This is a genomic window from Cysteiniphilum halobium, assembly GCF_003574425.1.
GTDB lineage: Bacteria > Pseudomonadota > Gammaproteobacteria > Francisellales > Francisellaceae > Caedibacter > Caedibacter halobius.
Map to the genome: position 1 here is coordinate 57,672 of NZ_QLIU01000015.1, position 57,671 is coordinate 115,342.

At 37.8% G+C, this 57,671-nt stretch carries 66 protein-coding genes and 2 tRNA genes (2 of these 68 cut by a window edge); 23 read left to right on the top strand and 45 right to left on the bottom strand.

Annotated elements, in window-relative coordinates; genetic code table 11:
* From DNK85_RS03700 to glsA, 7 genes are all read right to left on the bottom strand, one after another.
* Positions 1-231: the start of a S49 family peptidase gene (locus DNK85_RS03700; RefSeq protein WP_119328232.1), read on the bottom strand. The gene continues 687 nt to the left of window position 1, outside the view; only the first 231 of its 918 coding nucleotides appear in the window; its start codon is at positions 229-231; the stop codon falls past the left edge of the window.
* 79 nt (positions 232-310) lie between these two features.
* The gene (aspS, locus tag DNK85_RS03705) at positions 311-2,089 is read right to left on the bottom strand and encodes an aspartate--tRNA ligase (RefSeq protein ID WP_119328233.1); all 1,779 of its coding nucleotides are present in this window, start codon (positions 2,087-2,089) and stop codon (positions 311-313) included.
* Between the two features lie 127 nt (positions 2,090-2,216).
* Positions 2,217-2,753 carry a DUF924 family protein gene (locus DNK85_RS03710; protein WP_119328234.1) on the bottom strand — a complete coding sequence of 179 codons (537 nt, stop codon included), beginning with the start codon at positions 2,751-2,753 and terminating at the stop codon, positions 2,217-2,219.
* A gap of 212 nt (positions 2,754-2,965) precedes the next feature.
* The gene (rimI, locus tag DNK85_RS03715; protein WP_119328235.1) at positions 2,966-3,442 is read right to left on the bottom strand and encodes a ribosomal protein S18-alanine N-acetyltransferase; all 477 of its coding nucleotides are present in this window, start codon (positions 3,440-3,442) and stop codon (positions 2,966-2,968) included.
* Positions 3,414-3,827, bottom strand: coding sequence for a hypothetical protein (locus DNK85_RS03720; protein WP_162896509.1), 414 nt, complete (start codon positions 3,825-3,827; stop codon positions 3,414-3,416). Before DNK85_RS03720 ends, rimI begins: the two co-directional genes overlap by 29 nt.
* A 5-nt stretch (positions 3,828-3,832) precedes the next feature.
* On the bottom strand, positions 3,833-4,153 hold the full coding sequence (locus DNK85_RS03725; protein WP_119328237.1) for a DUF4404 family protein: 321 nt from the start codon (positions 4,151-4,153) through the stop codon (positions 3,833-3,835).
* Positions 4,154-4,263: 110 nt separating this feature from the next.
* Positions 4,264-5,253: a glutaminase A gene (gene glsA, locus DNK85_RS03730; protein ID WP_119328238.1), complete on the bottom strand. Its 990-nt coding sequence runs from the start codon at positions 5,251-5,253 to the stop codon at positions 4,264-4,266.
* Positions 5,254-5,435: 182 nt separating this feature from the next.
* Here glsA and DNK85_RS03735 point away from each other — a divergent pair, with 182 nt between their 5' ends.
* From DNK85_RS03735 to DNK85_RS03750, 4 genes are all read left to right on the top strand, one after another.
* Positions 5,436-7,259: an ABC transporter ATP-binding protein gene (locus DNK85_RS03735; RefSeq protein ID WP_119328239.1), complete on the top strand. Its 1,824-nt coding sequence runs from the start codon at positions 5,436-5,438 to the stop codon at positions 7,257-7,259.
* Between the two features lie 214 nt (positions 7,260-7,473).
* A complete protein-coding gene (locus DNK85_RS03740; RefSeq protein ID WP_162896510.1) occupies positions 7,474-7,629 on the top strand; it encodes a hypothetical protein in 156 nt (51 codons plus the stop codon).
* Positions 7,613-7,840, top strand: coding sequence for a type II toxin-antitoxin system RelE/ParE family toxin (locus DNK85_RS12390; protein WP_119328241.1), 228 nt, complete (start codon positions 7,613-7,615; stop codon positions 7,838-7,840). The genes DNK85_RS03740 and DNK85_RS12390 overlap by 17 nt, the downstream gene beginning before the upstream one ends.
* Positions 7,830-8,129, top strand: a complete 300-nt coding sequence (locus DNK85_RS03750; RefSeq protein ID WP_208123126.1) for a helix-turn-helix domain-containing protein — start codon at positions 7,830-7,832, stop codon at positions 8,127-8,129. The genes DNK85_RS12390 and DNK85_RS03750 overlap by 11 nt, the downstream gene beginning before the upstream one ends.
* Here the strand turns inward: DNK85_RS03750 and rlmKL are convergent.
* From rlmKL to DNK85_RS03765, 3 genes are all read right to left on the bottom strand, one after another.
* Positions 8,109-10,343, bottom strand: coding sequence for a bifunctional 23S rRNA (guanine(2069)-N(7))-methyltransferase RlmK/23S rRNA (guanine(2445)-N(2))-methyltransferase RlmL (rlmKL, locus tag DNK85_RS03755; protein WP_119328242.1), 2,235 nt, complete (start codon positions 10,341-10,343; stop codon positions 8,109-8,111). The two genes, DNK85_RS03750 and rlmKL, sit on opposite strands and share 21 nt — an antisense overlap.
* Positions 10,344-10,420: 77 nt before the next feature.
* A complete protein-coding gene (locus DNK85_RS03760; RefSeq protein ID WP_119328243.1) occupies positions 10,421-11,368 on the bottom strand; it encodes a hypothetical protein in 948 nt (315 codons plus the stop codon).
* Positions 11,369-11,378: 10 nt separating this feature from the next.
* Positions 11,379-11,822, bottom strand: coding sequence for a nuclear transport factor 2 family protein (locus DNK85_RS03765; RefSeq protein WP_119328244.1), 444 nt, complete (start codon positions 11,820-11,822; stop codon positions 11,379-11,381).
* A 193-nt stretch (positions 11,823-12,015) separates the two neighbouring features.
* Here DNK85_RS03765 and DNK85_RS03770 point away from each other — a divergent pair, with 193 nt between their 5' ends.
* The 3 genes from DNK85_RS03770 to DNK85_RS03780 all read left to right on the top strand — a co-directional run bounded on the left by DNK85_RS03770 (position 12,016) and on the right by DNK85_RS03780 (position 16,263).
* A complete protein-coding gene (locus DNK85_RS03770) occupies positions 12,016-13,542 on the top strand; it encodes an APC family permease (protein ID WP_119328245.1) in 1,527 nt (508 codons plus the stop codon).
* Positions 13,543-13,727: 185 nt separating this feature from the next.
* Entirely contained in the window at positions 13,728-15,275 is a 1,548-nt protein-coding gene (locus DNK85_RS03775) for an APC family permease (RefSeq protein ID WP_119328246.1), read from the top strand.
* Positions 15,276-15,537: 262 nt separating this feature from the next.
* A complete protein-coding gene (locus DNK85_RS03780) occupies positions 15,538-16,263 on the top strand; it encodes an outer membrane protein (protein WP_119328247.1) in 726 nt (241 codons plus the stop codon).
* Between the two features lie 36 nt (positions 16,264-16,299).
* Here the strand turns inward: DNK85_RS03780 and alr are convergent, their stop codons facing one another.
* Together alr and DNK85_RS03790 are read right to left on the bottom strand one after the other, a co-directional pair.
* Entirely contained in the window at positions 16,300-17,490 is a 1,191-nt protein-coding gene (alr, locus tag DNK85_RS03785; RefSeq protein WP_162896511.1) for an alanine racemase, read from the bottom strand.
* 18 nt (positions 17,491-17,508) lie between these two features.
* Entirely contained in the window at positions 17,509-19,101 is a 1,593-nt protein-coding gene (locus DNK85_RS03790; protein WP_119328249.1) for an APC family permease, read from the bottom strand.
* A 325-nt stretch (positions 19,102-19,426) separates the two neighbouring features.
* Between DNK85_RS03790 and DNK85_RS03795 the strand changes: the two genes are divergently transcribed.
* Positions 19,427-20,605: an MFS transporter gene (locus DNK85_RS03795; protein ID WP_119328250.1), complete on the top strand. Its 1,179-nt coding sequence runs from the start codon at positions 19,427-19,429 to the stop codon at positions 20,603-20,605.
* On the opposite strand, the gene DNK85_RS03800 is transcribed toward DNK85_RS03795, so the two are convergent.
* The 30 genes from DNK85_RS03800 to DNK85_RS03945 all read right to left on the bottom strand — a co-directional run bounded on the left by DNK85_RS03800 (position 20,606) and on the right by DNK85_RS03945 (position 37,530).
* Positions 20,606-20,681: transfer RNA gene (locus DNK85_RS03800), tRNA-Lys, on the bottom strand.
* A gap of 371 nt (positions 20,682-21,052) precedes the next feature.
* Positions 21,053-21,493 (bottom strand): 50S ribosomal protein L17, encoded by a 441-nt coding sequence (gene rplQ / locus DNK85_RS03805; RefSeq protein WP_119328251.1) that lies wholly within the window; start codon positions 21,491-21,493, stop codon positions 21,053-21,055.
* 29 nt (positions 21,494-21,522) lie between these two features.
* Positions 21,523-22,497 (bottom strand): DNA-directed RNA polymerase subunit alpha, encoded by a 975-nt coding sequence (locus DNK85_RS03810; protein WP_119328252.1) that lies wholly within the window; start codon positions 22,495-22,497, stop codon positions 21,523-21,525.
* Positions 22,498-22,518: 21 nt separating this feature from the next.
* Positions 22,519-23,139, bottom strand: a complete 621-nt coding sequence (gene rpsD, locus DNK85_RS03815; RefSeq protein WP_119328253.1) for a 30S ribosomal protein S4 — start codon at positions 23,137-23,139, stop codon at positions 22,519-22,521.
* An 18-nt stretch (positions 23,140-23,157) separates the two neighbouring features.
* The gene (rpsK, locus tag DNK85_RS03820; protein ID WP_117001392.1) at positions 23,158-23,544 is read right to left on the bottom strand and encodes a 30S ribosomal protein S11; all 387 of its coding nucleotides are present in this window, start codon (positions 23,542-23,544) and stop codon (positions 23,158-23,160) included.
* 30 nt (positions 23,545-23,574) lie between these two features.
* Positions 23,575-23,931, bottom strand: coding sequence for a 30S ribosomal protein S13 (gene rpsM, locus DNK85_RS03825; RefSeq protein ID WP_117001393.1), 357 nt, complete (start codon positions 23,929-23,931; stop codon positions 23,575-23,577).
* A gap of 109 nt (positions 23,932-24,040) precedes the next feature.
* Complete coding sequence (gene rpmJ / locus DNK85_RS03830; RefSeq protein ID WP_003017816.1) at positions 24,041-24,154, bottom strand: 50S ribosomal protein L36; 114 nt, start codon at positions 24,152-24,154, stop codon at positions 24,041-24,043.
* A gap of 24 nt (positions 24,155-24,178) precedes the next feature.
* Positions 24,179-25,510, bottom strand: coding sequence for a preprotein translocase subunit SecY (gene secY / locus DNK85_RS03835; protein ID WP_119328254.1), 1,332 nt, complete (start codon positions 25,508-25,510; stop codon positions 24,179-24,181).
* 7 nt (positions 25,511-25,517) lie between these two features.
* Entirely contained in the window at positions 25,518-25,949 is a 432-nt protein-coding gene (gene rplO / locus DNK85_RS03840; RefSeq protein WP_119328255.1) for a 50S ribosomal protein L15, read from the bottom strand.
* A gap of 5 nt (positions 25,950-25,954) precedes the next feature.
* Entirely contained in the window at positions 25,955-26,140 is a 186-nt protein-coding gene (gene rpmD, locus DNK85_RS03845; protein ID WP_119328256.1) for a 50S ribosomal protein L30, read from the bottom strand.
* A gap of 5 nt (positions 26,141-26,145) precedes the next feature.
* Complete coding sequence (gene rpsE, locus DNK85_RS03850; RefSeq protein ID WP_117001397.1) at positions 26,146-26,646, bottom strand: 30S ribosomal protein S5; 501 nt, start codon at positions 26,644-26,646, stop codon at positions 26,146-26,148.
* Between the two features lie 16 nt (positions 26,647-26,662).
* Positions 26,663-27,016: a 50S ribosomal protein L18 gene (gene rplR / locus DNK85_RS03855; protein WP_119328257.1), complete on the bottom strand. Its 354-nt coding sequence runs from the start codon at positions 27,014-27,016 to the stop codon at positions 26,663-26,665.
* A gap of 13 nt (positions 27,017-27,029) precedes the next feature.
* Entirely contained in the window at positions 27,030-27,566 is a 537-nt protein-coding gene (rplF, locus tag DNK85_RS03860) for a 50S ribosomal protein L6 (RefSeq protein ID WP_119328258.1), read from the bottom strand.
* Positions 27,567-27,582: 16 nt separating this feature from the next.
* Positions 27,583-27,975: a 30S ribosomal protein S8 gene (gene rpsH, locus DNK85_RS03865; protein WP_119328259.1), complete on the bottom strand. Its 393-nt coding sequence runs from the start codon at positions 27,973-27,975 to the stop codon at positions 27,583-27,585.
* Positions 27,976-27,992: 17 nt separating this feature from the next.
* A complete protein-coding gene (gene rpsN, locus DNK85_RS03870) occupies positions 27,993-28,298 on the bottom strand; it encodes a 30S ribosomal protein S14 (RefSeq protein ID WP_119328260.1) in 306 nt (101 codons plus the stop codon).
* Positions 28,299-28,312: 14 nt separating this feature from the next.
* The gene (gene rplE, locus DNK85_RS03875) at positions 28,313-28,852 is read right to left on the bottom strand and encodes a 50S ribosomal protein L5 (protein WP_119328261.1); all 540 of its coding nucleotides are present in this window, start codon (positions 28,850-28,852) and stop codon (positions 28,313-28,315) included.
* Positions 28,853-28,862: 10 nt separating this feature from the next.
* A complete protein-coding gene (rplX, locus tag DNK85_RS03880) occupies positions 28,863-29,186 on the bottom strand; it encodes a 50S ribosomal protein L24 (protein ID WP_119328262.1) in 324 nt (107 codons plus the stop codon).
* An 18-nt stretch (positions 29,187-29,204) separates the two neighbouring features.
* Positions 29,205-29,573, bottom strand: coding sequence for a 50S ribosomal protein L14 (gene rplN / locus DNK85_RS03885; RefSeq protein WP_117001404.1), 369 nt, complete (start codon positions 29,571-29,573; stop codon positions 29,205-29,207).
* A 142-nt stretch (positions 29,574-29,715) separates the two neighbouring features.
* Positions 29,716-29,967: a 30S ribosomal protein S17 gene (gene rpsQ / locus DNK85_RS03890; protein ID WP_117001405.1), complete on the bottom strand. Its 252-nt coding sequence runs from the start codon at positions 29,965-29,967 to the stop codon at positions 29,716-29,718.
* Positions 29,968-29,969: 2 nt separating this feature from the next.
* Positions 29,970-30,179 carry a 50S ribosomal protein L29 gene (rpmC, locus tag DNK85_RS03895; protein WP_119328263.1) on the bottom strand — a complete coding sequence of 70 codons (210 nt, stop codon included), beginning with the start codon at positions 30,177-30,179 and terminating at the stop codon, positions 29,970-29,972.
* Entirely contained in the window at positions 30,179-30,592 is a 414-nt protein-coding gene (gene rplP / locus DNK85_RS03900; RefSeq protein WP_119328264.1) for a 50S ribosomal protein L16, read from the bottom strand. The genes rpmC and rplP overlap by 1 nt, the downstream gene beginning before the upstream one ends.
* Entirely contained in the window at positions 30,592-31,293 is a 702-nt protein-coding gene (gene rpsC, locus DNK85_RS03905) for a 30S ribosomal protein S3 (RefSeq protein WP_119328265.1), read from the bottom strand. Before rpsC ends, rplP begins: the two co-directional genes overlap by 1 nt.
* Positions 31,294-31,303: 10 nt before the next feature.
* Positions 31,304-31,639, bottom strand: a complete 336-nt coding sequence (rplV, locus tag DNK85_RS03910; RefSeq protein ID WP_119328266.1) for a 50S ribosomal protein L22 — start codon at positions 31,637-31,639, stop codon at positions 31,304-31,306.
* A gap of 12 nt (positions 31,640-31,651) precedes the next feature.
* Complete coding sequence (rpsS, locus tag DNK85_RS03915; RefSeq protein WP_117001410.1) at positions 31,652-31,930, bottom strand: 30S ribosomal protein S19; 279 nt, start codon at positions 31,928-31,930, stop codon at positions 31,652-31,654.
* A gap of 16 nt (positions 31,931-31,946) precedes the next feature.
* The gene (gene rplB, locus DNK85_RS03920) at positions 31,947-32,771 is read right to left on the bottom strand and encodes a 50S ribosomal protein L2 (RefSeq protein ID WP_119328267.1); all 825 of its coding nucleotides are present in this window, start codon (positions 32,769-32,771) and stop codon (positions 31,947-31,949) included.
* Between the two features lie 17 nt (positions 32,772-32,788).
* Entirely contained in the window at positions 32,789-33,085 is a 297-nt protein-coding gene (gene rplW / locus DNK85_RS03925) for a 50S ribosomal protein L23 (protein ID WP_119328268.1), read from the bottom strand.
* Positions 33,082-33,705 (bottom strand): 50S ribosomal protein L4, encoded by a 624-nt coding sequence (gene rplD, locus DNK85_RS03930; RefSeq protein ID WP_119328269.1) that lies wholly within the window; start codon positions 33,703-33,705, stop codon positions 33,082-33,084. The genes rplW and rplD overlap by 4 nt, the downstream gene beginning before the upstream one ends.
* Positions 33,706-33,719: 14 nt before the next feature.
* Positions 33,720-34,364 (bottom strand): 50S ribosomal protein L3, encoded by a 645-nt coding sequence (gene rplC, locus DNK85_RS03935; protein WP_119328270.1) that lies wholly within the window; start codon positions 34,362-34,364, stop codon positions 33,720-33,722.
* A 704-nt stretch (positions 34,365-35,068) separates the two neighbouring features.
* The gene (locus DNK85_RS03940; RefSeq protein WP_162896513.1) at positions 35,069-36,595 is read right to left on the bottom strand and encodes an NAD(P)H-hydrate dehydratase; all 1,527 of its coding nucleotides are present in this window, start codon (positions 36,593-36,595) and stop codon (positions 35,069-35,071) included.
* Positions 36,596-36,606: 11 nt separating this feature from the next.
* A complete protein-coding gene (locus DNK85_RS03945) occupies positions 36,607-37,530 on the bottom strand; it encodes a hypothetical protein (RefSeq protein WP_119328272.1) in 924 nt (307 codons plus the stop codon).
* A gap of 295 nt (positions 37,531-37,825) precedes the next feature.
* Here DNK85_RS03945 and DNK85_RS03950 point away from each other — a divergent pair, with 295 nt between their 5' ends.
* From DNK85_RS03950 to DNK85_RS03965, 4 genes are all read left to right on the top strand, one after another.
* Positions 37,826-39,142 (top strand): MFS transporter, encoded by a 1,317-nt coding sequence (locus DNK85_RS03950; RefSeq protein ID WP_119328273.1) that lies wholly within the window; start codon positions 37,826-37,828, stop codon positions 39,140-39,142.
* 75 nt (positions 39,143-39,217) lie between these two features.
* A complete protein-coding gene (locus DNK85_RS03955; protein WP_119328274.1) occupies positions 39,218-40,711 on the top strand; it encodes a glycosyltransferase family 39 protein in 1,494 nt (497 codons plus the stop codon).
* A 9-nt stretch (positions 40,712-40,720) separates the two neighbouring features.
* Positions 40,721-41,776, top strand: a complete 1,056-nt coding sequence (gene zapE, locus DNK85_RS03960) for a cell division protein ZapE (RefSeq protein ID WP_119328275.1) — start codon at positions 40,721-40,723, stop codon at positions 41,774-41,776.
* Between the two features lie 150 nt (positions 41,777-41,926).
* Positions 41,927-43,390: a hypothetical protein gene (locus DNK85_RS03965; protein ID WP_119328276.1), complete on the top strand. Its 1,464-nt coding sequence runs from the start codon at positions 41,927-41,929 to the stop codon at positions 43,388-43,390.
* 42 nt (positions 43,391-43,432) lie between these two features.
* On the opposite strand, the gene DNK85_RS03970 is transcribed toward DNK85_RS03965, so the two are convergent.
* Genes DNK85_RS03970 through DNK85_RS03980 form a run of 3 tightly spaced genes read right to left on the bottom strand, consistent with a single transcriptional unit; the run spans position 43,433 to position 45,294 of the window.
* Positions 43,433-44,467 (bottom strand): FAD-dependent monooxygenase, encoded by a 1,035-nt coding sequence (locus tag DNK85_RS03970; protein ID WP_119328277.1) that lies wholly within the window; start codon positions 44,465-44,467, stop codon positions 43,433-43,435.
* Between the two features lie 36 nt (positions 44,468-44,503).
* A complete protein-coding gene (locus tag DNK85_RS03975) occupies positions 44,504-45,004 on the bottom strand; it encodes a GNAT family N-acetyltransferase (RefSeq protein WP_119328278.1) in 501 nt (166 codons plus the stop codon).
* Positions 45,004-45,294 (bottom strand): type II toxin-antitoxin system TacA family antitoxin, encoded by a 291-nt coding sequence (locus tag DNK85_RS03980; protein WP_208123127.1) that lies wholly within the window; start codon positions 45,292-45,294, stop codon positions 45,004-45,006. The genes DNK85_RS03975 and DNK85_RS03980 overlap by 1 nt, the downstream gene beginning before the upstream one ends.
* 367 nt (positions 45,295-45,661) lie before the next feature.
* On the opposite strand from DNK85_RS03980, the gene DNK85_RS03985 reads away from it, so the two are divergent.
* The 11 genes from DNK85_RS03985 to DNK85_RS04035 all read left to right on the top strand — a co-directional run.
* The gene (locus DNK85_RS03985) at positions 45,662-46,873 is read left to right on the top strand and encodes a trans-sulfuration enzyme family protein (protein WP_119328280.1); all 1,212 of its coding nucleotides are present in this window, start codon (positions 45,662-45,664) and stop codon (positions 46,871-46,873) included.
* A gap of 2 nt (positions 46,874-46,875) precedes the next feature.
* Positions 46,876-47,679 (top strand): amino acid kinase family protein, encoded by an 804-nt coding sequence (locus tag DNK85_RS03990; protein WP_119328281.1) that lies wholly within the window; start codon positions 46,876-46,878, stop codon positions 47,677-47,679.
* Between the two features lies 1 nt (position 47,680).
* The gene (locus tag DNK85_RS03995) at positions 47,681-48,817 is read left to right on the top strand and encodes a trans-sulfuration enzyme family protein (RefSeq protein ID WP_119328282.1); all 1,137 of its coding nucleotides are present in this window, start codon (positions 47,681-47,683) and stop codon (positions 48,815-48,817) included.
* Positions 48,818-48,824: 7 nt separating this feature from the next.
* Complete coding sequence (gene metE / locus DNK85_RS04000; RefSeq protein WP_119328283.1) at positions 48,825-51,155, top strand: 5-methyltetrahydropteroyltriglutamate--homocysteine S-methyltransferase; 2,331 nt, start codon at positions 48,825-48,827, stop codon at positions 51,153-51,155.
* Positions 51,156-51,173: 18 nt separating this feature from the next.
* Positions 51,174-52,094, top strand: a complete 921-nt coding sequence (locus DNK85_RS04005; RefSeq protein ID WP_119328284.1) for a methylenetetrahydrofolate reductase — start codon at positions 51,174-51,176, stop codon at positions 52,092-52,094.
* Between the two features lie 79 nt (positions 52,095-52,173).
* The gene (locus DNK85_RS04010; protein ID WP_162896514.1) at positions 52,174-53,037 is read left to right on the top strand and encodes a LysR family transcriptional regulator; all 864 of its coding nucleotides are present in this window, start codon (positions 52,174-52,176) and stop codon (positions 53,035-53,037) included.
* A gap of 12 nt (positions 53,038-53,049) precedes the next feature.
* Positions 53,050-53,718: a glutaredoxin 2 gene (gene grxB, locus DNK85_RS04015; protein ID WP_119328286.1), complete on the top strand. Its 669-nt coding sequence runs from the start codon at positions 53,050-53,052 to the stop codon at positions 53,716-53,718.
* Positions 53,719-53,724: 6 nt separating this feature from the next.
* Positions 53,725-54,903 carry a mandelate racemase/muconate lactonizing enzyme family protein gene (locus DNK85_RS04020; protein WP_119328287.1) on the top strand — a complete coding sequence of 393 codons (1,179 nt, stop codon included), beginning with the start codon at positions 53,725-53,727 and terminating at the stop codon, positions 54,901-54,903.
* A gap of 165 nt (positions 54,904-55,068) precedes the next feature.
* Positions 55,069-55,161 (top strand) — tRNA-Ser (locus tag DNK85_RS04025).
* Between the two features lie 251 nt (positions 55,162-55,412).
* Complete coding sequence (locus DNK85_RS04030; RefSeq protein ID WP_119328288.1) at positions 55,413-56,612, top strand: MFS transporter; 1,200 nt, start codon at positions 55,413-55,415, stop codon at positions 56,610-56,612.
* Positions 56,613-56,948: 336 nt separating this feature from the next.
* On the top strand, positions 56,949-57,671 hold the 5' portion of the coding sequence (locus DNK85_RS04035; RefSeq protein WP_235842370.1) for an aminotransferase class I/II-fold pyridoxal phosphate-dependent enzyme. It continues 414 nt past the right edge of the window; the window shows 723 of its 1,137 coding nt (coding positions 1-723); its start codon is at positions 56,949-56,951; the stop codon falls past the right edge of the window.

Here is a 57,671-nt window from a genome sequence, read left to right on the forward strand (position 1 = left end):
ATTAATCCGCATTGCATTGGCATTGCTATCATCGGCAATCACACCATCGATCTTGACTAAAGCAATATGATTTTCATTGTTAATTGGCTTACTGCTAAAACTTTTAATCAAAAGCCCAATGATGATAATGGCAACGATTAACCAGCAAAAGCGCCAAAATATACGCCAACGACGTGCGCGACGTTGCTCGAGAATATAGGCATCGGCGATGCGCTGTAAATGTTCAGACATATTGTTTCCTTGTTTGTTTATAAAAATATACCAAAGCTACCACGGGGCTCATGGTAGATGACTTGATAAAAAAATACACTTAGTTTACTTTCTCAGTGATAACTGTTCTAATCGCAAGCTCTTGCAATTGCTCATTAGCAACTGCTGTAGGGGCTTCTGTCATCAAGCAACTGGCTGTTTGCGTCTTAGGAAAAGCAATCACATCACGAATATTTGTTGTCTGAGTGATCAACATCGTTAAGCGATCTAAGCCAAAAGCAATGCCACCATGAATCGGAGCGCCATACTGTAAAGCATCCAATAAAAAGCTAAACTTCTCTTTGGCTTCTTCTTCGTTAATTCCTAATAATTCAAATACCGTTTGCTGCATTTTTTGATCATGAATACGAATCGAACCACCACCGACTTCATAACCATTGATGACCATGTCATAGGCGCGAGATAGGGCTTTTTCTGGATGCGCTTTAAGCTCATTAACGTGATCAACTTTTGGCGCAGTAAACGGATGATGTAGCGCATATAACCTGCCATCTGCCTCTTCAAACATCGGGAAATCAACGACCCATAACGGCGCCCATGTTTTGGTGTGTAGCTTCAAATCTTCACCAATTTTAACGCGTAGCGCCCCCATAGAATCATTAACAATATTCGCTTTGCCCGCACCAAAGAAAATAATATCACCATCTTTGGCATTTGTTGCTTCAAGAACTTGTGTCAACGCCTCATCTGAGAGATTTTTGACAATTGGTGATTGCAACCCTTCTTTGCCTTTTGCCATCTCATTAACCTTGATATATGCTAAACCTTTAGCACCATAAATACCCACAAACTTGGTATAATCATCAAGCATTTTGCGTGTCAATAGTGCGTTGCCATTCGCTAGGCGCATAGCAATCACACGCGATTTTTCATCATTGGCAGGTGCTGAAAACACCTTAAACTCTTCATTCTGCATAATGTGTTTAACATCAACAAAGTGCAGTGGAATACGCAAATCAGGCTTATCTGAACCATATTTAGACATTGCTTTTGCATAGCTAATCACTGGAAATTGTGATGGGAAATCTGCATCTGCTGTTTCTTTAAATAAACCACGAATCATATCTTCCATCAAGTGCATTAATGTGCTTTCATCGATAAATGATGCCTCGATATCAATCTGAGTAAATTCAGGTTGTCTATCAGCACGCAAATCTTCATCACGAAAACATTTAACAATTTGATAATAACGATCAAAGCCTGAGACCATCAGCAGCTGTTTAAACAACTGTGGAGATTGCGGTAATGCATAAAATTTACCGTGATGATTTCTGCTTGGCACGAGATAGTCACGCGCACCTTCCGGTGTTGCCTTAGTTAAAAATGGGGTTTCAATATCCAAAAATCCGTGCGCATTTAAATATTGACGTACAAATTGTGAAATATGCGCACGCTGAATCAAACGATTTTGAATCTCAGGTCGTCTTAGATCGATATAACGATATTTCAAACGCACATCTTCACCAACATGTTGATGCTCATCTAATTGAAATGGGATAGTCTTAGCGCGATTAATAAGCTCCAAACTTTGCCCAATAATCTCAATTTTACCACTGGCTAAATTATTATTTTCCTGGCCATGAGGACGAAGTTTAACAAGGCCTTTGGCTTTGATTACATATTCATGGCGCACATGATCTGCCTGTTCAAAAACAGCTGCATTTTCTGGTTCATAGACCAATTGCACAAGCCCCGTACGATCACGAACATCTAAGAAAATCACTCCACCATGGTCACGACGGCGGTGCACCCATCCACATATTTCAACAGTTTTATCTACCAGAGACTCATTTACTTCTGAGCTATAATGACTACGCATTTTTTATCCTTTTACCCTTAAACCACAAATACTACATTTTAAAAGACATATCGACCGATAAGCATATACAAATATGCAACAGATCACAATTATTGAGATTGAGAGTTTTGCAAATTTATGTTTTAAATTAAAAACCGGCATGCTCGAGCAAAAACGCCTTCTCCTCATCGCCAGAGATTCGACCTAATTGCGCATTGCGATGAGGATAACGTCCAAAGCGGTCAATAATCGCTTTATGCGCTATTTCATACTCTAAATTGCTACTATTGCCTAACTCAGTATAAAGTGCCAACGCCTGTTGATGGACAAGCTTTGATTCGCTATGCATATAGGGCAAATATGCAAATGAACGCTCACTATCACTTAATGTTTGATCCAACTTCAATAGCACCAACTCTTGTGCTAACACTAAAGCCAATGAATCATAAGCAAAGGCCTCTTTTGTATTTCTAAAAATATTGCGCGAGAATTGATCTAACACAATAATCTCTGCCAAACGCCCCTGTGCTGTTTCGCGCCATGCAAACAACTCACCACGAGATGCTGCTTTGTGAACTGCCAAAAATCGATCTTTAATGCTTTGATCTAATGCATCACTCTTTGCAAACCAGTCTTTTGCAGTTAGCTCTTTAAACCAAAAGTCTAAAACCTCTTGATAGTTCATACAATGCCCTCCTAAATTTGTTAATTTCTGAGGCTACACACTTTTTCTATTTCAACACCCCACATCGCAAGCTTAAGCACTCCCCTTGGAAAGAGAGGAATTAAGATCACCGTCGCCCAATTCCGCTCTTTTCAAGAGGGGTGGCAGCTGTAAGCTGACGGGGTGTTTATAAAATCATAGCCTTTTCTAAAGTGCATAACACCAGTTAATTTTTAAAAATAATGCGTTGAGTGTTTGACTTGTAAAGTCGCTTGCAGCACCAAAGCATCCTCATACTTATTACCTAACCGATAATAGTTCTTACGTATTGAGATCTCTTCAAAGCCGTATTTTCTATAGATGCTTATTGCAGGGATATTGGTAACTCTAACCTCTAAAAACAACTTCTCGATCTGCTTATAGGATAAATGATTCATTAGATAAGCTAATAACTTTTGCCCAAATCCTTGATGCTGATAGGATCTTGCCACTGAAAAATTGAGAATTTCTGCTTCATCAAAAATAACTGAAATTACAGCAAAAGCGATCAAATGCTGATTCAGATCAAACAACCCCCAGGCTTCTGTATGTGCAGATAAAATGCTGTCTTTCATCTGTGATGCTGACCATGGGTATTCAAATACCTCACGCTCAATATCCATCATTTGTGGTAAATGGCTTTCACCTAATGGCAAAATCTGATATTGCATAAAGATTCATCATGGTTTGTTTTTTTACTTCTGCACGATTGAGCTCATCAAGCTTAAGTGCATAGCACTTATCATGCAAACTTTGATCTAATAAGGTTTCTAGCGTCAAGTTTTCATCATAGAGAATTATCGCACTTGAGGCTATATTTTTTTCTGTTTGTGTTTGATCTTTTTCAACAAAGCATACCACAAACTGTGAAAACATCGCATTTATAAACGCTGTCGCATGACTTTTTTGCGCTAAAGACGACAAAATCACACTGAGTTTATTAGCATGTGCTTGATTTGCTGATGAACTTCCCTCATTATAGGTATTATTTTTAGCATACCAACGCGTAATGGCCAAATGTTTCAGTATTGCATTTTGGCGCTCATTTTCAGTCATGCACATTAGATCCCAATACTTGATAGTAAATTACAGATAGAGCGCAAGGTATGTGTAAGCTTGGGATGACTTACTTCATACTCAATAATCGCCTGTTCAAGATCGCTAAAATCAGACTCTTTAGGATCTTGCAATTTACTCATTTCTACCTTTTTTTTGGTCAAAGTAGCAATCTCAAGTGCTTGTACTTTTTCACTCTCTGGCAACGATTCCAGCTCAGTTTGCAGTTGATCTAACAACTCAGACATACGTTTAGTATCATCAAAATTTAATTTATTTGTGTCTTTAAGAATTTCTTTAATTTTAGCTATCGTATCTTGTGGCATATCTTGCTCCTGGCGGCCGTTAGTTGGTTTATTCTAGGTGTTAAGTAACAGTTTGACAATTAGGGATTGGAGAAAATACACCTAGCTACTATAGGTTTAATCGATAATGCTTAGTTTACTGAGAATAAGTTAATTTTGTTTTGACAGCGCAAAATGCTGTCGTAATTATGAATACTATAACGCTCAACAAGGCGTTTACATACCTCTATTGCTTTAAATGAATTACCATGTTTATCCAATCGTGGCGAGTAAATCGCAATACCCATTAAATCGGGAACAACGACATAAATCCCGCCTGAAACCCCACTTTTAGCAGGCAGTCCAATCGAAAATGCCCATTCACCAGAGTAATCATACATGCCACATGAATACATTAATGATAAACAATTTTTGACCGTCTCTGGTTTAAAGACTTCTTGCTTATTTACAGCACAGCTGCCGGCATTAGCAAAGCTTGCTGCAATAGCGGCTAAAATCTCACTATTAAGCTCAATGGAACAAGCCTGAAAATATAAATTCAATGTGCGGTGCAGATCCGTATTTTTTGGGAAAGCTTTATGTTCACGCATAAAATAACCCAATGCATAATTGCGATCTGCTGTTTCTTTTTCCGAGTTATACACCGCATTATTAAAGGTGATCTTTTGGCTATCTGCCAATTTACAAAGTGCTTGCATAATATGATTAAAACGATCAGCTGGATTTGATTTACGCTTAATCATTGAGCACGACATAATTGCGCCTGCATTAATCATTGGATTATGTGGCAAGCCTTCATCATTTAATGTTAGCTCATTAAAGTTCTTACCACTTGGCTCACGCCCAATATGCTTATGCACATGACTCAATCCATTTTCTTCTAATGACAATGCATATAGCACAGGTTTCACCATTGATTGCATGCAAAAGCGTGACTTAAAATCACCAACACTAAATTTTTTGCCATCAACCGTACACACGGAAATAGCAAACTGATCGGGATCAACTTTTTTAAGCTCAGGAATATAGCTGGCAACTTTTCCCCGCTGGTTAGACTGCAAACTTGTGTGGATATCACTCAGATAAGCGCAGAACTCTTGGAATTTTTCATCAGAAATCATTATTGTAATTTTGTTTTATAGTCAATGGAAATACAACTTATTCTATACTTATCGCCAAGTATTTTACAGGTTTTATTGCTTGATACTTCCTATAAATTCAATCACAACTACATATACCCATTACAACATAATTTACAAACGGTATAGCTTGAGGATTTATTGTATTTCAGGATAATGCTTATATGTTCATCCCTAAATGCGATCAATCATTGAAATCTAATACTTATTTATCAACAAGCAAGTACCCATTATTGCGATTATTAAGCTATATGCGCGGCTATCGCAAAGATTATCTTTTAGCACTCTTATACTCAACACTTAACAAGCTTTTTGATATTTTCCCTGAGATTCTCTTAGGTGTTGCTGTCAATATGGTTGTATCCAAACAAGGTTCATGGATTGCGCAAATAACAGGTATAAACTCCCTATTCTCACAATTGTTGATTTTGGGATTACTTACTTTCTTTATCTGGGCATGTGAGTCATATTTCCAGTATTTATACAGCCTAAAATGGCGTAATCTTGCACAAAATATTGAACATAAACTGCGTACTGACGTCTACGGACATATTCAAAAAGCCAATGTTCAACAAATTGAATCAACCTCAACAGGACAAATGATTTCAACGATTAATGATGATATCAACCAAATGGAAAGATTTTTAGAAGATGGTGTTAATCAAATCGTGCAAATTATCGTTTCGACCATTTTTATTGGTATCGTATTCTTATTTGCTTCACCATTAATTACACTACTTGCCATTGTGCCTATTCCTTGCATTATCGTTGGTGCATTTTATTTCCAACATCGTTTAGCGCCCAGGTTTTTGGAAGTACGCCAAAAGGCCGCCGAAATAAGTGGTGATCTACAACGTAATCTACTTAATCTCTTAACCATCAAAAGCTATACAACCGAAGACTATGAAGCACAACGCATTGAAAAAGTCAGTGCCAATTATCAAGCGGCTAATCGCAAGACCATCCAAATTAGCTCAATGGTCACACCTGTTATTCGCATGTTTGTATTAACTGGCTTTTTATTTACATTACTTATTGGTGGTTATCAAACATTTCATGGACAAATGAATGTCGGCACCTTTAGTATGCTGATTTTTTTATCACAACGTTTATTATGGCCTTTCAATAACCTTGCCGTGGTAACGGTTGATTATCAACGCGTAATGGCATCAACAACACGCGTGCTCAATTTATTGACTTGGTCAATAGAGGACTTACATAACAAAGTATCTCCATCAAAACTTATAACAAACCATCAAGATATTACTCTTGATCACGTCACTTTTGGCTATGAGAATAATGTGCCTGTGTATCAAGATTTAAGTCTATGCATCAATGCACAACAAACCACTGCATTTGTTGGCGAATCAGGCTCAGGAAAAAGCACATTGATTAAGCTTATGTGTCAGTTTTATATACCACAATCTGGCACTTTAAAATATGGTACTCATAATATTCAGAGCTTTGATTTATCATCATGGCGCCAACAGATCGCGTTAGTGAGTCAGGATAGCTTCCTCTTTGACGGCAGCATTAGAGAAAATATCGCTTATGGCTCTTTTGACGCTAATAGTGAAGCAATTATACATGCAGCTAAAGTTGCAGGGCTGCATGAATTTGTTATGCAATTACCCAACGGTTACAATACCGATGTCGGACAACGCGGTTTATTATTATCTGGCGGTCAGAAACAACGCATTTGTATTGCACGAGCAGTTTTAAAAGATGCACCAATTTTGATTTTGGATGAGGCAACTTCTGCAGTAGATAATGAAACCGAGCTTGCCATACAGCGCGCTTTAAACAAAATATCCAAATCCAAAACAACCATTATTATTGCGCACCGACTATCAACGATTCGCCATGCCGATATCATTCATGTGATGGATCAAGGACAAATTATTGAAAGCGGTACACATCAAGAATTACTAAATCTAAAAGGGAAATATGCACAACTTTGGGATATTCAAACAGGTAATATGTATTGATGAAACTAGTAGGCTATGACCATATTCCTGCCCACGTTGATTGCATAAGCGTTGGCTGAGCGTAAGTCGAAGCCTCTATGACCATATTACTTTTCACCTTTTCACTTTTTAAGTAATTAATAACTGGAGTTAGTTAAGTTTAGCTTTGCAGATAGCGCCAACGATGATAAAAAATCATCAAAAACTTGACACACATCCCTCTGGGTGTATCCTTATGAGAAAGGCAACCTATATTTATGTAATGAATATATATTTTTACAAAACCTCAAATGGCCGTGAGCCTGTGAAAGAAGACATAAATAAGCTACCACGTGATGAAAAGCTAGCTGCATATGCGAGACTTGCTGACATAGATAAAGTATGGCTTTGACTTTGTTAAAGTACAATTTAAACAAATCAAAGGTAAACTTTGGGAAATTAAGTATAAGTCTAAGAACCAACATCGCATCCTATATTGTATGCAAGATTCAAATGCTATGGTGTTGCTTCACTATGTGAAGAAAAAAACACAGAAGTTGGAAAACAAAGATAAGGATATCGCTGAGAAACGAATGAGTGAGGTACTAAGAAATGAAAAATAAACATATTGGATCAAGTATCCAATCAGCCATCAAAGAGCAAATGGAACATGACAAGCAATTCAGCATAGATTTTGAACAAGAACGCTATATTAATGAAGTTGCTCAACTTGCTTATCAGTTAAGAATTGAATCAGGACTTAGCCAAAAAGAACTCGCTGAGAAATCAAATACTACACAACAAGTTATTTCTCGTCTTGAAAGCGGCTCTGATACAAGACTACCCTCTTTTAACCTGCTCTCAAAAATAGCTCATGCGTTGGGGAAAAAGCTAACCATTCGATTTAGCTGAAATCTGCCAACAATGGTGAATGGTTGGTCTTCTTAGAAAGTCACGTGACAAGCATTTATCATCAATGTTTTGGCAGTCATACTTTGCCTGCAGCCCTTCATCAAACTTGAACTTGCGATAATTGTTAGAGAAGTACAACACGCCCTTTCTTGTTAAAAGTCGCATTGCCAACTCGATTAACTCGACATGATCACGCTGCACATCCAGTACATTTTGCATACGCTTAGAATTAGAAAATGTTGGTGGATCTAAAAAAATCACATCAAATTGTTTACGCGCTTTAACTGCTTCTTTAAGCCATGTAAAGCAATCCGCCTGAACAAATAAATGCTGATCAATATTTAATTTATTCAAATGAAAATTGCGTTTTCCCCAATCTAGATAGGTCTTTGACATATCAACATTGACAGTTTTAGCACCCATCAATGCGGCATGAATGCTTGCTGAGCAAGTATAGGCAAATAGGTTTAATAATGTTTTGCCTTTAGCCGCTTTTGCCACGATTTGGCGCATTTTACGATGATCTAAAAATAGACCTGTATCTAAGTAATCATTAAAATTCACATAAAACAAAGCGTCATGCTCTTTAACCACATGGAACTTATCGGTTATTGCCTGTCTTTGATATTGACTATCACCCTTTTGTCGCTGACGTGTTTTTAAATGAATATGCTCATATCTTATCTCTAACACTTCGGCAATATGATAAACCACTTGCAATAGACGCTTTTGTGCAAATTTTTCATCAACTGTTTTACCCATTTGATACTCTTGTACATGCACATGGGTATTATAAAGATCGATTGCAACCGCATATTCAGGCAAATCCGCATCATAAATACGATAACACTCAAGCTCTTGCTGCTGTGCCCATTTTTGGATTTGTTGATAATTCTTTAATAGACGATTTTTAAATGCCAAATGCCCATCATCTTGCAAAACTGCATTCTTAGCCTGACGCGTTAATTTCTGCATCACAGATTCATGTTTCATCACCCATTGATCTGATACTTCAAATTGATAAAGCATCGTCTCAAGCGCACCATTGAAGAACTTATTGACTTTCATCGCTCTTAAGCCAAGTGCTCTGACAGGTTCACTTGCCGCACTGAATATCGATACCTTCCAACCACTGAAATCACGTATTAATGCTTTGCCAAACCCGCTAAATAGTCCACGCAATTTTTCCGGTCTGCCATGATACAAACGCTCACCATAGGGTGGGTTGGTCAAGATAAAACCCGTTTTTTCATGCGCATCATTACTTAAGTCTCTGACATCCTGCACAAAGACTTCAATCGCACCAACAAGATCAGCGCTTGCTATATTCTGGCGTGCCTTGTCCAATACGCGCATATCATCGTCATAGCCAATTAAAGTTATATTATTTTTCTCTTTGCCCATATTTTTACGCATTAACGCTTCTGACCTTAACGCCTGCCATGAGCTATGATCAAAATCACGCCACTGCATAAAACAAAACGTATCACGCGTAAGGTTTGGCGCAATATCATATGCCATCATCGCAGCCTCAATTAAGATCGTCCCTGAACCACACATTGGATCGATAAAATTTACCTGATCTTTTTTAAGCTCATCTAACCAACCACTTTTGACAAGTAGTGCGGCAGCTAAAGTCTCTTTCAATGGTGCTTCACCTTGTGCTAAGCGATAGCCTCGACGATGTAAGCTTTGTCCTGTCAATGACAAATAAATAAATGCCATGCCTTTTTGCAAATGAATATTGATAACAATATCTGGATGCTCTAAATCAACGTTTGGGCGCTCATCCATCTGATCACGGAAATAATCAACCACCGCATCCTTTGCTTTTTGCGCCGCAAATTGGGTGTTATTAAACACTTGATGTTTACCAGAGACCTCAATTTTGATCGATTGTTTAACCTCAAAGAAGCTTGCCCAAGGTAACGAGTAGAGCTCATTATAAAAAGCATCAGCACTATCAAACTTAGTCGCATGCAATTTGCGATGCACTTGATTTGCAAGTCGCGACCATAAACACACCTTATAAGCAGTGACAAGATCAGCTTCAAATTCAACACCAGCAAGCTTCTCACGTGCGTCATCAACACCTAGTGCTAATAGCTCATCCTTTAATAATAATTCAATACCTTTGGCACAACTTGCAAAAAAACTTAATCGTTTTGCTTGCTCTGCATTCTCGGTCGTTTCAGTCGTTGGTGAAATATCCATTAGAAAAATAATCGCTAAAAATTCAATCTGGCGATTATAACACCATCGATAACTTTTTCGTGAATTAATTTTATTGATTAAAGCACTATCTGCTTTGCGATTTTCAATGGAATTTTAGTGAGCGCTTGTTGCAGTTGCATGCTAGCTTTTGCATAGTAATCTGCCTTATTTAAGTCATCCTTAATAAGGTTTAGATATTGCGCAAAGGTGTATATTTTCGCAGGGTTTAACTCACGTAACCATTCACCTGGATCCGCAAAAAACTCAAAAAAAGCAAAGGTCTTTGCCGCCATTGTCGGCACTGCCAGATCAATTAATGAGATCATTTCCTCATTTAGGTCACCTGTTGCCTCACTTTTACCAACCGCATCAAAAAAACGTGCAATACTGGCTTTTCTTAAGGTTAATCCCCCAGAGTTAATTGTCTCGGAATGCCCCAGCTTTACCGTAGAAAATACACAATCAAATGGATTATTATGCGGCATAACAACACTCACTGGTTTAACTTTATTTGCTTGGCTTGATGTTTGCGTTAAGGAATTACTACTCTCTTTTGCTAATGTTTTAACATGTGCAATAGCATAGGCAATCACCTGCTGATATAACCCTGAAAACTCTTTATTGGCACGTTCTAACGCATCTAGCAATTTAGTTACATCTGCAGCTTTTTCCAACTCAGCATATTGCGCATAATACGGAATCATTAATGCACCAAATAAAAGCTTTCCTACATGCAAATGACCTCCTATTATAAAACCATCCAGACTGAAATAGTCAAAAGTTGGTGTAATTTTAAACTGTTGAATAATATTAAATACCTCACCTTCAGCATCTTTGACATGCTGGCATGACCAAATATAAGCATTAACAAGCTCATCTAATGCATATTGATGCTGGTCATATAATTCAACAAATTTTTGGGTAAAAGCGGAAGCAAAAGTAAATGTTCCCTTTAATACTCGTTGATGATTTACTTCAAGTGTTGTCGCACCGATTTGATAATTTACTGCAACTTTATCTGACATGATTTTCTCCTTAGTTTACGTTAGTGTGTCGAGAACCTAGATCTGCATCACTTGCTTCCCCACTTATTAAATAAGTCAGCTCATCACACATAACCAATTGATCTTCTTTAAATTGAAACATTGCAATGACTTTTGCTTTGACCATTACCCCATTTGCTTTTTTTGCTTTAACATAATGCACGCTAGATACTTTATTACCCTCTTCAATTAAATGATCAAAATCAATTGTTACTTGACTTACTGTTGCTTTAAGTACTTTGATATGCGCAATAAATTCATCAAATCTCAGAATTTTATTATCAACATACTGTATATAGTTAGGGTGAAAGTATTTGTAAATATCTGCTTCATTGAATCCATCTTTTTCAAGGATGGTTTTAAAGATTTGTACTAATTGCTCTTTTTTATTTAGGCAATGCCCTTGTGTGCTTTGACCAGTTTTTTCTGTATTCATTATAGCCTCATTTAATGTTACTTTATCTAAACTATCCGCATTATATCCATACCATAATGAGAATTTTATATATATTAAGACAGATATTTGCTCTTATCGGTCATGAGCAAATTTAAACCATATCACTTCTTGTTAAAAACCTACTTTTAGAATATTATTTAAAAGTTTTTAACTAAATAGAGGGGGAGCTGATATGGAGAAGAGACTAAATCAACCAGGGCTTTTTTCAGCAATTGCCATTAGCATTGGTACGATGATGGGTAGCGGTTGGCTGTTTGCGTCATATTACGCATCGAAAGCCGCAGGTGGTGCATCAATATTGTCATGGATCATTGGTGCACTTTCTGTGCTGATCATGGCATTATTACTAGCAGAAATTGCCATCAAACATCCAGTTAATGGGCTTTTTACCCGTTTGATTAGCATTTCACATAATCCACATTTTGGTTTCGTTACGGGAATATCAAACTGGCTTTTAGGCTTGATTGTCATTCCATCTGAAGCCATGGCGACCACACAGTATATTGCATCTATCTATAAGCCAATGACATCATATATATTCACCAATGGCGCATTAACATTAGCTGGTGTCATTGTAGTTGGCGTGTTTATGTTGATTTATACACTGATTAATTACTGGGGCATACATTTTTTTGCAAAGATTAATAACTCGATCACTACACTGAAAATTATCATCCCTATTGTTACGGCTATTCTTATGCTACTTGCTGCATTTCATAGCAGTAATTTCACGGCACAAAATGCAAGCTTCATCCCATTTGGCAGTGCTAGTATTTTTAGTGCAATTGTCAGTTGTGGGATATTTTATTCATTCTTTGGATTTCAAACGGCCGTTAGCTTTACCGCAGAGCTTAAGAACCCTAAACGCAATGTACCGATAGCACTAATCAGTAGTGTGTTAATCGTGCTTGGCATTTACCTACTGCTGCAGATTGCCTTTATCGGTGCGCTACCGCCACATATGCTCAATAATGGCTGGGCTGGACTTAATTTTGAATCACCATTGGCACAATTAACCGGCCTAATCGGACTAAATGTCTTAGCTGTTGTACTATATGCTGATGCTTTTATTAGCCCATCCGGCACAGGAATTATTTATACCGGCGCAAGTACGCGCATGTTAAATGAGATGGGTAAACACGAGCAAGTGCCAAAAGTGTTTGGCAAAGTTAATGAGCAGATTGGCATGTCACGTATTTGCTTAATTTTCACTTTTATCTGTTCACTGATTCTAATTATTTTCTTTAGAAACTGGCAACTTATTGCGTCATTAACCACAACATTTATTTTAATTGCATGTATTGCATTACCTATTGCCTATAGCAAACTTAAAGCCAATAAAAATGACCCATTAACGATAAGTTATTTGCCATTTCCACAGTTTTTTTCATTTGTGATTTTTTTATTTTTAAGCTATTTATTGATGATTTCAGGCATTGTCAATTTGGCTGTGGCCTTGATTCTACATTTGGCATTTTTTGTGATGTATGCTGGCATGAAAATAAAAACAAATAATAATAAACTTGTCAAAGAAATGATCATTGGCTCTTGGGGAATTTTCTTATTTTTAGTATTTGAGTTAGTTGCTGCTATTATTTACAGTCACTTTGCAAGTTATAGTGTGTTTTACATTATCTTTTTGATATTTAGTGCGCTGTTTTATTTTGTACTTGTTGCACAGAAGTCAGATCATTGCTAAGAAAGATGTACAATAATTACCAAAAAAATACATAAGATCTTTACATAAATATTTTATGCTTTGTGAAACGATGATGACTATTTGGATCAGACTATTTATAGCCACCGTATGGGGAACGGCTGCTCGTTATGAAAGTAATCACATTGCAATAATACTTTAAATAAACTACTGGAGGAGGAATTTCTATGGCTGTCAATACAGATAATATAAAATCACCGGCTTTATTTTCTGCCATCGCTATTGGCGTTGGTTGTATTATTGGCAGTGGTTGGCTTTTCGCATCTTACAATGCTGCAAAAGCAGTAGGCTCAATGGCATTTCTATCTTGGATCATTGGTGCAGTTCTTGCCTTAATCTTGGCTTTGTTATTAGCTGAAACAGCAACTATGTTTAAAGAGCGTGCCTTTTTCGCACGTATTCTCACATTATCACACAAGAATATTGACTATGGCTTTGTGGTTGCTATTTCAAATCTTATGGGACTCATTCTGGTGATCCCATCTGAAGCCTCAGCAACAATCCAATATTTAAGTGGCATATACCCAAGCCTTATGATTGGCAAAAATTTATCATTAACCGGCGAACTATACGTTGTGCTTTTGATTATCGTATATGGACTGGTTAACTTCTGGGGGTTACAGATTCTTTCTAAAGTAAATAATATTATTACCTTACTTAAACTTATTGTACCGTTAGCGACTGGCTTGATTATCATTATTTATGCTGGTTGGCATGGTGAGTTTCATGCTACAAATTTTTCATTAAGCGGCTTTCATCAATCCGTGGGTAGTATGATTGGTGGCGCGATAGCCACAGTAGTTACCGGTGGTATTTTTTACTCCTTTTACGGCTTTGGAATGATAGCTGTCTTTGGTGCTGAGCTTAAAAACCCTAAACGCAATATCCCATTAGCATTAGTTGGCTGTGTACTCATCTGCCTTGTTGTTTATCTTATTTTACAGTTTGCCTTTATCGGCGCGATGCCGACCAAATACCTTGAGCACGGCTGGCAAAATTTACAAGTTTTTTCTTCACCACTGGCACAACTGCTTGGTTTAATCGGTGTTAACATTGCAATGGTTTGGGTGCTTTATGCAGACTCTGCTATTAGTCCATCAGGCACAGGCGCTCTATATATGGGGTCAAGCTCGCGGATGATCACTGGGATGTCACAAGATGGCCAATTACCTTCATTCTTTGATCGCATTATTGCTAAGTATAATTTATCAAGACGGTCTTTAATTACTGTTTTTATCATTGGTGTAATCATGGTGTTTTTCTCTAAGAACTGGCAAAACATCATGATTATGGTAACCGTATTTCAGCTTATTTCATGTGTTGCCATTCCAGTGGCATTGGCACGCTTACGAAAATCTGAGCCTCAAACTGAACGCGCGTTTAAAGTACCTTTTGGTCTATCGTTAAGTTATATAATTTTTCTTGTGGTGTCATATCTTATGGTACAAGCATCAATGAAAGCAGTCCTTTTAGCACTTATTGTGCATATTATCTTATTTATTGTCTATACATTGAGTTACTATAAAAATGATATCAGTAAGATCTGGAAATCATTTCGCTCTTCCTGGTCTATCTTCTTTTATTTAGCGATCAGTGTGCCATTTAGTCACTTGGTTGATATCAAATCATTTGGTCATTTATATACACTAATAGCATTCTTTATCGCTTACACCGTAGCCTATATTGTCATGGTTAATCAAAAAAATCATCAGTAATTTCTCCAGCGTACAATACCCATCATAAATCTAATGGCACTACCTTAAGAAGTATTTTGTGAATATAAGCTTTGCAACGAGCTTAAATCAACCATCCCTGGCAAACTAGATTGCCACGCATCCATGCTGGCAATGACACCCCATGACTTGTCAGCCTGAGCTAGGATGGCATGAAATTCAATAACAGAAATACTGTAAAATGATTTATGATGGGTATAAGCTTAAGCCAGGATGACGAGAAACTAAGATAGCAAAGATCACTATGAAGAAACTAATAGCACTTTTGGCTCTAGCTTTGTCTGTAAGCTCAGCAATTAGTCATGCCTACGAAACCTTATCTTATGGCTTTTTTGATGTTAATGGTGGTTATGCCAACAGCCCCAGCACGCTTGACTGGAATCAATTCTCACGACCCAACTATACAATTGCAAGCAACGGTAAAAACTCAAATGCCTTTAGTGTGAGTATGCTTGGAGGACTTGGTGCTGATCTAGGTTACCACCTATCCCTAGAAGCAATGCTTGGCATTGGCTTTACAAGCGCCCTATACAACAGTAGTGCTAACATCACTAATATACTCACATCAGCAACTACACATGGCAACTTGAAGATTAAGCGCTCACTCTATGCACCAGTATTACTTGGTTTAAAATATCAACCATTTAATCATTTTAGCCTCTCTGCAGCAGGAGGTGCTGCATTTTTAAACCAAACTTACAAAGCAAATTTGAATGGTTTTAGCACACTGACGCCAAGTGCTGGCACACTATCAGGCTTTCAACCTGCTATACGCTTAGCAATGGATGTTAAACTGACAAGCAACTTAAGCTTATCAGCAAGTTATTTACGCACTTTTGGTAATGCAACGATCAATAATGACAACCTTAAACCATTACCTATTCAAATATTTAGCCTAGGATTACGCTATCAATTCCCCATGGGTGAAGCGCTTGCTAAGCAGCGTATTTATGGCGCAAATATGGTATGACTAGATTTGATGCATCACTTAAGTTTGACTAATAATTTAGATGCACTCTGACTCGGTTACGACAACATTTGCAATTGCAATATAATAATTGAGCATTGATAAACTTTTCAAGTTAGCATTACTAATTATTTCTTGGGAAGAAATCTCATTTATTCCAAGATTACCCTCTTGCCTACCAACTATGATGACCTCATCACCCTCAGATATACCCTTGAAATTATCTGTAATGTCTACCATAGTAGTGTTCATAGACATGGCTCCTACGGTATTGAATCTCTTACCTTGTATAAGCACTTGCTTTATATTGAAAGGAATACCATTCACTTTTCCAAAAGGCATATTTGCTAATATTGAATCTCTCTGAAGCACTGCTTTGCTGTTATAGCCTACTGTACTTCCCTTAGGGAAAAACATCTTTGCCGTAACCTGACTTTTAAGTGTTAAGATATATTCCAGCTCTGCTGGAGATTGAGTTTCTGTTTTTTCACCATAAATAAAGGATCCCAGTCTTATCATGTCTAAATGAGAATCAGGTAGTTTTAAAGCGGCTGAAGTTGCTGCTATATGCAGTAATATTTCCCCCCTGTTTAATCCCCCCTTCTTAATGACAAAAGAAGCTTCATTCTTGAAGGTTTCTAATCCTTTTTTTATATATATTGAATCTTTGGCTGAGGCATTAGGGAAATGGGACATAATCCCTACTATTTTTAAATTTTTTAATTTCAGAATTTCCTCTAGATCTTGCATGCCAGATGCTGTACTAAGATCAAGACCATTTCTTCCCATACACGTAGAATTTAAATTAAGATGTATCGGTATAATTTTATTATATTTTTTAGCAATCAAATTCATCAAAATAGCAAGATCTAAATTTCCTACCATCTCTTGAACTTCTTGATAAATATCTAGATGTTTTAGGATATCTTCTATTTCGCCTGTTGTTGCCTGCCTGACTCTCATAATGGTTTGATTAAAACCATTTTCCCTTAGTGTTAAAATCTCTTGATTTTCTCCAACTCCACAGTATTTAATACCAACTTTTTTAACGGAATCTATAAGATTTGAAATTTTAAAACCATAAGCATCTGATTTCATAATAGCCATTATATTGGTATGACTAAATCTCTGTTGTGCTATTTTTAGATTTTTTAAAAAGGCCTTGGTATTTAATATCACTTGAGTTGGTGCGTATGGCTTTATAAATCTAGATTCTTTATTGTTTTGCACAATAAACTCCACACTTCTTTATTGAAAATCTGTTAGCTTATCATGTTTGATTTGCTGACACATTTGAACAAAATTTCTATTGGTCGAAACATAGAAGAAGATTATGGCTAATGCAATATGTATCACAAAAAATACATAATAATTAAATATGCCATAACCCTCATATTGTGCAGGACCCAATAAAATATTCACCAACACTAGCCATAAAAATATTAAAAATGGTAACGTACATTTCAAAATATATATTATATCAGCGGAGTCATTATTTTTTATATTAAACGCGATAAAAATACCCATAAGTATAGTTATAACAATCGTCAAGTATGACATATCTTTAAAACCAATAAAGGCGAAAAATATTGTTTGAATTACAAATAGCAGATAGCACAATGGCTTTGCAAAAGGCATTTTAAATTTTCTCACCATCGCCTGAGAGCCATTTCTCATGGCTACTAAAGATATAGGTATAATCATATACATTAATACTATCAAAGCAGTAATGATTAAAACAATTGCACCCCAACTTCTAAATAAGAATAAGAACACTAAAGCCAATAGAAAGTTAAATATCATGGCTCTATAAGAAACCTGAAACTTTGGATGTAATTTAGCAAAGAAACCAGGAATTATTTTCTCACTAGACATTCCAAACAATACTCTAGAGGCTGTACCAACAAAAGTAATTCCTGTTCCAGATGGAGACATTACAGCATCAACATAAAGTATCAAAGCCATAAAATTAAGACCCAACAAAGTTGCTACTTGTACAAAAGGCGAGTTGAAATTTAATGATACCCAACCTTGTGTTGCGATCTGATGTCTATCTAAAGAACCAATAAATGCCGTTTGCAATAAAATAAAAATTAAAAAACATAATATAATCGACAACGTAATTCCAAGAGGGATATTGCGTTGAGGATTTTTTATTTCTCCTGCAAAAGAAGTCGCTAATTGAAACCCATTAAAAGCATAAACCATACCAGCAGAAGTCACTGCCATCAGAATAGAGTTTATACCATACGGTGATATCTGGCTATGATAGGCTGTAAAATTAGAAGTATCAAAATGAGCCCCCATAATAACAATACATACATATACAGGGATAATTATCTTTAAAATTGCTATAGTATTATTACATCTTCTGAAGATATGCATACCAATCATATTAATTAACCAATAAAATAGCAAAAAAATTAAAGATAACCCTAATCCTGCAAGCGTTAAGTCCCCTTTAAACATTAATATGCTAGATATTGTTGGAGACAGATGAGACAAGTACTGTACTGATGCTTGAGCTTCACCTGGCATACTACCAACAAGCTCTAACCAGATAGCAAAAGAAAATAATGCTCCAAAATATTTGTTATGAGAAATTGCACCCATTCTTCCTACTATCCCTCTAACAGGGAATAGTACAGCTATCTCAGAAACTGCTAACCCCATGAGTAAGAAAAATACTAAAACAACTAACCAAGAAAAGTAAACCCCTGATCCTGCCTGTTTTGCTCCCAAATATGAACTAAAAAGCCAACCACTTCCAATTATTCCGCTGACTGAAATAAAGATTATCGTAAATAATCCAACACTTTTCTTTTCTTCAACTTCTTTCATTTTTCCTCCCCCCAAGTATAAATAACTAAACTACTCCCACACTCCTCAAGTTATTATGACGTAAGTATCATTAAAAAATAAAATCCTGACATAGAGGATAAATTCAAATGATTATGATCCATGTCCTCACTTATTATCACAACAATAAAAGTTAATGTCAAAAGTTAGGTGCTCCCGCAATAAATGTGGCGTGAAAAATGAGTATTTGACCCAGTAAAATCAAGGTATTGTTTAATTAAACTTAACTTATGTCAATATTTTCAGATATTGTTAATTTGGGTTATTACACATAAAATTCTGGGCAAAACATATTAAAGACACCCTTATGAAAATCTATAAAATCGCTATATTACTAAGTTACTTATCTATTGCTTCTGTATCTGCTGTAATGCTTACACCTGCCTTACCACAGATCGGCAAATTTTACATACTAAATGCATCTAGCCTCTCATGGTTTGTCGGCATTTTCTTATTTGGCTATGTTTTTGGTCTGTTAATTTACGCACCACTTGCCAATCGTTTTGGTAGACTCAAAGCCATACGTTTTGGTTTTCTAATTAACTTAATTGGCTTAGTCATCTGCTATATTGCGGCAACTAGTATTCTCTCTAGCTATAGTTTGCTACTTTTAGGTCGGGTTATTACAGCACTTGGCTCCTCTGCTGGATTAGCCAATACTTTCACATTAGTCAATGAGTTACTAGATGAAGCGCAAGCAAAGAAAGCAATCTCTTATTCTATGCTTTCTTTTATGTTGAGTATCGGTATTGCAGTAACTCTCGGTGGTATCATCACTCAATACTTACAATGGCAAGATCTATTTTTTATATTGTTTATTCACGGCGCACTAGCATATTTATCGACTTTTTTGTTTCATGAAACATTGCAAGAAAAACACTCACTACATCCTACTGTTATTATCCAAAAATATACACATGCTCTAAAAAATCATCGTTTACGCCATTATTCTTTGATTATTGGCTTATGTTCAACGGTATCCTATGGCTATGCAGCAGCAGCACCAATTATTGCACAGCACATGCTGCATTTAACACCTAGTCAATATGGCTATTGGAATTTAATCGCACTAGCTGGCACATTGATAAGTGGTTTAACAGCATCACGCATACTCCATCGATTTGATGCCAATAAGATCATTATTATTGCTATTGTTATTATCTTGATTGGTGCAATATTACTTTACCTTAGCATTGCACTTAATGCTGGTGCATTAATATTCTTTCTTATCTGTGCACTACTATATTACTTTGGCGGATTACTATTCCCCAGCGCCACACTCTTTGCATCATCTGCTATTAATGATAAAGCCTCTGCTTCGTCGATGATGAGTTTTGTCAATATGGGCTCAGCAATGCTTGCAGTTATTATCATGGGTTATTTACCTGGGAATAGTGCACTACAATTTAGTCTTATTCTTATTTTGTTTATTGCGATCAATATTTTTTCTGGAATTTTACTAAGAAGGGATAATAATAGACATTAATGGTGGGTCGTGCAGGATTCGAACCTGCGACCAATTGGTTAAAAGCCAACTGCTCTACCGACTGAGCTAACGACCCAACGAGGAGCTATTATAGCGGCTCAACCCCTCATTGCAAGGGCTTTTTCAAATTAATTCCTGCCATGTAAAAATCTGCACTTTTTACATTCAAATATAAACTTATAGCTTACATCTTTTACCATTGTGCAATGGAATTTCATGATGAATATTCAACTTAAAATCATTAACTGAGGTTAAATATATAGTCATTCTAATAAATACCCATACATCTTTAACCTATATTAACAAGAGATCATCAAGGTCACGGTTGATCGGTTATATACTGGAATCACTATAATACGTAGTCCCAATAATTCAACACCCTTTTTCTGGCAAAAAAAAACCTGCAATTACAGCAGGTTTTCATAGTATAGCAATAAAAACTTTAGATTAAGCTTCTACCGCTTCAACTTCTACTTGTGGACGATCAACTAGCTCAATAAATGCCATAGGCGCTTTATCACCAAAGCGAAAACCACACTTAAGTACACGGGTATAACCACCTGGACGAGCTTCATAACGTGGTCCGATTTCTTCGAATAGCTTCTTAACCGCTTCTTTATTACGCAAGTAATTAAAAGCTTGACGTCTTAAAGCAACCACTTGACCTTTGAACTCATTATTATCATGATCAGTTGTTGATTTACGCAGCTCAACTTCACGCTTTGCAAGCGTAATTAAAGGCTCAATAAAACCTCTTAATTCTTTTGCTTTAGGTAAAGTTGTTTTGATCAGCTCATTCTTTAACAATGAAGCTGACATGTTTCTAAACATCGCTTTGCGATGGCTGCTTGTTCTATTAAACTTACGACCACTCTTACGATGACGCATAGTAATTTCCTTCTAGTTAAAATTATATATTACTTACTAAGCTGCTCTGGCGGCCAGTTGTCAATTCTGACACCTAAAGAAAGGCCTCTTTCAGCTAACACAGCTTTTATTTCATTCAAAGACTTACGCCCCAAGTTTGGAATGCGCATTAAGTCTGATTCAGGGAACTGTACTAAATCACCCAAATAACGGATATTCTGAGCTTTTAGACAGTTCGCTGATCTAACCGTTAATTCTAAGTCTTCAACAGGTCTAAGTAATAAAGGATCGATTTCAGGGGCATCTTGTGCAGATTTGCGACCTAGTGGTGCTTTCAAATCTACAAATACAGCGATTTGCTCATAGAAATAAGTCATCGCTAACTCAATTGCCACCTCAGGCTTAATCGTACCTTTAGTACGCATATAAATTTCTAATTTCTCGCTATTATCATCTAAAGCTGAAACGGTAAAAGAAACATCTAGAATTGGATTGTAAGCCGCATCTAATGGAATATAACCAACCAGCAATTCTTCAACCGCTGCTTGTGTATAAACCGTTGATGGTACAAAGCCACGACCCTTTGTCACTTTAAGCGACATATTAAGCTTGCCACCATCGTTAAGGTTAGCAATGACATAATTGGGATCTGATACTTTGACATTACCACTAACTTCAAGATCTTTCGCCAATAATTTTGAAGGACCTGCTTTGGTGATTGTCAAATACGCTTCTTCTGTCTCATCTTGTAAACTAATAGCCAGTTTTTTTAGATTAAGCAGAATTTCTACAACATCTTCCTGTACACCTTCGATTGTACAGTATTCGTGTAAAGCGCCCTCAAGTTGCGCTTCTGTTACTGCAGAACCCGGTATAGAAGATAATAAAATTCTTCTGAGAGCATTTCCCATTACATGACCAAAACCAACAGCTAATGGCTCAAGCACCACTTTAAAGTGGTTATTTTTCACCTCAGTAACACTGCCAATTTGTGGTTTGTAAGCTTCAGTTGGACAAGTATGCATTAACTGCTCTCCGTTTATCTATTATTTAGAGTACAATTCAACAATTAACTGCTCATTAATATCAGCAGATAATTCAGCACGCTCTGGCTTAGACTTGAAAGCACCTTCAAGCTTCGCTTCATCCACTTCAATCCAAGATAAAGTGCCACGTTGCTTAGAAAGCTCCAATGCACTTTGAATACGCAATTGCTTCTTCGATTTTTCACGAACAGCAACAACGTCACCCGCTTGTAAAGCGTATGAAGGGATATTACATGCTTTGCCATTCACCAAAATGCCTTTGTGTGTCACTAATTGACGTGCTTCTGCACGTGTTGCACCAAAGCCCATACGGAAAACAACATTGTCCAAACGGCCTTCTAAAAGCTCCAGTAGATTCGCACCGGTATTACCTTTACGTCTTGCCGCTTCCACATAATAACGCTTAAATTGATTCTCAAGTATGCCGTAAATACGACGTACTTTTTGCTTTTCACGCAATTGTAAACCATAGTCAGATAGGCGCGCTCTTTTTGCACCGTGTTGACCTGGCTGCGTGTTGATTTTACATTTTTCTTCGATCGATCTTACACCGCTTTTTAGCTGAAGATCAGTACCTTCTCTACGAGAAAGCTTACACTTAGGTCCTAAGTATCTAGCCATTTCACTTACCTTAAAATCTTATACACGACGTTTTTTCGGAGGACGGCAACCGTTATGCGGTAACGGTGTTACATCCGTAATGCTCGTCACTTTGAAGCCTTTTGCATTTAAAGCGCGTACCGCAGATTCACGCCCAGGTCCAGGACCCTTGACAAGAACATCTACGTTTTTCACACCATACTCAAGCGCAACATCACCTGCTCTTTCAGCGGCAACCTGTGCTGCAAAAGGTGTACTCTTACGAGAACCTCTAAAACCACTACCACCAGAAGTCGCCCAAGACAACGCATTACCTTGACGATCCGTAATAGTGATAATCGTGTTGTTAAAAGAAGCATGGATATGCGCAATCGCATCCGGCACGCTCTTCTTGATTTTCTTCTTAGGCTTTACAGCTTTTGCCATAAGTTTGATTCCTATTTGTTATAATTGTACTTATGCCCTAATTGGCTTTCTTGGTCCTTTACGCGTACGAGCATTTGTCTTAGTACGCTGACCTCTTACAGGCAGATTACGGCGATGTCTACGACCACGATAAGTACCTAGATCCATTAAACGCTTAATGTTCATTGATACTTCACGACGAAGATCACCTTCCACTGTAAACTTGGCAACTTCACTTCTCAATAACTCAATCTGCTCTTCTGTCAAGTCTTTGATTTTGTTGCTTGGTTCAATGTTACACGCAGCACATATTTTAATTGCGCGTGGACGCCCAATACCATAAATCGCTGTTAAGGCAACATCAGCGTGCTTATGATCAGGAACGTTAATCCCAGCTATACGAGCCATTTACAATACTCCATTTACTTTATTAATATCTTAAAATTATTCGTTAATTTGGCACGGCGGACGAATATAACGCTTTTCTCATGAAAAAGCAAGCCACCATGTCTAATTATTAACCTTGACGCTGTTTGTGTCTTGGATCAGTACAGATCACACGAACCACACGATTACGCTTGATCACTTTACAGTTTCTACACATCTTCTTCACAGAAGCTCTGACTTTCATCTGATTACCTCATTCTTGTTAAAATTATAATTTACCGTAATTACTCAAGTTTGCTTTCTTTAACAGTGAGTCATACTGAGTTGACATCATATGTGACTGTACTTGCGCCATGAAATCCATGATAACAACCACCACGATCAATAGCGATGTTCCACCAAATGTAAACGACAACCCATGACCAAAAAAGTCCATGACAAAAATTGGTAGCAAACAAATTGCTGTAATATAAATCGAACCGATAAGTGTTAATTTACTCATTACCGAATCAATATATTTTGCCGTTTGCTCACCAGGCCTAACTCCAGTAATAAACGCACCAGAACGCTTAAGATTATCTGCCGTTTCTTTTGGATTAAAAACAAGTGCCGTATAGAAAAAGCAAAAGAAAATAATCGCTGCTGCAAAAATTAATGTATACAGCAAGCTACCTGGTTGAAGCGCTTCACCAATTCCAGCCAGCCATCCTAGTGATGATGAAGATGCAAACCAGTTGGAAAGCATCCCAGGGACCATCAAAATAGATGATGCAAAAATAGGTGGAATTACACCTGCCATATTTAGTTTTAATGGTAAATGACTTGTTTGCGGCGCCATCATCTTACGACCCTGCTGACGTTTAGCATAGTTAACTGTAATACGACGTTGGGCACGCTCCACAAAAACAACAAAGGCAACAACTACTAGTAAGATAACTAACAACACCCAAACTGTTAGGTATGAAATAGCGCCTTGATTGGCTTGTGAAATAGTCGTGCTAATTTCAAATGGCAAGTTAGCAACAATACCAGAGAAGATCAGCAATGAGATACCATTACCAATACCACGCTCAGTCATTTGCTCACCCAACCACATCAAAAACATACTACCTGTTGTCATTGAGATAATTGCGGCAAAATAAAACAAAAATCTTGAGTCAATATCCACGAGTCCTGGCTGATTAAACGTATAAACTGCGATACCAAACGATTGCACTAACGCTAGCGCCAAAGTCGCATATCTTGTGTATTGCGTTATTTTCTTCTGCCCTGATTCCCCTTCTTTTTTGAGCTCCATCAGCTTTGGTGAAACCGCACTCATCATCTGGAAGATAATCGACGCAGAAATATAAGGCATGACACCTAATGCGAAGATACTTAGCTTCTCGAGTGCGCCACCAGAGAACATATTAAACATGCTCAAAAGCCCATTGCCACCAGCGTATTGTCCTGACATCAACTTACTCAACTGATCGGCATCAATATATGGGATCGGGATATAGACACCTAGTCTAAAGACAATAATGCCTAATAAGACAAAAAGAAGGCGCTGTCTTAATTCCTTAAGTCCACCACCTTTTTTAAGATTTTGTGTTGCCATAGCAATATTACTCTACCTTGCCACCAGCAGATTCAATAGCTGCTTTTGCACCTTTAGTGCAATGCAAACCATTAATAGTAACTGGTTTATTGATTTCACCACTTGCAATAATACGCGCTTGAAGCATATCTTTACGTATAATACCTGCCTGCTTTAACGCATCCAGAGTCACTACGTCAGCTTCGATTGCATTTAGTTCATGCAATCTAATTTCAGCAACATATCTTGCTTTTTGTGAAGTAAAACCAAACTTAGGTAGTCTTCTTTGTAAAGGCATTTGACCGCCTTCAAAACCAACTTTATGGTAACCACCAGCACGCGCTTTTTGACCTTTGTGACCACGACCAGAAGTCTTGCCAAGACCACTACCGATCCCACGTCCAAGGCGTTTTGCAGCAGGCTTAGAACCTGGTGCTGGAGAAATTGTATTTAATCTCATTGAAATTACCCCTCTATCTTCACCATGTAGTTGATCTTATTTGCCATGCCACGATTAGCAGGCGTATCAATCACTTCTACACTCTGGCGAATTTTACGTAATCCTAGGCCACTTGCACACGCTTTATGTGACTCTTGGCGGCCAATCAGGCTTTTTGTCAACGTTACTTTAAAAGTCTTATTATCAGTCATCGTACTTATCCTTGAATTGCTTCAACGCTCAAGCCACGCTTCTCTGCAATCTCTTCTGGAGATTTAAGGTTGCTTAAACCATTGATAGTTGCACGAACAACGTTGATTGGGTTAGTTGAACCATAAGTCTTAGCTAATACGTTATGAACACCTACCACTTCAAATACTGCACGCATCGCACCACCGGCAATAATACCTGTACCTTGTGATGCTGGCTGCATGAATACTTTAGACGCGCCATGGTTAGCGGTTGTTGGATACCATAAAGTATCACCATTTAAGTTAACCGTTTCCATATTGCGACGTGCGTTTTCCATTGCTTTTTGAATTGCCACAGGTACTTCACGAGATTTACCTCTACCAATACCGACTCGACCATTTCCATCACCAACAACAACTAAAGCAGCAAAGCTCATGATTCTGCCACCTTTAACTGTTTTGGCATGTCTTTTTACGCTGACTAACTTCTCGATCAAGCCGTCAGTTTTTTGCATATTATCTGCCATTATCAGTCGCCTTTAATTAAAATTTCAAACCATTTTCTCTAGCTGAATCAGCTAGTGCTTTTACGCGGCCGTGATACTTAAAGCCAGAACGGTCAAAAGCAACCTGTTCAACACCTTTCTCAACAGCGCGCTGTGCAATCACTCTACCAACAACTACAGCCGCAGCAGCGTTACCAGTGTAAGTGCAATCGCTTTTCACAGCTTGCTCAAGTGTTGAAGCTTGCGCTAAAACTTGAGCACCATCGCCAGAAATAATTTGAGCATACATATGCTTAGGTGTTCTATGTATGCATAAACGAACTTGATTTAGCTCTTTAAGTTTAATGCGTGTACGCTTTGCACGACGTAAACGAGCAATTTTCTTATCCATAGTTCTAACTCACTTATTTTTTCTTAGCTTCTTTGGTGATTACTCTTTCATCCGCATAACGCACCCCTTTTCCTTTGTAGGATTCAGGTTCACGATAAGAACGGATATCTGCTGCAACTTTACCAAGTAGCTCTTTATTCGCACTCTTCAAAACAATTTCAGTTTGTGAAGGTGTTTCAGCTGTTACACCTTGTGGTAACGCATGATCAACCGGATGAGAGAAACCAAGTGTTAGGTTTACACTGTTGCCTTGCGCTTTAGCACGATAACCGACACCAACCAACTGTAGCTTTTTCTCAAAGCCTTGACTAACACCAACAACCATATTGCTAATCACAGCACGTGCAGTACCTGATTGCATGTTTGCCATTTTAGACTCATCGTTTGGTTTAACATTGATGATCTTATCTGCAACTTCAATCGTTACTGCATTATTAATTTTTTTAACTAGTTCGCCTTTGGTACCCTTCACGGTAACAAGATTATCATTTGCTACTGTAACTGTGACACCGCTAGGAATAGCAACAGGCTTTTTACCAACTCTAGACATCAAAAATCTCCTGTTTTTATGCTACGTAGCAAATTATTTCACCACCAACGCCTTCTGAACGCGCTTTTCTGTCGCTCATTAGACCTTTAGAAGTTGAAACCACAGCCACACCAAAGCCGCCATGAACTTTAGGAAGTTCAGCTGCTGTTTTGTAAATACGAAGACCAGGGCGACTTACACGCTTGAGCATTTCAATCACAGGTTGCCCTTGGTGATATTTAAGCTCAACGCTCAACGTACCGTTATTTTCTTCAGAAACATTAAGGCTCTTGATATAACCTTCTTCAACTAGAAGCTCAGCAATTGCTTTTTTCTTCTTAGATAAAGGCATAGAAACACTTGTCTTATGCGCAGACAAACCGTTTCTAATTCTTGTTAGCATATCTGCAATAGGATCTTGCATACTCATAAAATTTAATCCTTCTATTACCAGCTAGCTTTTTTCAAGCCAGGAACATCACCAACCATTGCGTGCTCACGCAACTTATTACGGCACAAACCAAACTTCTTGTAAACAGCATGCGGTCTACCGGTAATACGGCAGCGCGTTTGTAAACGTGAAGGCGATGAATTCACTGGAAGTTTTTGCAATTTAATTTGCGCATCCCACTTTTGATCATCAGTGGCATCTGGACTGAGAATAACTGCTTTAAGCTCAGCTCTTTTTTGAGCATATTTTGCAACTAATCTTTGTCTTTTTAATTCTCTTTGGATCATTCCAAGTTTTGCCATTGTAAGGTTACTCCTTAAGATTTCAGTGGGAAGTTAAACGCTGTCAATAATGCTTTACCGTGTTCATTACTCTTAGCCGTTGTTGTAATCGTGATATCTAACCCGCGAATACTATCAACTTTATCGTAATCAATCTCTGGAAAAGCGATCTGCTCACGCATACCCATACTGTAATTACCACGTCCATCAAATGACTTAGGATTTAAACCACGGAAATCGCGGACACGTGGAATTGCAATCGATACTAAACGATCTAAGAATTCATACATACGCTCGCCACGCAAAGTTACCTTTGCACCAATTGGCCAACCATCACGAATCTTAAAGCCAGCGATAGATTTTTTAGTTTTAGTAATCACAGCTTTTTGACCTGCGATCGCCTCTAAATCTCTTACCGCGTGCTCTAACGCTTTTTTATCTTTTGCAGCTTCACCAACACCCATATTAAGCGTGATTTTAGTAATGCGTGGAATTTCCATCACATTAGCTACACCTAGCGCATCTTTAAGCTGTGGAACTACTTTTTCTTGATAGAAAGCTTTTAGCCTTGCCATATTTTACTACCTATAGATCTACTAATTCGCCATTTGACTTGAAATAGCGAACTTTTTTATTACCATCTTCTACAAACTTAACGCCAACACGGTCAGCTTTCTTTGTAGCAGGGTTATATAAAGCAACATTAGACGCGTGAATAGATGCTTCTTTCTCGATAATGCCACCCTCAACCCCTTTATTTGGGTTAGGCTTTACATGTTTCTTGACAAGATTAATACCTTCCACCACTACGCGATTCTCTTCAGAAAGCACAGTGACTATTGTTCCTTTACGACCTTTATCTTTACCAGCGATAATTACAACTTCATCGCCTTTCTTCAGTCTATTCATTCTCTGTTATACTCCAACTTATAACACTTCAGGGGCAAGTGAAACAATCTTCATAAATTGTTCACTACGTAGCTCACGTGTCACAGGACCGAATATACGCGTACCAATAGGTTGGTTGTTGTTATTCAAAAGAACAACAGCATTACCATCAAAGCGCAAAACAGAACCATCGCGACGACGAACACCTTTCGCTGTTCTAACCACAACTGCACTGTATACGCTTCCTTTTTTTACCTTACCGCGTGGGTTCGCTTCCTTAACAGAAACTTTGATCACATCACCAACACTTGCATATCTACGATGAGAACCACCCAACACTTTGATACATTCTACCCTACGAGCGCCACTATTATCAGCAACTTGAAGTTCAGTTTGCATCTGAATCATTTTATATACCTCACTTAGGTCAATTTCTAAATAGTGGCGTCAAAAGACGCACCATTATAACAACAAAAATTAAAATTGCAATTTGACAATTTGCGCAGGGGAAAGTCTCCTCTACACAGGCTGTTTTATCATTACATTTTTATTATTTTGCACGCTCTACGATTGAAACCAAACGCCACTTTTTAGTTTTTGAGTAAGGTCTTGTTTCAGTGATTTCAACCGTATCACCTTCGTTGCACTCGTTTGCTTCATCATGCGCATGGTACTTAGTCGATTTTGTTACGAACTTACCATATAACGGATGCTTAACCTTACGATCTACAACGACTGTGATCGTTTTATCCATCTTGTCACTTGTTACTTTACCAAGTAACGTTCTTATTTTATCACTCATCTTTAGTTACCCACTTTTTGTTTTTCAGACAAAACCGTATTAATGCGAGCAATATCACGACGAATGTTTTTAAACATATGATTCTGTGTTAATTGCCCAGTCCCTTTTTGCATACGCAAGTTAAACTGTTCTTTCAACAAATCAATCTTATGCGCTTTCAACTCTTCAGCTGATTTTGCTTTTAATTCTTTTATTTTTTCACTAGCTTTCATTACATCACCGTTTTTTCTGCGAATGTAGTTGCAAAAGGAAGCTTAGCTGCAGCACGCGCAAAAGCGGCTCTAGCCATTTCTTCACTCACACCTTGGATTTCATAAAGCATCTTGCCTGGCTTGATTTGTGCTACCCAGTACTCAACATTACCTTTACCTTTACCCATACGAACTTCTAATGGCTTCTCAGTAATTGGCTTGTCTGGGAAAACGCGAATCCATACTTTACCACCACGACGAATGTGACGGTTAATCGCACGACGCCCTGCTTCGATTTGGCGCGCTGTCAAGCGACCACGACTAGTCGCTTGCAAACCAAACTCACCAAAACTGACTTTATTGCCACGCAAAGCAAGACCACGGTTACGTAATTTTTGCTGTTTACGGAATTTAGTACGCTTAGGCTGTAACATTATTTAGCCCCTCTTCTTTTTGCTTTCTTTGGTGCCTTGTCTTCAGTCATTGCATCAATTTTACGCTCTTGACCAGGAAGAACTTCACCTTTGAATATCCATACTTTAACACCTAGGATACCGTAAGTTGTTAAAGCTTCAGATGTTGCATAATCAATATCAGCACGGAAAGTATGAAGCGGAATACGACCTTCTTTTGCCCATTCAGTACGTGCGATTTCCGCACCACCTAAACGACCAGCGATCGATACTTTAATCCCTTCAGCACCCATCTTCATAGCGGTTTGGATCGCACGCTTCATCGCACGGCGGAACATAACACGCTTTTCTAATTGTTGTGCGATACCATCAGCAACCAATTGAGCATCTAACTCAGGCTTACGGATTTCTTCGATATTAACCTGGACAGGAACGCCCATTTTCTTCGTCAATTCGTTGCGCAACACTTCAACATCTTCACCTTTCTTACCAATTACGATACCAGGACGCGCAGTGAAAATAGTCACTTTAGCGTTTTGTGCTGGACGTTCGATCTTGATCTTACTCACTGAAGCATTGGCTAGTTTTTTATGAAGATAGTTACGCACTTCAATATCGGAGTTTAACTTATCTGCATAATCTTTTGCATCTGCATACCATACTGAACGCCAGTCTTTAATAAAACCTAGGCGTATACCGGTAGGATGAACCTTCTGACCCATTTAGTGCCCCTTAATTTTTTTCTGCCACTTTCACAGTAACGTGAGAAGTGCGTTTTAAAATACGATTACCACGACCTTTAGCGCGAGCTTCAAAACGTTTCATGGTTGAACCTTCATCAACGTGAACTGTAGAAACATACAGCTCGTCAATATCCAATCCATCGTTATGCTCAGCGTTAGCGATAGCCGACGTTAAGACACCTTTGATCAATTCAGCAGCTTTTTTATTGCTAAAAGAAAGAAGGTTTAACGCTCTTTCAACTGGCAAACCACGAATTTGGTCAGCGACCAAACGTGCTTTTTGAGCTGAAATTCGCGCATGTTTTAATTTAGCTTGAACTTCCATTGAAAACCTCAATTATTTTTTCTTAGCTTTTTTATCTGCTGCATGACCACGATAGTTACGTGTCACAGCAAACTCGCCTAACTTATGTCCAATCATGTTTTCAGTTACTAGAACTGGAACATGTTGATGACCATTATGCACAGCGATTGTTAAACCAATCATATCTGGCACAATCATAGATCTTCTAGACCAAGTTTTAATTGGCTTTTTTGAATTAGACTCTTGCGCATCAAACACTTTCTTTAATAGGTGATGATCTACAAAAGGTCCTTTCTTTAATGAACGAGCCACAGTATTCTCCCTTTAATTATTTACGTCTTTGTACAATTAGCTTGTTAGAACGCTTATTTGTACGTGTTTTCTTACCTTTAGTCTTCACACCCCAAGGCGTTACAGGGTGACGGCCACCAGAAGTACGACCTTCACCACCACCATGCGGGTGATCAACTGGGTTCATCGCAACACCACGTACAGTAGGACGAATACCACGCCAACGATTAGCACCTGCTTTACCGATTGATCTTAAGTTGTGCTCAGAATTAGAAACTGTTCCAACCACTGCGCGACAACTCAATAATACTTTACGCATCTCACCTGAACGCAAGCGCACGATCGCATAAGCATTATCCTTACCAACGATTTGAACTGAAGTTCCAGCAGAACGCGCCATTTGCGCACCTTTACCAGGCTTTAATTCAACGTTATGAACAACCGTACCAAGCGGGATGTTACGGATCGGCATACAGTTACCTGGCTTAATTGAGACATGCTCACCAGAGATAACTTCCATACCAGCCGTTAATCCTTTTGGCGCAATCATGTATCTTCTTTCACCATCCTTATACAACAATAATGCGATATTTGCTGTACGATTTGGATCATACTCGATACGTTCAACTTTAGCAGGAATTCCATCTTTAACACGTTTAAAGTCAATAACACGGTAATTTTGCTTGTGACCGCCACCTTGATGACGAACAGTAATACGACCTTGGTTGTTACGACCTGCGTTTTTAGACTTACTCTCAACTAATCCAGCAAAAGGTCTACCTTTGTGAAGCTCAGGGTTTTGGATCTGAACAACAAAGCGACGACCAGGAGAGGTTGGTTTTGCTTTAACTATTTTCATTATCTATCCTCACCGCTAACTTATTCAGCACCAATAAAATTGATGTCATGACCTTCTTGAAGTCTAATATAAGCTTTCTTCCAGTCTTTAGTTCTACCTTCAATACGACCAAAACGGCGCGCCTTACCTTTAACGTTGACAGTTTTCACATCTTCAACTTGCACTTCAAAAAGCATCTCAACTGCTTTTTTAATTTCTTTTTTAGTTGCATCCGTTGCGACTTTGAACACAACATAAGAAGAGCGCTCAGCGACTTCATATGCTTTGTTTGTCACATGTGGGCTTAGCAACACTTTAAGCAATCTTTCTTGATTCATACTAAACGCTCCTCAACTTGCTTAACTGCTTCTTGAGTCATAATTACTTTGTCAAAGCACATTAACGCAACAGGATTGATTTCATGCGAATCAACAACAGCTACATTCTTAATGTTTCTTGAAGCAAGGTATAGCTCTTCAGTAAACTCTTCAGGGCTTACAACAATCAAAGCTTCTTTGACATCTAACTGCTTTAATAACTGGACGAATTCTTTTGTTTTTGGTGTTTCAAGCTTAAAGCCTTCAACTGCTAACAAGCGATCACTTCTTAACAATTCAGATAAAATAGACTGAATCGCCGCGCGATACATTTTGCGGTTAACTTTTTGCTCATAGCTTCTTGGCTTAGCAGCAAATGTCACACCACCTTTGCGCCAGATCGGAGAGCGAATAGTACCAGCACGCGCACGTCCTGTTCCTTTTTGTCTCCAAGGTTTCGCACCGCCGCCTGATACTTCAGAGCGTGTTTTTTGTGCTTTTGTCCCTTGACGCGCACCAGCCATGTAAGCCACAACGACTTGATGAACTAAGCTTTCATTATAGTCTTTAGAGAATACGCTATCTGCCACATTCAGTACGCCAGTGTTTTCACCAGCCAATGTTTTAATATTTAAATCCACGTGCACTCTCCCTCTTAAGCTTTAACTTTGATAGCAGGTGTTACGATAACATCACCGCCTGTTGCGCCAGGAATGCCGCCTTTTAATAACAACAGACCGTTTTCAACATCTACTTTAACAACTTCAAGAGTTTGCATAGTGGTTTGAACATTACCCATATGACCGGCCATTTTCTTATTCTTGAAAACACGACCAGGTGTCTGGTTTTGACCTGTTGAACCATGTACACGATGTGAAACAGAGTTACCATGAGACATGTCTTGCGTTCTGAAATTATGACGCTTAACACCACCTTGGAAACCTTTACCTTTAGAAGTACCTGTTACATCTACTTTTTGACCAGCTTCGAACATTGAGACATCAACTGTTTTACCAGCTTCATATTCTGCAACTTGTTCTGCATTTAGACGAAACTCCCATAAGCCACGACCTGGTTCAACATTTGCCTTAGCAAAATGACCAGCTTCCGCTTTGTTTATACGAGAGCGCTTTTTGAGACCTGTTGTTACCTGAATAGAGCTATATCCATCTGTATCAACTGTTTTTACTTGTGTTACCGTATTTGGCTCCACATGAACAACTGTTACAGGGATAGATGTTCCATCTTCAGTAAAGACACGAGTCATGCCGCATTTGCGACCTACGATACCTAAAGACATCTTTTATCCTCATTTTATTATTATTTACTTCCACGATTACAATTGACCGTGAAACACTTAATTTCACTGCTTTTGCAGTTTTAACCAAAACGCCACCTTTATCTATCAAGGCGATACTGCTTCGGCAATTTTTCACGACCTAAGCCGTAAAACTTTCATCCACTCAAGAGCGAACTACTTTAACTTTTCTCCAAAAACACTTTAAAGAAAACTTAAAACAACTTGCAAATAAGACGCTAAAACCCGCCTAAAATAAACATTTCCCACCACATCAGCGCACACCAAAGCCGCCTGATCACAAGAAAATGGTAGCGCATTCTAACGCATACTGGTTTAAACTTCAACAGCGTGATTGCAATTAGTTTGTTGGCGGGTTGAATCAAATTATAAGGTTACCGAAATTAGACTATATGACTGCTTCAATATAAACCACATAATCCTTAGTTCAGCTTAGCGTATTAACTCAAACTATAAAAATCCCCAGGTCGGTTTAGCGTATTAACTCGAACTATAAAATTCCTTAGTCAAGTTTGAAGCGCTAACTCTGACTATAAAAACCCATAGTCCAATTTGGCGCGCTAATTTGGACTATATAATTCCTTGATCCAATTTAACACCTTAACTTGGATTATAAAAATCTTTAGTTCGTTTTAGCGCATTAACTCGGACTACAAAATTCCTTAGTTAAATTTGAATCGCCAAATTTAACTATAAAAATTCTTGGTTAAATTTATCACCTCAATAATCTCATTCAGGATCATCGACGCCATAAACCCATGCGTGCCATGCTTTGCGACATAGTTTTCAGCCGCCATACCCTGTAGCAATAGAGCAAATAGCGCTGAAGATTGCATACACTTTAGTTGCGCCGCTAATCCTGCAATCACACCAGTTAATATATCGCCTGATCCCGCGGTAGCGAGAATATTAGTACCATAAGGGTTTAAATACATATCACCATTACTATACAACAAACTACCACAGCCCTTGAGCAAGACGGATACACCGTATTTTTCCGCCAGCGATTTTGTTATTTGAACGCGATGCTCACGAATATATTCAACTTCAATACCAAGCAGCCTTGAAGCTTCGCCCTCATGTGGCGTTATTAGACGCTGGGAACTAAAGTCACACTGAATGCGATCGTTTAAAAAATCCAAAGCACCCGCATCCACCACCATTGGTTTATTAATATGCAAAATACTCGGCAAGACAGCCTTTGACCACGCTTGATTAATCGACATACCACACCCTACTGCAATCACATCAAACTTATCTACTTGTTTTAAAAACTCCTCTGCTGAATGCAATTTATGGCACATAATCTCAGGATGAACAGCACTTAGTGCATTACTACTATTTTGCGGATGGGTAAAAAGGCTAACCCGACCTGCACCAATTTTTAATGCTGCATAGGCAGACATCACTGCCGCACCAAACATCCCCTCATCACCAGCGATAATTGCTAAATGCCCTTTTTCGCTTTTATTGATCGTTTTAGCCCGCGGCAGCAAGTATTGATAATCTGGCAAATCCTTTTTATCCAGAAGCCTAGCCACAGGTTTTTCATCAAGCTCAAGCTGAACATTTTCCCAATCAACAAGTGGGGCGAATATCAACTCCCCTACATAATCAGGAGCCGCTCCGGTATATAGCCCTATCTTTTTGCAGATAAAACTTATTGTTTTATTAGCAACTATCGCCACTTTAAATACTTTGCCCGTCGTTGCACAAATGCCTGATGGAATATCAACGCTTAGGGTGTTTTTACTATGAATATTAATCGTGTCTATAACTGCTGCAAAAAGGCCCTCAACATCTCGGTTAAGACCCGTACCCAATATTGCATCAATAACGATATCCGCCAGAGATATTGAGCTAACAAATGATTCATCAACAACATCTAGTTTCGTAACAACAACACCAATTGCTTGGGCATGCACAAGCATATATTGACTATCTTTGGAAAGTGCTTGAGATGCACTACATAAGTAAACGTCCACACTCAAACCAGACATATGGCAAAGGGCTGCAATCATTAAACCGTCACCGGCATTGTTACCAGCACCACAGACAACGACAATACGCTTGCAATCGTACTTTTGCACTTTGGCAAAGCAAGCAAAAGCCGCTTTTGACATTAAATCCAAACTATTGACGTCCAGTTTGTTGATAATTAGCTTATCAATTATTTGTGATTGCTCTGCAGTGTAAAGCTCAGATTCAAACATAAAAAACATCCTTATACTGAAAACACCGTAATATAATCAACAATTTTTGGATAATGTTTCTGGCAAAACGCTAATAAATCTTTCTTTGTTGGCTGTACTGCGATAATTGTTTCACGGTATGCACCATAGTGCATTTTAGGCAAAGCCTGATTGGCTTTAAGATTTTTCTTATGATTTTTTATATATTTAGCCGTGTATTCTTTTTCAAACACTGCCCTTTCATTATGCTTTTCAGCATATCCCAATGCCTTATGCGGAAACTCACCCTGATCCAATGCCTCTTTAATATAGTGCGCTATAACATCTTTAATTGAGGCTGTTTTTGGTGGGTTAGCCAAATCATCACCTGTTGTATATTTAGAGTAAATACCATCTATGGCTTTGATCTGATTATATTCATTTGTAAAGCTACGGCGCATGTTGGAGCCAAAATAAATACTATTAGTACTAATAAATCCATCATAAATAACATGCTCCAAAAAAGGCAACAGTATGAAGCTCGCCTGATAAGGCAAGCTATGCTTCGGGAAAAAGTCCTCCAAGCTATGACTAATTCCTTTAATACCATACAGTCTAGTACCCCTACCGGTACCTTTATTTGCAACTGGTGTTGCCATAACAACCGAGTACTCACGTAAATGCTTCATTAGAAAGCCATCAACCGCTAACTTACCTCGCCATTGTCGTATAATATTTAGGTCTTCTTCCTTAAACTCATATAGATTTTTATCACAGAACTCTTCTATATTAGCCGCCGCATACAACTTATCTCTTATCGCAGGAATAACGCCCTGTAACTCATCACGACCTAAATCTTGAAAATCATCGACGGATTTTAATCTAGAATTAATAGCATATTTCTTGTTGGTGAAATGCATTAAAGATCGGTGAAGTTTAAAAAAGTATTCCGCTTCATGTGGTAAAAGTTGACTCATTGCCGTTGCCCTTATTTTTTGCCTTTATTGTATTTGCTCAATTTAAATCCCGTAGTAATCATAGAAAAAATCCGTTAAACCCAAACTTCCCCTCACCCGTGCAGCTTAAGCCACACGACCTCTCCCGCAAGGGGAGAGGTAAAAAATAGCTCTACTTATTTCTCAGTTAGTTACATACTATACCTCTCACTTTAGGCAATGCCTATTAAAAAACTGACAAATCCAGACACTTTACTTTTAATTTTCAGTCAAATCGTTAATATATTTTCACCTCTAGTTAACCCTTTTAACATATATGGCAATTCATAAAATCAAAGGTTATGTTATTTTCGTTGTGGTGCTTAGCGCCTTTTTGCTACTTTATAAGTATATTATGCAAGTTTTTCCAGGACTTATTGCCAATGACATTATGTCTTCTTTTAGCATCTCTCCTGCTGAAGCAGGATCATTAGTCGCCATTACCTTTTGGACAATTGTCATCACCCAACTATTCTCAGGCGTAATTTTAGATAAGTTTGGTTTTCGCATCATTAGTTCACTGTCACTCGTGAGTTCAGCGGTAGGTCTTCTTGTGTTTATTTATGGGGCCAATCACGGTGATTTATGGCTTGGATATCTCGGGCGCATTATGATTGGGATTGGGATTTCCTTTGCTACAGTTAGCTATATTAAAGCGGTTTCTGTATGGTTCTCCCCTCGGCACTTTGCCTTTGTTTCAAGCTTTCTAGCCAGTGCAGCAATGCTTGGTGCGATTATTGGACAAGCGCCACTATCTTACTTAATCTCACACACTGGTTCCTGGCAAAAAGCATTGAGCATTTGTGCGATTATTGGACTTATTGGCGCGCTTTTGTACTTCCTAATCATGCGTGATCATAACCCCAAGCAAAAAGAAATCTCTACTAAAGATAGTAGTCTTGAGTGGACATCGATTAAAACAGTACTTTTCAATCGCAATAATTGGTTATTAACCCTTTATACAGGCTTAAGCTTCACGGCAATTGATGCCTTTGCCGGACTTTGGGGTAATAATTATTTTCGTGAACAATATGGCATATCAACTGAGCATGCCGCTGGAATGATTTCGATGATTTTTCTTGGCATGGCTATTGGTTCACCGATTATCGGCAAAATGTCAGAATACTATAACACCAAACGCTTAATGCTTGGATTTCATGTTATTGCCACCATTAGTCTCGCCATTGTCCTGACAATGAAAACCACGCCACTAACTGCCTCTATCTGCTTGTTTATCTTTGGCTTTGCACTGGGGATTTATATGCTGAGCTTCGCCATCGGTAGACGCATCAACCCTATTGTTGTGACTGCTACCGTTGCAGCATTAATCAACACCGGCGAGCCAATATTTGGTGCGATTTTTGACCCCCTTATTGGCTATTTTCTTGAGCTTACCTGGCAAGGTAACTACATCAATAGCACCGGGCAAATTGTTCAATATACGCAAGGCTTGGCGCCTGCTAATGCTGTTAAGCACTTTGACGTCTCCTCTTACCATATGGCATTCTCCATTTTAACACTCAGTATGATGCTTGCTTTTATCTTATTGTGCTTTGTCAAAGATAATAACAAAGAACAAAGTGATGATGTTTAATAAAAGTATTTTCTGACTCGTTATTTCTGCTATGATGTTGCGCATTGCCACGATACACACTAATGCAATGACGCAATGAAACAAACAATCAAAGCAAGCCATTTATTTTGGATGTTTTTCCTAACTTACGCATTTTTGTGGACACTCATACCATCAATCATGCGCTTTGTTACACCGATGGATGCTACCGAAGGAGCAATGTGGGCGCACACTTTACAATGGGGCTACCCGCGCGACCCTTGGTTAAATGCCCTTCTAACAAAGGTTGCTCTCTTTATCAGCGGCAACCATGATTGGAGTATTTATTTATTCTCACAAATCATGGCACTTATCGCATTTTGGTCAGTTTGGCGTCTAGGTCGGTTGATTTTTAAAAATCACTATTTAGCACTCTGTGCTGCTGTTATTCTTATTGCCATTCAATACTATAACTTAGCAATTATTGACTTTAATGATAATGCGTGCGAACTCGGACTTTGGCCTTTAATGGCTTTGTATTTTTATCGTAGTGTCACTACAAACCGCTTAAAACATTGGATACTTCTTGGCATCATTGCTGGCCTTGCAATGATGGCAAAATACTATACCGCTGTACCACTGGTTGCCATGTTGCTATTTATCCTTTTTGAAAAGTCATTATATCGCCATTTAATCAACTGGAAGCTTTATCTAAGCTTGATTATCTTAGTGATTATTTGCATCCCTCATATCGTTTGGCTTGTGGATTATGGCTTTATCACCATCCATTACTCAATGGATAAAGTTGATAGCCACATTCATGAGAGCTTATTGCAAAGACATTTTGCTTATGCCTTACATTTCTTTTTCGCGCAAATTGGAACTTTCATGGGTGCTGTCGCCTTATTCTTATTTGGTTACATTGGCAAAACCAAAAATAAATCAATACTGAATACTAAAACAAACATTGGATTCTTTAACGCCAAGTTCTTATTTTTTGTAGGTCTTGGTCCGACACTTATTACCATACTTATTTCTATCATTGGTGGCTGGAACATCCATACGATGTGGGGGATTCCATTATTAAGCCTATGGAGTCTTATCCTCATCGCAATTACAAAACCTGTTTTAACCACAAATAAAATTAAACGCCTTATCGCTATGGCTAGCTTTATTACTCTTTTATTGCTTGTTGGCTACAGTATTTCATTATCGCGCAGTAAAACCAGTAGTGCTAATTATCCTGCGCGCGAGATTGCTCAAATCGTCACTGAAAAGTGGCATGAACGCTATCACACCAAATTGGAGTATATCGCTGGTTTTAACAAACCTATTAGCTATATTACCCGCTATTCGACAGATCATCCGATGGCTTTAATTGAGTTTAATCCTAAGCTTAATCCGGCACTTGATATGCATGATTTACGTTTGAAAGGTGCTGTATTTATCTTGATACCACAAATGGAAGGAGCCTCCGAATTCCCAGAAGAAGTATTAAAACAGTACCCTGATTTAGTGATCACACCTTATCAAACAATTCCTTGGAAACGTGCCAAACCAAATCAACAACCAATGCGCTTTCAAATCGCTTTTTTACCACCGAAACCATAATGTGATGATATGAGTTTACGCGACAATTACCTAAGTTATCTCAAAACACATCATTATAATGATGATCTACTGCAACTACAGGCAATTGATTACTTGCAACAGATTCTTGTACAAGTTGAACAAAAATCAATGAAACCAAAGGCATGGAACTTATTTAAAAAGAAGCCCGATCCAATTAAAGGCTTATACATGTGGGGTGGCGTTGGTCGCGGTAAAACTTTTATTATGGATTTATTCTATGATGCACTAGCCACTGATAAAAAAATACGCCTGCATTTTAATCACTTCATGCAGCAGGTACATCAACAATTACGTGATTTCCAAGGTCAAAACAATCCTTTACAAAAAGTTGCTCATAACATTGCGGATAAATATAGTGTAATTTGTTTTGATGAATTTTTTGTCGAAGATATTGCAGATGCTATGATCTTAGGTGGTCTTTTCACACAATTATTTGAACTTGGCATTACTCTTATTGCCACTTCAAACATCCCACCTGAGCGGCTTTATCAAGGCGGATTACAACGTGAACTTTTCTTGCCCGCAATCGACTGCCTTATCAAACATGTCACCGTTCTCAACCTTGACTCAGGCACTGACTATAGGCAGCTGACACAAGCGCATAATCAAAATTATTTTTACCCTCTACCACAAGCCACACTTGATCTGACTCATCGTTTTAAACAAAACGCATCAGAGCACGTGATGTATGATACCAAAATCATCCTTGAAGATCGTCTTGTTAAAGTTAAAGCCGTTGATGAAAATGCTATTTGGTTTGATTTCTTTAGTATTTGTGGCGATGGTCGCGGAGTAAGTGACTATATCGCCCTTGCTAAACGTTTTGATACAATCTATATCAGTAACATGCCCATATTAACGATAAAATATGAAAGCGAAACCAGACGTTTTATCGCTATGATTGATGAATTCTATGATGAGGACAAACACGTTATTATCGCAGCGGATGCTGATTTTAATAGCATTTATCAAGGTGAAAAACTCCAATTTGAATTTGAACGCACTAAAAGTCGATTACATGAAATGCAACTTAACACTAAGTGAAATAGAATAAAGAAACAACTGTTTACTTTTCATCACCCCCAGTAACCATCACTTTATGTTACTCTCCTGTTAGAATGACTTTCAACTCTATGCAGTAGACAAGAATATAATTGCTATAACAATCAACCAAGTAATGTTAGGGGAAAGTGAATGAAAATAATATTTCTTAATGTCTATAGAACATTAATTTGGTCACTTATAAGTGTGCTTGCACTACTAATTTGCAGTTGTGGCGGCGGATCAAACAGTACTCCTGCAAAAAGCGCTCTACATGTCACTGAAAACATATCTACATCAGAAATTCAAGCAGGTATTCCTTTCACAGTAAATGTGGTGCTTTCAAATTCTGCGTTAACATTAGGGGCAGAAGATTATGATATTAAATTGATTGATACACCGAGCGTTTTAAATTGCACTACAACTGAGTATCAACATGTTGCTTTAAATCAGACCTATAATTTTGTGTGCACCCTTCCCTTAAATGCTCCCCAGAATAGTCCAGTTGATGTTGAAATATCAGTGAATGGTTCTTCTAAGCAAACAAAAACTGCTGATATTATACAACCACTTCCGCCTGCTTCTGAACCTGCTCCACATAATATGTTTGTATTTTATAGAACCCATAACATTGGGATTTTAGTGCGTTGTGCGTTAGGTGAAAATGGGAAACCTCTGGACTATGATTCCAACTCTGAGTGTATAGTACAACAATTACCAATGGATAATATAACTAATTTCACGATCTATCAAAACTCAAGTATTCATAAAATTGCTTTCATACAGGATAAAAGCAATTTAGTTTCAATTTGCCCGCTCGATGAATTCCAAAATGTTTACACCAACCAATGCAAAACAATAGAGCTAAATACTAATTTCAATTCACATACTCTTAACCTAATTCCAAAAAACATTTTATTTAAAGATCAAAACAATATTTATTTAGTAGCACCTGGTTATGGTAACAACTCAAAATATATGGCGCTCTATAATTGTAAACTAGACCTAAGTTCAACTCAAAACCACTGTGATTTAGTTTCAAATTTATCGGACTCCATAAGTACTACTACGACAGTTCCCTATATTAGTCAAACAGATTCTTCTCATATTGAGATGTCTGTGCTAGCTGATAACTCGTCTCTTCTAGGGCATTGGCAATATAAAAAAACGGATAAGAAGAGTATTTTTATTAACTCTACAACATTCACTGTTCAAGGACTTATGTTCTCGTATAATACTCTTAATAATACGTCTATGATTTGGGATCCTAAAAATCTTGAACCTACTTTGGATGATAACCCGAGCTTTGATAAGTATACTTTTCATGTAGACTGGTCGTCAATTTCCGATCTACCACTGGTTATGGGACTTGTTAGCGCAGATAAGCAAATAGCCGAATATATGACTTCATCTCCTTATGAGCTTGGATATGACATGATATTTAAAAACAATATTAATAAGAATTACTTTATAATGCATTGCACACAAGGAAATGACCCATCTCATGGCGCTTATATTAGCTATGCCAGTAAAGATTGCGACATATTTAACGATGATACAATTTTCCCAAATGGAAGTGACTCAGTATCATCATTTCAAATTCAATATTTAAGTTAAATACTAAGCTCTTGTATACATCGATCACAAACCACCTTGCAACTAAACACCGCAAAATGGCTTACGATGGGTATAGACTTTAGAGATATTTGTTTTTAGTGGTAAATGGAAAATAGAGCTTAGCGTTACTATTGTTTGTTTTATGGCTTGTGCACTACCAAAACCGATGAAATCAGGGTACGATTTGGCAGCATCTCCAAGCAAGATGCATCTGTTGGTGCCAAGAATGGCAGGCTCTGTTTTCAAAGGCATATCATAATAATAACACTTCTCATTGATATTATTTAATATGCTTAACACATGGCTATCGAACCCTTCAAAATCTTTAATCATTTGCTTTACATCACCTGTTTTTTCAACATATGTATTGAAGTTTTTGGTTTTTAAAATACCAAGCAACTCTATATAAACCTGTGATTTTTGTACATATGGAATAGTGTAGATCCAATTGGCCCCATCAGAATATAAGTCTGCTTGTGCATCATATAACTCATCAATAACTTTAATTTTAGATCTCCAGATACCATAGTTTATAAATTTAACCGAAGGGTTTTGGAAAGTAATCTGTTTGCGTAAGTTTGATCTTACTCCATCAGCTCCTAGAACATAATTTGCCATGAAGATCTGATCATTTATTAATACGTTAATATTGCTTTGAAGCTCCTTGAATTCTTTTACTGAGCTAGATAAAAATATACACTTTGCTTTCAAAGAACGAAGTTTCTTAAGTAAGATTTCATAAAGATCTCCTCTTGATATAGTATATATGTTCTCTTCTTGCATATATTCCTTGATGCCTTTAAATATAATCATTTGCTCAATATCCCTATTTATCATCTTTTTATGCTGTGTCTTTATGTTATTACACCGCAACGCAGTCTTCTTAAATTCATAAGATAATTCCAATTGATCTAAATAAAACAATATACTTTCAGGGATTTGTATACATCCCCCCTCACTTCTTAGAGAAGAGCTTTCTTCATAAATGCTCACATCAATTCCATGAGATAGCAAAAATATGGCGGCGCACAAGCCTGAAATGCCTGCTCCAGAAATAATCACATTAGTTTTATTCATCGTTTAGTTTACTCCATGAAGGATCTATGTCATCTTTTATATATTTTTTAGAGGTAAAAATAAACGACGGGCTTCCGAGTGAAACTCCTTGAAACCAAACTGTTGATAAAAAGATACCGCTTTTTCACTAATTGCATCAACAACCATGGCATAAATAGCAATTTCTTCACTCACGGCAAGTGTGCGCTTAATTGCATCCACTAAGAGCATTCTGCCAACACCTAAACCTTGTGCATCTTTACTGACTGCCAAACGCCTAATTAAAGCGCAAGGTATTGGACGACGCGGCAACTTGCGCGCTACTGTATCAGGCAAAGAGTCTACATCTACTGATAGCGTGGAAAGTGTGTAATAGCCAAGGATAACCGTTATATCCTTTTCCAATGTTGCAACAAATGTATGCCCAATACTACGCCGAATATCTTGAGTTGCTTGCTTTTGGATATAATGATCCAAAGCATCAACACCACAACAAAAATGTGTACGATTGTGAATTTCACTATCAAGAGATGAAATAATAATATTTGAATAACTCATTACTTACTACTAACACGCGCATTATGCTCATCAAATGCTTTTAGCAGCTTATCATTAAACTGCACTGGCTGAGATAAGGCAGTCAAAAAAGCTGCTGCATCATTCTGCCCTAGCTGCATCGTCTCATGCGCATGGATTGTTTTTTCAGCCTGCTTTAATGCGCAACTTAAAATAAAGTTGCTTACACTTTTACCCTCAAAGCTTGCAGCACGTTCAAGGACTGTTTTCGCCATATTATTTAATCTTAAATTAATACGCTCTTGCTTAAGATTCATGGTTTCACTTCGCATTTTAGGCTCCATAAATTTCCAACACAACCTAATTGTACGTCAAAAAGGCACCAAAATCAAAAATCAAATCACCCCATACAAATAAAAAATCACAAAAAAATGCAAATCCTAATTGACACCCTTTAAAAATTTCTGGTAGCTTAGGTCCAAGTTACTAATTTTTCCGTGAAATCATTATGCTAAAATACGCTTATTACAAACGAATGATGATGCCCAACCTAGGCGCTGTTGTCGAGGTTGGGTTTAAGTCGTTTGCTTAAGCGCGAACAAGCGATTTAAATGCCAATTCCAGTGCCTAGGATTCCAAAGGCACTGGCTCATTATTGCCAGCGACCCCAAGCGCGTAAATAGCTTTAAGAGGTTCAAAATGGCAAATCAATTTACAAATGAGAAACACTTCACCACACAGTGCATTCATTCAGGCATCCAAGCGGATCCAAATAATGGCGCGTTATTAACACCCATTTTCCAAACAACAACGTACCTACAAGAGAGCGTTGGCAATCACAAAGGTCACACTTATAGCCGCTCATCCAACCCCACTGTTAGCGTATTAGAAGAAAAGCTTGCTAAGCTTGAAAAGGCACCTAGCAGCGCATGTTTTGCCACAGGCATGGCTGCCATCAGCGCACTTGCCTGCACTTTACTCAAAGCTGGCGATCATGTGGTCTGTTCTGATGTTGTCTATGGTGGCACAGTACGCTTATTTAATGAGATACTTAAGAAGTTTGGTGTTGATGTAAGTTATATTGATAGTAGTAACCCACAAAATGTCAAGCATGCCATTACTGAAAATACACAGCTAATTCTGCTTGAGACTCCAGCTAATCCAACACTTAAATTAACCGATATCAAGGCAATAGCTGATATTGCTAAAGCACACAATATTCTACTAGCAGTGGACAATACCTTCTTGACTGCGGCACTGCAAAAGCCACTTGATCTAGGTGCAGATATCAGTATCTATTCGACAACAAAATACATCGATGGTCACAACGCCACAGTCGGTGGTGCGTTAATCGCCAAAGATGAAGTCATTAACGAACGCTTTCGCTATACACGCAACTGTTTAGGCTCAATTCAAAAGCCTTTTGAAGCGTGGCTTATTTTACAAGGCATTAAGACATTGCCATTGCGTTTAAAGCAACATTCTGATAATGCATTAGCAGTAGCACAGTTTTTAGCGACACATAATGCAGTAAAAAGCGTTTACTACCCTGGATTAAATAGTTTCCCACAACATGCATTGGCCGAAAAACAACACCTTGGTGCGCATGGTGGAATGTTAGCTTTTGAGCTTAAAGGAGATATTCAAAATGGAATTAACTTTATTAACTCTGTTAAGCTTTGCGCATTAGCTGAGAATCTTGGCGCAATTGAAACATTAATCACACATCCAGCAACCATGACGCATGGCCCGATTGCAGCAGATGAGCGTAAACGCCTTGGTATTCATGATGGTTTAATTCGATTATCTGTGGGCTTAGAAGATCCATTTGATATCATTCAAGACTTGGATCAAGCATTAACCGCTGCCACTGAAAGGCAAAATAAACAACATCAACAAAAGGTATCTTAATCATGACAAAATATCGCTGTAGTAGCTTCCAAGCTGAAGTGATCGTTCTTAAGTTTGGCAGCTCGATTATTGAATCCCTTGATCACTTTAAATACGCAGCACTTGAGGTAAAGCGATTTGTTGATAAAGGGTACAAAGTCATTGCCGTTGTCTCTGCGATTGGTAATACTACAGATATTCTAGAAGGCAATCAAAGCGCATTTAATCTAAACAACAATCAAATAAGTGCCAAAGCTCGTGCCTTACTGCTCTCTACTGGGGAGTTGCAATCGGTGGCCTATCTGACACAAACCTTACTACAGCAAGAGATACAAAGTAATTTCATCACCAACCCAATTCTTGCTGAAGGTGATTATGACAATGCCACACCGCTTCATGTTAATAATACACTATTTCATGAACTATTGAATACGCAGCAAGCCATTGTTGTGCCTGGTTTTATTGCACAGAATAAAAATAATGAGCCTTGTCTTTTAGGTCGTGGAGGTTCGGATTTAACTGCGCTTTTTATTGCACACCAACTGCAAGCCAAGCGTTGTATTTTACTTAAAGATGTCGATGGTGTTTACCATTTAGATCCCAATAAATTTAAAGATGCTATTCGCTACGATACACTTACTTATGACTGCGCTAAAGAGAAAGCAACTCAAGTAATCCAATCACAAGCCATCAGCTGGGCTAAGGCGCATTGTCTGACATTTCAAATTGGCAAATTAAATGGCAATAATTATACGACTGTCGGCACGCTAGAGACAAAACAATCTACACAAATACTTCGTCAAATTAACATTGAAGAGGTTGCATAACATGAATCGGTGGACTTGCCTTATTCACCCAGGTCTTGACAATAGCGATCCCTATCACGCCAATAGTTTGCCAATCTATCAAACCGCTACATTTGCTCAAGATGATGCTGAGCATCCCAGCAACAAATATGATTATTCCAGAAGCGGTAATCCTACACGAGAGTATGTTGAAGGCTACATTGCCAAACTTGAAAATGCGCGATTTGGTTTAGCATTTAGTAGTGGCATGGCAGCAATTAGTTGCGTGCTACAGTTATTAAATGCAGGCGATCATATCATTGTTGGCATGGATATTTATGGCGGCACACACCGTATTATCCATAAGGTGTTAACACGTTTTAATATTCAATGCACACAGGTTGACTTCAATGACAACCAAGCATTAACACAAGCATTAACGGCAAAGACTAAGCTGGTATTATTAGAAACACCAACCAATCCACTGCAACAGATAACCGATATAAACGCCTTACGATCTAATCTACCTCAAAACATTATTCTTGTTGTAGACAACACCTTATTATCACCTTGGCTACAAAAACCACTGGATCTTGGCGCAGATATTGTCATTCATTCAGCAACTAAGCATTTAGCAGGGCACAGTGATGTTTCCGCAGGTGTTGTTGCGACGAATTGTAAGCACTTAGCAAATGAGCTTAAATTCTTACAAAACGCCAATGGTAATGCGCTTGATGCCATGCCAGCATGGCTTTTGTTAAGAGGTGTTAAAACGCTTGGTTTACGAATCGAACGTCAACAGCAAAGCGCACTTAAAATTGCGCACTTTCTGGAGAACCACCCCAAGGTGACTGAAGTCTACTATGCAGGACTACCAACACACCCAGATTTTAACATTATGCAAAACCAAGCCTCGGGAGCTGGATCTGTATTAAGCTTTACCACTGATTCACTTGAACTATCTAAACATATTGTCAATCAGACACAGCTTTTTACGATCTCCGTGAGCTTCGGCAGCTTAATGAGTCTGATCAGTTTACCTTGTCAAATGTCTCACGCTTCAATTGATAGCAGTAAACGTCACATTCCTGAGAACCTTATTCGTCTATCGATCGGCATTGAGGACCCTGATGATCTCATTGCTGATTTAGATAAAAATATTTACAATTTTACGGAGTAATAACATCATGAAAACACACATTCTAGGATTCCCACGCATTGGAGAAAAAAGACAGCTAAAATTCGCCCTAGAGCAGTATTGGCAAGAAAAGATTTCTCAAGATGAACTCGTTGAAATAGCTAACAAAATCAAATTATCTAACTGGAAGCTACAAGCAAATGCAGGATTAGATTTTGTAACTGTAGGTGATTTTTCTTTCTATGATCATGTTCTTGATACAAGTATTATGTTTGGGGTCATCCCTAATCGATTCCAACTCACTGCAGAAGCTAATACTAACCCCTTAGATAAATCTTTTTGTATTGCACGCGGTAAAACACCAAATCACCCACAGGTTAGACCTAGTGCAATGACTAAATGGTTCAACACCAATTATCATTATATTAAACCTGAAATAGTTAAAGCGCAGAAATTTTCACTAAATTCATCAAAACTTATTGATGAAATTAAGCATGCACAGCATCATAATTTTCGTGTAAAGCCTGTTATTTTAGGGCCTATTAGCTTCCTATATCTGAGCCATATTATTGGTGATGACTTTGACAAATTTCAGCTATTGCCTGATCTTATTGCTGAGTATAACAAACTATTTTCTTTACTTGCCAAGCACAATATATCGTGGGTACAAATTGATGAACCTATTTTATCCATAGACATAGATAAAACGCATCAAAATCACTTTAAAAGCACTTACCATGCACTAAATAAAGATCAAAATATAAGCTTACTTTTAACCAGCTACTTTGGTGATAATACTGTACATTTAGATTGGTTATCTGAATTACCCATTGCAGGAATTCATTTGGACTTAATAGAAACTTCAATTAAAGAGGTTTCTTCATTTATTCAGGCCTATAGCCAAAAGAAAGTAATATCTCTTGGTATTATTGATGGACGCAATATATGGAAAAATAACTTATTAGAGAGTATAGAAAACATTAAATCAGTTAATGCTAATATTGCAAATATTTGGATTGGTAGCAGCTGTTCATTACTTCACTGTCCTTATGATGCAGATCTTGAATACAAACTAGATCCTACAATCAAAAGTTGGCTATCTTTTGCTAAACAAAAAGTATCTGAAATCGCCTTGCTCAAAAACTTATATGTATCCCCTAATAACCCTGAATACCAAGCCCAACTTTCTGAGAATATTCATATTTTAGAAACACGGAAAACACATGACCTTTTGATTGATACTAACGTTCGTAATCGCGTTAAAAAAATTCGAAATGTTGACTTTGAAAGAAAGTCACCTTATAAAGTGCGCCAACAAACGCAAAAACAGGCACTAAACCTACCAATTTTTCCTACTACAACGATTGGCTCTTTTCCTCAAACGCATCAGATACGTCATATTAGAAAACAATATAGGCAGTCTGAAATCACATTACAACAGTATATTGAAAAGCTCAAAGAGGAGATTAAACAAACCATACGAGCACAAGAAGAAATTAATCTTGATGTCCTTGTACATGGTGAAGCAGAACGCAATGACATGGTCGAGTATTTTGGCCAACATTTAAAAGGAATAACGACAACTAGCTTTGGCTGGGTGCAAAGCTATGGCTCAAGATGTGTAAAGCCTCCTGTTATTTATGGTGATATATCAAGACCACACTCAATAACCGTTGAATGGTCTTCTTTTGCACAGTCTCTAACCCAAAAACATGTAAAAGGCATGCTTACAGGACCTATCACTATTTTAAGCTGGTCTTTTGCAAGAGATGATATTAGTGCTAAAGACATTGCAACACAAATTGCAATTGCATTACGTGATGAAGTCCTTGAGCTAGAAAGTGCAGGTATTAAAATTATACAAATTGATGAGCCTGCATTTAAAGAAATGTACCCATTAAAAAAATCTAAAATTCCTTACTATCTTAACTGGGCTATAAAAACCTTTAAACTTGCCTCCTGTGGCGTAAAAGATCAAACTCAAATTCATACACATATGTGTTATTCTGCCTTTAATGATATCATTCATGAAATCAACCAATTAGATGCTGATGTCATTACCATCGAGTCTGCACGTGCTGATATGTCGTTACTAAGCGCTTTTAAAGAATACCAATATACCAATGCTATTGGTCCTGGAATATATGATATTCATAGTCCAAATATCCCTAGTGTTATGGATATGTATCAAAAAGCGCAAAAAATACTACATTATATTTCAGTTGATCAATTATGGATAAACCCAGACTGTGGTTTAAAAACACGTAGCTGGCAAGAAGTCAATATAGCACTCAAGAACATGGTGTCTGCTGCGGATAAACTCAGATTAGAAATAGCTAAGCATAAAGATCTAAGCACGCATGAAATTAATTTTCCTTAAGATATCAGGTTATAGAAAATGAGTACAACCATAAGTTTTGAACTATTCCCATCTAAAGCCCATCTTGATAACGGTAAGCTTTATCAAGCAGTTGATGAAATAAAGCCTCATACACCTAAATACGTTTCCGTCACCTTTGGTGCCGGCGGCTCATCCTCTTATGCTAATTCACTAACTCTTATTCGCTATTTACGTCAACACAATATCGACGTTGTCCCGCACATCACCTGCTTTCACCTTAATAAACAGGCAATTTTCAATCTTCTACGGGAATATATTGAACTTGGCATTGATCGCCTTGTTGTTATCCGCGGTGATCTGCCACAGGATACTCAAAAACAAACTAATGTCAGCTTTAATTATGCTTATCAACTGATTGATTATATTCGCCAAGTCAGTGGTGAGCAGTTTGATATTACCATTGCAGCATATCCTGAGTTCTACCCTGGATCTAAAACATTACAAGAGGATATCGATAATCTAAAACAAAAGATAAATGTCGGTGCTAATCATGCAATTACGCAATATTTTTATAGTATTGATGCCTTCTATCACTTCTTACAAATGTGTCAGGAGCATCAAATCAATATTCCAATTACTGCAGGGATCATGCCAATCGCTAATTATCAAGGATTGAAGCGCTTCTCGCAAATTTGTCATGCAGACATCCCACAGTGGCTAGATAAACGCCTTGCTTCCTATCAGCATGACCCAATTGCTCTGCAGGATTTTGCCAGCGACGTTGTTGCCAAACTTTGTGATGACTTAATTGATCTTGGCGTGCATGGACTTCACTTTTACACCTTAAATCAAATGACAGCAACCAATGCTGTCATCGCTAAAAGCACCAAACTTAAAAGCATTTTGGGCAAGAACAAAAATCAAAGAATCCAGAGAAGCCCTAAGCTTGTAACAGTTACTCAATTGGCATCTCGTTAATTCCCCTAAACACTCGGCTTTACAGCTATAGACTTTCAACGTACCATAACCAGAAATCAATCAGATTATGATTTCTCTTATGCAATTGCCACCATTAAAGTCTTTACCTTATTTTATTGCTGTTGCCAAGCACAAACATTTTGCTCAAGCCGCCTCTGAGCTTAATCTCACTGCTGGCGCGATTAGTCAACAAATTAAACAGTTGGAACAATATCTTGGAACAACACTCTTCAACCGAGATACTAAACACGTTGAATTAACGCATAATGGCATACGTTACTATAAAGAAATTGAAGCCGCATTAATACATATTGAGCAAGCAACAAGTCAGATCAAACCGCTAAATCAAGACACCGTACAATTGCGAATCTTTTCAACACTTGCCGTACAGTGGCTTATTCCTCAATTAAACGATCTTTATCTTAAATATCCAGATATTAATCTTAATATGATGACATCAACTGAATTAAAAACACACGACGTGGATAATGCTGATCTTAGTATCCAACTAGGATTAGAGAATCCAACAAATAAAGCAGTCAAGTTATGGCAAAATCAATTGGTGCTTGTATATAACCCACAAATAATCACAGCAGATCAATTAAAGAATAGTCCTGCGATTGTTGTTAACCATCCAATACGCGAACAGGACTGGCAGACCTTTTGCAATGCCACACATTTGACAATACCGAGCAAAAAAATCTCCGTTGCCACTACCATTCATGCAATCCAAGCGGTTGAAAACGGACTGGGTAGCTTTGTCACCCACTTACCTTTAGTTTACACATTGATCCAAAGCAAACGTCTTAGTATCTGGCAACAACCTTTACCATTATCACAATACTACTATCTAGTAGATAATCAACCACACCGTCATACTATCAATAAAAGAATTGTGCATGACTGGCTAGTGGCCCACGCACAAACTTATCTTCAATACTAATAAGGAACTTTTATGAAACTTTATATTTATGAGCACTGCCCCTTTTGTATTCGCCCACGCATTATTGCAGGAGTTAAAAAAATCCCGCTTGAGCTTATTTATTTTGCCAATGATGATGAAAAATCACACATTGATCTGATTGGTAAAAAGCAAGTGCCTTTTTTACAAAAAGATGATGGCAACTTTTTGATTGAAAGCTTGGATATTTGCCAATACCTAAACAATTTTGACAACAACCCAATATTAAGTAATGAAATCACTACAACCGCTAGACTCATTGAGCTAACCACTTTACTAAGTAATGCCAGTAAATCACTTATTTACCCAAGTTTTCTTAATCACCCACTTAATCAAAAAGACTTCCCAACGCAAAGTGCCAAAGACTATTTTGAACACAAAAAAGAGAAATATATCGGCTGTTTTAAGGCAAATCTGCGCTTCCCAACTGCTGCTATTGAAAGCACACAAGCGATTTTAAATGAGCTTAATCCGCTTATGACATTTACCTATGCTAGCAGTGATAACTTATCTTGGGATGATGTTATGATTTTCCCGATATTACGTAACCTAAGTATTATCAGCCATCTAATTGATATCCCAGAAAATATTAAGCACTATATCAAATACTTAGCACAACAAGCAGATATTGCACTTTACACTAGCTTTTTAAATCAAGGATAGTAACTTATGAAAATCACTCAAATTGAAATTTTTGATATTCATTGCCCAAAGCGTCCTGCATGGTCGCCAGTATTTATACGCATGCATACTGATGAAGGATTAACTGGGGTGGGTGAAGCCGGGCTTGCTTACGATCTGGGACACTCAGCAGCTGCACACATGATCAAAGAATTTGCAAAGGAGATGCTGTTAGGGGTTGACCCATTTGCAACTGAACATCTTTGGAATCGCATGTTGCGCGAGAGCTTCTGGGGTTTGGGTGGAGGGCCTGTTGTTTACTCGGCAATGAGTGCCATTGATACCGCACTTTGGGATATCAAAGGTAAGGCCCTTGGCGTACCGGTTTATCAGCTTCTAGGTGGCAAAACCAATAAAAAACTGCGTACTTATGCCAGCCAATTACAGTTTGACTGGGATTATTATGAACGCAAGACTTTATTTAAACCAGAAGACTATGCCAAAGCAACTGAAAAAGCAATTGCTGAAGGCTATGATGCCATTAAAGTTGACCCAATGATGTTTGATCACAAGGGGGACACAATCTATGACTGTACCTTGCCATTTCGCCGTGATCATTTAAATCTTATTCGTGCACGTATGCAGGCAATTCGTGATGTATTGGGTGACAATGGTGATATTATTTTTGAGTGTCACAGTTTACCAGGCCTTACATCCGCATTGCAACTGGGTGAAATTGCTGAAGAATTTAATTGCCTATACTTCGAAGAGCCTGTTAATTATTTAAATAGTAAATTACATGAACCGCTTAAGCAAAAGCTAAATGTTCCTATTGCTGCTGGTGAGCGCTTGTATCTACGCCATGGTGTACGTGAATACCTGGAAAAACAAACTGTTGATGTTTTGCAGCCTGATATTGGTCTTTGTGGAGGCTTGACTGAGGCAAAAAAAATCTGCGATTACGCAGATATGTATGATGTAAAAATCCAAGCACATGTTTGTGGTGGTCCAGTGGCAACAGCTGCTAGTCTGCATTTGGAAACTGCTATCCCAAATTTTATCATTCACGAGCATCACACCTATGCCTTAAAAGACTTTAATCGTGAGCTTTGCATACAAGACCCACAACCTATTAATGGTTTTTTTGAGGTTTCAGAAACCCCTGGGCTTGGAATAGAACTTAATGATGACATAGTGATCAAATCACCTAGAGTGATTGTTAAATAAAGCAACTTGACCTTTACTAGATACCATTACAATTCAATACTCTATTTTTTGATCACCTTAATTTTTATTCTGGTAATTTTTAATTTGATTCAATTTGTATTTCAAAATATCGGCACTAAGCACTTGACATAGTATAGTCAAGTCGATAAATTGTCGCAGTACCGCGGAGAGATGGCCGAGAGGCTGAAGGCGCTCCCCTGCTAAGGGAGTATGGGGACAAAAACTCCATCGGGGGTTCGAATCCCCCTCTCTCCGCCACAACACGCTCTATACTTTTCACACAAATTATTATCCATGCATTTATGATTGTGATTGTCTAACTTACGATTGACCACAGATAACACCTGTCCTGGCACATGAAGCGGCAGTAATTCTCTTAAAAAACACGGGTTGAAAATTAGTTTCTTCAAGCAAGAACAAAACTATTATAACATGCATTTAAATAAGAAAATGATGTAAGTGAATATGTTAAACACACTCTTTAATCTCAATTATTGGATAGGAAATGTATGAAAAATTCAAAAGTTTTGTTATATCTACTCATCTTAGTTGGTGCACCAGTTTTTGGTGTGGGTGTTGATTTATATACACCTTCTCTTCCTAGCATTACACATTATTTTGATTGTACGCTATCAATGTCAAAATTATCTATGAGCTCATATCTGTTTGGTGGCTTTATTGGCATGCTTTTTTTAGCAGCATTAAGTGATAGTTATGGCAGAAAAAAAATGATGAGTATCTGTATGCTTGGTATGATGCTTAGTTGTTTCATTACTATTTTCTCACAGACTATTCTTGAAATGATTGTCCTAAGATTTTTAGCTGGTTTATTTGCCGGGGGAGCGGCTGCCTTAAATAGAGCCATTTTTACAGATATATTTAGCGATCCAATTGAGATCAAAAAAGCATCCGCAAGCATTCTGTTGGCATGGGGTTGTGGACCTGTAATAGCTCCTTTCTTAGGAGGTTATCTACAGCATTACTTTTCATGGAAAGCAAGTTTTATTTTTTTAGCTATTTATTCGGTAATTGTCTTGATCATGACGTTTATATTTATGAGTGATCGGCAACAAATTAAAATTCCATTTTCGATTAAGGCCCTTTTTTCAAGGTATATGCATGTACTTAGCCATAAGGTTTTTGTTAGCTCCTTAGTACAATCTGGCCTGCTATACGCTACACTAATATATTTTCCTATTTTAGGGACCTTTTATGTACAACATATTTTACATTTCAGCCCTGTTGTTTATGGTTATTTGGCATTATTATTGGGCATTGGATTCATGCTTGGTTGTCTTTTTAGAAAGCGTTTAATTCATATTAAAGACCATTTGGTGAAAAAATACTTAATGATTATAATGAGTGTATTAACAGTCATAGGCTTATTTCTAAGTTTAATTTTTTCTTCTAGTTTATCCGTTGTTATGGTCTGTATTTGGATAGTTAGTTTTATTGTTGGGATAGTGTTTTCTGTACATTTTGGGCACTTACTGAGTATCTTTCCTAAAATTGCCGGTACAGCAGGGTCTGTTTCCAGTGCAAGTAACATGTTCGTACTCTCAATTGTTTCTGTCATTATTAGTCTTTTCCAAGTTTACTCCGGAACACAACTAATTTTGGTATACATAGCTACAATTATACTTTTAATACTCTTTTCTGTTATTATTAGAGCCCCCCATAAGCACTTAGAACCGCTGGCAAGTACTTAGATAAAAACGATAGTTAGGTTATCTAAACCAATTTTTTCTTTTATATCATCAAAGCGGCGAATATCAGAATGCGTTAGCATCTACTTTTTAGTTAAAGAAAGTTTTATGTTCACGATAGTTGAGAATCCAGATTCTGAGCAACACTTAAATCATTAAAGCCATAGTTCGGCAAAGAAAAAATTCTGCAAAATGCTTTGCCGTAAGAATATATACTGTTTACTATAATTTGATAACCCATTGTGAGCGTTATGAAGCATAATATTTATTATCCATTGATATTCATGAAACTAAAGAACACTTACATACCCAACTACAATCTAATAGAAGGTCATATCTATGCTATTTAAACCCTATATCAGCATTGAGCCATCCATATTTCACACTATGTCTGTCATGGCAAAAGCGCATAACGCAATTAACTTCACACAAGGCGCCCCTGATTTTAAAACGCCTGACTTGATCATTGAGCGCTTAGATTATTATGTAAAAAACGGTTTTAATCAATATACACCTATCCCCGGAGTACCCAGCTTAAAGCATGCAATCGCTAATAGAATCAAGCTCTGTTACGACGTAGATATCAACCCTGAAGATAATATCTGTATTAGTTCAGGTGCCATTGAAGCAATTTTTGCGCTGATTAGCGCATATATTAGCCAAGGAGACGAAGTTATTTACTTTGATCCAGCTTTTGATGCCTACCCTTCGATTGTCAATTTCAATCAAGGTATTAACCGGCGCATTCCTTTGCTGCCGCCCAATGGTGCAATCAATCTCGAGCAACTAGCACAGACAATTAACAATAGAACAAAGCTCATTATTCTTAACTCACCTCACAATCCTATGGGAAGCATAGTCACAAAAGAGCAATATCAAGCAATTGCGAAACTTATCAAAGGCAAAGACATCTTGTTACTTAGTGACGAGGTGTATGAGCATATTTATGCTGGAACATCCTATACCAGCGCCTTGCAAATTCCTGAGTTAAGAGATCAACTTATCGTTGTACAGTCCCTGGGCAAAACCTATAATCTAACTGGTTGGCGTTTAGGGGCTTGT

Bases quoted from the DNA above. Each gene is read 5' to 3' on its own strand.
- aspS (WP_119328233.1), bottom strand. From the start codon at position 2,089: ATGCGTAGTCATTATAGCTCAGAAGTAAATGAGTCTCTGGTAGATAAA.
- DNK85_RS03710 (WP_119328234.1), bottom strand. From the start codon at position 2,753: ATGAACTATCAAGAGGTTTTAGACTTTTGGTTTAAAGAGCTAACTGCA.
- rimI (WP_119328235.1), bottom strand. From the start codon at position 3,442: ATGCAATATCAGATTTTGCCATTAGGTGAAAGCCATTTACCACAAATG.
- DNK85_RS03720 (WP_162896509.1), bottom strand. From the start codon at position 3,827: ATGACTGAAAATGAGCGCCAAAATGCAATACTGAAACATTTGGCCATT.
- DNK85_RS03725 (WP_119328237.1), bottom strand. From the start codon at position 4,153: ATGCCACAAGATACGATAGCTAAAATTAAAGAAATTCTTAAAGACACA.
- glsA (WP_119328238.1), bottom strand. From the start codon at position 5,253: ATGATTTCTGATGAAAAATTCCAAGAGTTCTGCGCTTATCTGAGTGAT.
- DNK85_RS03735 (WP_119328239.1), top strand. From the start codon at position 5,436: ATGTTCATCCCTAAATGCGATCAATCATTGAAATCTAATACTTATTTA.
- DNK85_RS03740 (WP_162896510.1), top strand. From the start codon at position 7,474: ATGAGAAAGGCAACCTATATTTATGTAATGAATATATATTTTTACAAA.
- DNK85_RS03750 (WP_208123126.1), top strand. From the start codon at position 7,830: ATGAAAAATAAACATATTGGATCAAGTATCCAATCAGCCATCAAAGAG.
- rlmKL (WP_119328242.1), bottom strand. From the start codon at position 10,343: ATGGATATTTCACCAACGACTGAAACGACCGAGAATGCAGAGCAAGCA.
- DNK85_RS03760 (WP_119328243.1), bottom strand. From the start codon at position 11,368: ATGTCAGATAAAGTTGCAGTAAATTATCAAATCGGTGCGACAACACTT.
- DNK85_RS03765 (WP_119328244.1), bottom strand. From the start codon at position 11,822: ATGAATACAGAAAAAACTGGTCAAAGCACACAAGGGCATTGCCTAAAT.
- DNK85_RS03770 (WP_119328245.1), top strand. From the start codon at position 12,016: ATGGAGAAGAGACTAAATCAACCAGGGCTTTTTTCAGCAATTGCCATT.
- DNK85_RS03775 (WP_119328246.1), top strand. From the start codon at position 13,728: ATGGCTGTCAATACAGATAATATAAAATCACCGGCTTTATTTTCTGCC.
- DNK85_RS03780 (WP_119328247.1), top strand. From the start codon at position 15,538: ATGAAGAAACTAATAGCACTTTTGGCTCTAGCTTTGTCTGTAAGCTCA.
- DNK85_RS03790 (WP_119328249.1), bottom strand. From the start codon at position 19,101: ATGAAAGAAGTTGAAGAAAAGAAAAGTGTTGGATTATTTACGATAATC.
- DNK85_RS03795 (WP_119328250.1), top strand. From the start codon at position 19,427: ATGAAAATCTATAAAATCGCTATATTACTAAGTTACTTATCTATTGCT.
- rplQ (WP_119328251.1), bottom strand. From the start codon at position 21,493: ATGCGTCATCGTAAGAGTGGTCGTAAGTTTAATAGAACAAGCAGCCAT.
- DNK85_RS03810 (WP_119328252.1), bottom strand. From the start codon at position 22,497: ATGCATACTTGTCCAACTGAAGCTTACAAACCACAAATTGGCAGTGTT.
- rpsD (WP_119328253.1), bottom strand. From the start codon at position 23,139: ATGGCTAGATACTTAGGACCTAAGTGTAAGCTTTCTCGTAGAGAAGGT.
- rpsK (WP_117001392.1), bottom strand. From the start codon at position 23,544: ATGGCAAAAGCTGTAAAGCCTAAGAAGAAAATCAAGAAGAGCGTGCCG.
- rpsM (WP_117001393.1), bottom strand. From the start codon at position 23,931: ATGGCTCGTATAGCTGGGATTAACGTTCCTGATCATAAGCACGCTGAT.
- rpmJ (WP_003017816.1), bottom strand. From the start codon at position 24,154: ATGAAAGTCAGAGCTTCTGTGAAGAAGATGTGTAGAAACTGTAAAGTG.
- secY (WP_119328254.1), bottom strand. From the start codon at position 25,510: ATGGCAACACAAAATCTTAAAAAAGGTGGTGGACTTAAGGAATTAAGA.
- rplO (WP_119328255.1), bottom strand. From the start codon at position 25,949: ATGAGATTAAATACAATTTCTCCAGCACCAGGTTCTAAGCCTGCTGCA.
- rpmD (WP_119328256.1), bottom strand. From the start codon at position 26,140: ATGACTGATAATAAGACTTTTAAAGTAACGTTGACAAAAAGCCTGATT.
- rpsE (WP_117001397.1), bottom strand. From the start codon at position 26,646: ATGGCAGATAATATGCAAAAAACTGACGGCTTGATCGAGAAGTTAGTC.
- rplR (WP_119328257.1), bottom strand. From the start codon at position 27,016: ATGGATAAGAAAATTGCTCGTTTACGTCGTGCAAAGCGTACACGCATT.
- rplF (WP_119328258.1), bottom strand. From the start codon at position 27,566: ATGTCTAGAGTTGGTAAAAAGCCTGTTGCTATTCCTAGCGGTGTCACA.
- rpsH (WP_119328259.1), bottom strand. From the start codon at position 27,975: ATGAGTATGCAAGATCCTATTGCAGATATGCTAACAAGAATTAGAAAC.
- rpsN (WP_119328260.1), bottom strand. From the start codon at position 28,298: ATGGCAAAACTTGGAATGATCCAAAGAGAATTAAAAAGACAAAGATTA.
- rplE (WP_119328261.1), bottom strand. From the start codon at position 28,852: ATGGCAAGGCTAAAAGCTTTCTATCAAGAAAAAGTAGTTCCACAGCTT.
- rplX (WP_119328262.1), bottom strand. From the start codon at position 29,186: ATGAATAGACTGAAGAAAGGCGATGAAGTTGTAATTATCGCTGGTAAA.
- rplN (WP_117001404.1), bottom strand. From the start codon at position 29,573: ATGATTCAGATGCAAACTGAACTTCAAGTTGCTGATAATAGTGGCGCT.
- rpsQ (WP_117001405.1), bottom strand. From the start codon at position 29,967: ATGAGTGATAAAATAAGAACGTTACTTGGTAAAGTAACAAGTGACAAG.
- rpmC (WP_119328263.1), bottom strand. From the start codon at position 30,179: ATGAAAGCTAGTGAAAAAATAAAAGAATTAAAAGCAAAATCAGCTGAA.
- rplP (WP_119328264.1), bottom strand. From the start codon at position 30,592: ATGTTACAGCCTAAGCGTACTAAATTCCGTAAACAGCAAAAATTACGT.
- rpsC (WP_119328265.1), bottom strand. From the start codon at position 31,293: ATGGGTCAGAAGGTTCATCCTACCGGTATACGCCTAGGTTTTATTAAA.
- rplV (WP_119328266.1), bottom strand. From the start codon at position 31,639: ATGGAAGTTCAAGCTAAATTAAAACATGCGCGAATTTCAGCTCAAAAA.
- rplW (WP_119328268.1), bottom strand. From the start codon at position 33,085: ATGAATCAAGAAAGATTGCTTAAAGTGTTGCTAAGCCCACATGTGACA.
- rplC (WP_119328270.1), bottom strand. From the start codon at position 34,364: ATGTCTTTAGGTATCGTAGGTCGCAAATGCGGCATGACTCGTGTCTTT.
- DNK85_RS03940 (WP_162896513.1), bottom strand. From the start codon at position 36,595: ATGTTTGAATCTGAGCTTTACACTGCAGAGCAATCACAAATAATTGAT.
- DNK85_RS03945 (WP_119328272.1), bottom strand. From the start codon at position 37,530: ATGAGTCAACTTTTACCACATGAAGCGGAATACTTTTTTAAACTTCAC.
- DNK85_RS03950 (WP_119328273.1), top strand. From the start codon at position 37,826: ATGGCAATTCATAAAATCAAAGGTTATGTTATTTTCGTTGTGGTGCTT.
- DNK85_RS03955 (WP_119328274.1), top strand. From the start codon at position 39,218: ATGAAACAAACAATCAAAGCAAGCCATTTATTTTGGATGTTTTTCCTA.
- zapE (WP_119328275.1), top strand. From the start codon at position 40,721: ATGAGTTTACGCGACAATTACCTAAGTTATCTCAAAACACATCATTAT.
- DNK85_RS03965 (WP_119328276.1), top strand. From the start codon at position 41,927: ATGAAAATAATATTTCTTAATGTCTATAGAACATTAATTTGGTCACTT.
- DNK85_RS03970 (WP_119328277.1), bottom strand. From the start codon at position 44,467: ATGAATAAAACTAATGTGATTATTTCTGGAGCAGGCATTTCAGGCTTG.
- DNK85_RS03975 (WP_119328278.1), bottom strand. From the start codon at position 45,004: ATGAGTTATTCAAATATTATTATTTCATCTCTTGATAGTGAAATTCAC.
- DNK85_RS03980 (WP_208123127.1), bottom strand. From the start codon at position 45,294: ATGCGAAGTGAAACCATGAATCTTAAGCAAGAGCGTATTAATTTAAGA.
- DNK85_RS03985 (WP_119328280.1), top strand. From the start codon at position 45,662: ATGGCAAATCAATTTACAAATGAGAAACACTTCACCACACAGTGCATT.
- DNK85_RS03990 (WP_119328281.1), top strand. From the start codon at position 46,876: ATGACAAAATATCGCTGTAGTAGCTTCCAAGCTGAAGTGATCGTTCTT.
- DNK85_RS03995 (WP_119328282.1), top strand. From the start codon at position 47,681: ATGAATCGGTGGACTTGCCTTATTCACCCAGGTCTTGACAATAGCGAT.
- metE (WP_119328283.1), top strand. From the start codon at position 48,825: ATGAAAACACACATTCTAGGATTCCCACGCATTGGAGAAAAAAGACAG.
- DNK85_RS04005 (WP_119328284.1), top strand. From the start codon at position 51,174: ATGAGTACAACCATAAGTTTTGAACTATTCCCATCTAAAGCCCATCTT.
- DNK85_RS04010 (WP_162896514.1), top strand. From the start codon at position 52,174: ATGCAATTGCCACCATTAAAGTCTTTACCTTATTTTATTGCTGTTGCC.
- grxB (WP_119328286.1), top strand. From the start codon at position 53,050: ATGAAACTTTATATTTATGAGCACTGCCCCTTTTGTATTCGCCCACGC.
- DNK85_RS04020 (WP_119328287.1), top strand. From the start codon at position 53,725: ATGAAAATCACTCAAATTGAAATTTTTGATATTCATTGCCCAAAGCGT.
- DNK85_RS04030 (WP_119328288.1), top strand. From the start codon at position 55,413: ATGAAAAATTCAAAAGTTTTGTTATATCTACTCATCTTAGTTGGTGCA.